The organism is Sphingosinicella sp. YJ22 (assembly GCF_011320075.1).
GTDB lineage: Bacteria > Pseudomonadota > Alphaproteobacteria > Sphingomonadales > Sphingomonadaceae > Allosphingosinicella.
On the sequence record NZ_JAANPA010000002.1, the window covers coordinates 55,153 to 112,823 of the forward strand.

Sequence of the window (57,671 nt, forward strand, 5' to 3'; positions counted from 1 at the left end):
CCGCGAGAGATCGAGCGCGGGGTCGGCCACGGCCACGGCCAGGTCGAGATCGAGCCAGGGCGACCGCTTGATCAGGACCGGATCGGCCGGCTCCGCGGCATCGAGCTGGTTGATCAGCTTGAGCGTCGTGGCGCGGTTGCCCGAGATGAGCAGGTCGGCCGGCGCCTCGCCGTCGAACTCGGCGAGAGCGGCCGGATCGGCGGTCTCGATGGCGAGGAAGCGGACGTCGTCGATCGCAATCGGCCAGCCGCGCCGCAGCGCGTCGATCGCGCGGGCGACGGCGCGGCCCTCGCTCACACCACGAACTCGGTGGTCAGCGGGACATGGTCCGACGGCTTAAGCCAGGCGCGACACGGCTCATGGACCCGGTGCGCGACAGCCTGCGCAGCGACGTCCTTGGTCGCCCACATATGGTCGAGGCGGCGGCCGCGGTCGTTCTTGGTCCAGTCCGGCGAGCGATAGCTCCACCAGGTGAACATGCGGCCGGGCGCCGGGTGGAAATGGCGGCCGAGATCGACCCAGTCGTTGCTCGCCTGGAGCCCGGTCAGCGCCTCGACCTCGATCGGCGTGTGGCTGACGACATTGAGCAGCTGCTTGTGGCTCCACACATCGCATTCGAGCGGCGCCACATTGAGGTCGCCGACCAGCACGCTGGGCGCGCGGCACTCCTCCGACCAGCGAGTCATCCGCTCGATGAAGTCGAGCTTCTGCCCGAACTTCACGTTCGCGTCGCGGTCGGGAATGTCGCCGCCGGCCGGCACATAGACATTCTCGAGCCGGAAGCCGCATTCGAGCTGCACGCCGACATGGCGCGCCTCGCCATTGGCCTGCCAGTCGTGGCGCTCTTCCTCGCGCATCGGGATTCGGCTGATCGTGGCGACTCCGTGATGCATGCGCTGGCCGCGGATGACGATATGCTCGTAGCCAAGCTTGCGGAACATCTCGAACGGGAACTCGCCGTCCTGGACCTTGGTCTCCTGCAGGCACAGCACGTCCGGCGCCTCCTCGGTGAGGAAGCGCTCGACGATGTGAGCACGGGCCCGGACGCTGTTGATGTTCCAGGTTGCGATCTTGATGCGACGTTCAGGCATTGGGTCCGGCTCTAGCGGGGCAGGCGCGGACAAGCAAAGGCCCCCGCTCCGGGGGCGTGGAGCGGGGGCCACCAAGCGTTGTTCGACGCGAGGTCGACTGCCTGGACCGCCTTCGGGCAACAGGGGGGAAACCCGACGCCGGTCTTCCGCAATCGATAGGTGTATTATTAGGCTAGGGTTCCTGTCGTTCCGATGAATGACGCCTGACGGCTCATCGCACTAGCGCCTCGGTCCACGGCCACGCGCGGGCTCGAAGCGGAACAGGCTGTCGGCCACCGGCACATTGTAGCGCTGCCCGGTCAACCGCACCTGGGTGAGGTTGTTCTGCGCGTCGAGCGCGTTCCACCCGGTCAGGCTGAGCCCGCCCGGCGTGCCCGCGTTGCGCGCGAACGCCAGAGTGATGCGGCCGAACTCGCGGCGGCGCGGATCGCGCGCCTCGACCATCAAGGTGTTGCCGTCGTTGCGGATCACCCGGGCATATTGCGACAGGTCGCGGTTGGGGTTGAGCAGCACAGAAAGCGGGGAATCCCCGATCGGCCAGCTCTGCTGCTGCCCGACCTCGTAATCGAGGAAGTTGAGGCGGGTGCCGTCGGCAACGACCAGCATGCGCACGCCGCGATATTCGAAGCGGATCTTGCCCGGCCGCTTCAGCGCAAGGGTACCGGTCAGGGTCCTGCCGCGCGCGTCGGTCTGCGAGAAATTGGCGGTCATGCTGGTGATGGCGCGAAGATGGGCCTGGACCTCGGCGAGCCCGTTCTGCTGGGCAACTGCCGGAACGGGCGCAAGGGCAGCCGTGGCGGCGAGGCCGAGCGGCGCGGCGGTCAGCGCAAGCGCACGCAAGAACATCATCGAAAGTCTACTCCGTCCTGTTGAAGGATTTGCCGCCGCAGTGGGCGTTCCGCGTTGAATGTCCGGTGAACCCGATCGTTCCGCCGGCGTCAGCTCAGCGGGCGTCCGTCGGTGTCGATCAGCACTTCGCGGCGGCCGACATGGTCGGGGGCGGAGACGATGCCGTCCTTCTCCATCCGCTCGATCAGGCGCGCGGCATTGTTGTAGCCGACTCGAAGCTGGCGCTGGAGGTAGGAGGTCGAGGCCTTCTGCGCCTCCGCCACGATCTGGATCGCCTTGCGGTAGAGCTGGGTCTCGGCGTCGTCCTCGCCGACCGGCTGGCCTTCGAACAGATAGCCGCCGTCCTCCGGCTCTTCGGTGACCGCCTGGATATATTCGGGGTGGCCCTGCCCCCGCCAGAAATCGGCGACCGCGCGGACCTCGTCGTCGGACACGAACGGGCCGTGGACCCGGGCGATCTGCTTGCCGCCCGGCATGTACAGCATGTCGCCCTTGCCGAGCAGCTGCTCGGCGCCCTGCTCGCCGAGGATGGTCCGGCTGTCGATCTTCGAGGTCACGGCGAAGCTGATGCGGGTCGGCAGGTTCGCCTTGATCACGCCGGTGATGACGTCGACCGAGGGACGCTGAGTGGCCATGATCAGATGGATTCCGGCGGCGCGCGCCTTCTGGGCGAGGCGCTGGATGAGGAACTCGACTTCCTTGCCGGCGGTGATCATCAGGTCGGCGAGCTCGTCGACCACGACGACGATCTGGGGGAGCACGTCATATTCGAGCTCCTCCATCTCGTATTTGGGCTGGCCGGTCTCCTGGTCGTAGCCGGTCTGGACCCGGCGGCCGAGGGTCTGGCCCTTCTGCTTGGCCTCGCGGATCTTGGCGTTGAAGCTGCTGAGCTGGCGCACCCCGACCGAAGCCATCATCCGGTAGCGCTCCTCCATCTGCTCGACCGCCCATTTCAGCGCTCGGATCGCCTTGCCCGGCTCGGTCACGACCGGGGCGAGGAGGTGCGGGATGTCCTCGTAGATGCTGAGCTCGAGATGCTTGGGATCGATCATGATCATCCGGCACTGCTCGGGGGTGAGCCGGTAGAGCAGCGACAGGATCATGCAGTTCAATCCGACCGACTTGCCCGAGCCGGTGGTGCCGGCGACGAGCAGATGCGGCATCGGCGCGAGGTCGGCGACGACCGGATCGCCGGCGATGTTCTTCCCGAGCACGATCGGCAACTGGGCGACATGGTCCTCGAAGGCCGGGCTTGCGATCAGCTCGGAGAGGGCGACCATCTCGCGGCGGGCGTTGGGCAGCTCGATGCCGATGACGCTGCGGCCGGGGATGGTCGCGACGCGCGCGGACAGGGCCGACATGTTGCGGGCGATGTCGTCGGCGAGGCTGATCACCCGGCTCGCCTTGACGCCGCGCGCCGGCTCGAGCTCGTACATGGTGACGACGGGGCCGGGGCGGACCTCGACGATCTCGCCGCGCACCGAGAAGTCCTCGAGCAGGGATTCGAGCAGCCGCGCGTTGCGCTCGAGCGCCGCCTTGTCGAGCGTTCCGCCGGTCGCGGGAGGCGGCGGCTTCAGCAGGTCGAGCGGGGGCAGCTGGTAGGTGTCGCCCAGCGCGAGTGGGCGCTGGCGGTCGCGCCCGCCGCGGCCGTTCGGATCCGGCGCGCGCGGGCGGTCGCCGATGATCGTCTGGCGCGGTTCCGGCGTGCGCACGATGGGCCGGCGCGACTTGCGCTCCAGACGCTCGTCGGCTTCCTCCTCCTCGTCATCATCGTCGAAGTCGTCATGGTCGGGCGCCGGCAGCGCCACGCGCTCGCGCCGCTTTAGCACCCAGCTCCATTCCTCGGCGGTGACGCCGAGGCCGAAGAAGCAGAGGATGAGGCCGCCGAACGCGGTCAGGATCGCGATGGCGAGACGGAACGGCGCGACGACGTCGGGCGGTCCGGCGAGGCCGAGGCCGCTGTCGATCAGGCCGGCAAGGCCGAGGCCGATTGCTCCGCCCCAGCCGGCGGGCAGGCCGTTGATCGCGCCGCCGACCAGCAGGCTGGCCGATGCGCCGACCAGGAAGATGCCGCCCAGCGTCAGGCGCAGCGAGCGGCCCCACGGCCCCGCCCCCGCCCCGCGCGCGAGCCGGATGCCGGTGAGGAGCAGAACGGGCAGAAGGAGCGCCGCGAGCGGCCCCGCCAGCGTGAGCAACAGGTCCGCGGTCCAGGCACCGGGCGTCCCAAGCACATTCTGAACGGCGCCGCCGGAGCGTGTGTTGAGCGACGGGTCGCTCGGCCGGTAGCTGATCAGTGCGGCCAGGATCGCGAGCGCCGCCGCGCTCAGCGCCATGCCCAACAGCATGACGCCAATGCGTCGCGCCACCCGCTTGAAGCGGCTCTCGTAGACGGCCAACCCGGTGTTCCGGCCGGCGCGCGAAGCCACACTCGCCATGCCCGTGCCTCAAATGTTCCCGCTGTGTGCTGTCATGCGCCCTGTGCGACTCCGCGGTCAAGCGCTTGGCGTTGCACGCGTGCATCGGTGAGGCAGAATTCGACCTGGGCGATTTCCCGTCCCCCCGGCTGTTCCAGCCGGCCGGAACTCGCTAGGGGCGGAAAAATGGACCGTGCGGACGTCTTGATCCTCGGCGGCGGCCTGGTCGGCCTCAGCCTTGCCATCGCGCTGAGCCGCAATGGCGTCACCACCATCGTCGTCGACGCGGCCGAGCCCGCCTCGCAGATCGCTGCCGCCTTCGACGGCCGCACCACGGCGGTGTCGAGCTCGTCGTGGCGGATGCTCCAGGCGATCGGCGTCGGCGAGAAAATCGAGGCGCATGGCTGCCCGATCCGCACCATCCGAGTCAGCGACGGCCTCGCTCCGGGCAGCCTCATCTTCGACCCGAGCCGCGGCGGCCAGGGCGACGGCGCCGAGGATCCGCTCGGTATCATGTTCGAGAACCGGCTGATCCGCCAGGCGCTTCAACAGACCGCGGCGGAATGCGAGAACATCACCGTGATCGCGCCCGCCCGCACCGGCGAAGTGGTGCGCGACGAAGCCGGCGTGCGCGCCGCGCTCACCGACGGGCGCGCCGTCATGGCGTCACTTCTGATCGGGGCGGAGGGACGCAACTCGCCGACCCGCGACGCCGCCCACATCCCGATCGCGCGCTGGCAATATGACCATTGCGCGATGGTGGCGACGGTGCGGCACGAGCGCCCGCACGAGAATGTCGCCTACGAGATCTTCTATCCCGCCGGCCCGTTCGCGATCCTGCCGATGCTCGACGACGAGGAGGGGCGCCACCGCTCCGCCATCGTGTGGTCGGTGTCGGCCGCGGACGGCCCTGCCTATATGGGCCTGCCCGACCGCGCCTTCGCGGCCGAGCTCGAGAAGAAGATGGGCGGCGCCCTCGGCGGCGTCGAGATGGGCAGCCGGCGCTGGACCTATCCGCTGGGCTTCCACCATGCCGCGCAGATCACCGACCTGCGCCTCGCCCTCGTCGGCGACGCCGCGCATGGCATCCATCCGATCGCCGGCCAGGGTCTCAATCTCGGCTTCCGCGACGCCGCCGCGCTCGCTCAGGTGCTCGTCGAAGGCGCGCGCCTGGGCCTCGATCTCGGCGATGCACAGCTGCTCGACCGCTACCAGAGCTGGCGCAGCCTCGACAGCTTCTCGGTCGCGCTTGCCACCGACAGCCTGACCCGAATCTATGGCGTGCCGGGCCGCACCGCCTCGGCCGTGCGCCGCTTCGGAATGGGCCTGATCGACCGAATCGCGCCGTTGAAGGACCGGCTGATGGCCGAAGCGCGCGGCGAATCCGGAGAGATGCCACTGCTGTTGCGCGGATTGCCGATCTAGTCCGTCAGACCGACACGCTCGCTCTGCGGCGAACGGCAGTTTCCTCCTTGGCTGCACGGATCATGAGGAATGTCCCTGACCACTCGCCGGGGATGGTCCACTCGCCCTGGATTTCGTTGCCGCAGGGCTGGACCGTTCCCCGATAATAGACACGATCCGGGCGAAGCTCATGGCCGTAGGTTTTGACGAAGGTCAGAAACGCACCGCTGCGTCGACCCTCGATAGTAGCGTCGAGTGTTGTCCCGGGCGGATCATAGATGTCGCCGGGCTCGGTTGTTACCCCGCTGATCGCGCCGGCGATGTCATGGATTTGAGCTTCGAACGGTCCCGGCGGCAACTCGTAGGGAAAGCTGAAGACACCACTCCAATGCCCGCTCAGGTCGATCCCCGGACCGCTCACTGCAGAGTTTCGGGCCCGTCGGCGCCGCCAGGGGCCATACGCTGGAACTGCATGAACTGGACGAGGAGGTCAGCGCGGGGCGCGAGGCCGTTCACTTCCAGCAACGCCTGTTTCGAGCCGACGTCGAGCGGCGCGATCTGGGCGATGCCGTTGACCAGCGATTCGTCGTCGAGGCGCGACACCGCTTCCCAATTGACCCCATAGCCCAGCGAATCGGCGTAGCGCCGCGCCTCCTGCTCGAGCTCGGCGCGCTCGGCGATGCCGAGCACGTCGTCGTCTTCGGAATCGTCGAAGGCGGCGCGGTCGATCTCGACCTGACGGTAGAGGGTGTCGACCTGGGCCTCGCGGGCGATTCGGAACCGTCCCAGGCCCTCCAGCACAATGTTGTAGCGGCCGTCGTCGAGCGGCTCGCATTCGCCGAGGTGGCCGAGGCAGCCGACGTCGAACAAGGCCGGGGGGTCCCCCGAATCGCGCGGCTGGACCATCGCGATCAGCCGGTCGCCCGCCATCGCATCGGCGACCATCGCACGGTAGCGCGGCTCGAAGATGTGCAGCGGCAGGTGACCGCGCGGGAACAGCAGCGCTCCCGCCAACGGAAACACCGGAACGCGCAGCAACTGGCGCTTCATGTTCAACCGAACAGGATGGCGGACAGGCGCCGACGCTGGGCCGCGGCCCAAGGATCTTCAAGGCCGATCGCCTCAAGCATCTGGAGCAGGCGCTTGCGCGCGGCGCCGTCATTCCATTCGCGGTCGCGGTTGATGATCTCGAGCAGCTGGTCGGCGGCGCCGTTGCGGTCGCCCCGCGCCAGCTTCGCGCCGGCGAGGTCGAACCGCGCCTCGTGATCGTCGCCATTGGCGGCAACCCGCCTCTCCAGCTCGGCATCGTCGCCGGCCGGGGCTGCGGAGGCCAGTTCGAGGGCGGAACGGGCCCGAGCGATGGCGGCATCGTTGGCGACCGATTCGGACAGGTCGGTGAGGATCGGGCCTGCTTCTTCGACCCGCCCGGCCGCGATCAGCGCGCGCACAAGGCCGGAGATCACCGCCGGGTTGTCGGGCGCCATCTCGCGCAGCTGCCCGAAGATGCCGGCGGCGCGCTCGCCGTCGCCTTCGGCGAGAACCGCTTCGCCCATCTCGATCAGCGGCTCGATCTCCGCCTGCGCCTGCTGGTCCTCGCCCTGGACCGGCAGCTGCGCGAGGATCTGGTCGAGCATCCGCTTCAACGCCGCCTCGGTGCGCGCCTGGGTCAGGTCGGCAACCGGCTGGCCCTCGAAGAGCGCATAGACCGTCGGAATCGACTGGATGCGGAATTGCGCCGCGATGAACTTGTTCTCGTCGACATTGACCTTGACGAGCTTGACGCCCTTGCCGGCATAATCCTCGGCAACCTTTTCGAGCACCGGGGTGAGCTGGCGGCACGGGCCGCACCATTCCGCCCAGAAGTCGAGAATCACCAGCGAGGTCATGCTGGGCTCGACGACGTCGCGGCGGAAAGCCTCCACCGCCTCGCGCTCGGCCGCGCTCAAGCCTAATGTCGCCACGTCTGATTCTCCGGAAAACCTGCGTCTTGGCGCCCCCTATGTGGGAAAAGCGGCGAGTCTGCCAAGGCCGCGTTTTTCCTTGGAGGAGGGCTTGCGCCCCCGCCGCCCTTTTGTTAGCAGCCGCCGCCTTACCTCAGCCGCTCTCTCGGGCGGCACATGCCGAGCGGGCGTAGCTCAGGGGTAGAGCACAACCTTGCCAAGGTTGGGGTCGAGGGTTCGAATCCCTTCGCCCGCTCCAGATTTTTCCCGGATTTCTGCGGATGCAGGTTCGGCCCGCGAGTCGGGCAATCACAGGGCAATCGATCGGGAACCGATTTCGTAATCGCTGTCGGGCACTTAAGAGTGACGGACGCCGCATTGCCGAACGCTGCCCTCAACGACGAATCGTTCGGCGAAGAACTGCCTGGGCTGCGCGGCCCGGTCGAGAGGCCTGAAGTTCATACCTTGAGGTCCGAGCACCCGCTCAAGAACATACTGCGACCAAGCTTCCACGACTGGCAAGCAGCGAACCGACCAGGCGGCCGAGCTCATCGCGGATTCGCGGAACCAAGGTTGTGGATCATAGTGCCGCAAAAGGTACGCCAGAGTATCCGACGAGGCGCCGAGTTTCATGCATCCCACAGCGAAGGTTCGCCTAGGCTGATGAATGCTCCAGCGGAAAGGTGCATCTCGGGTACGCCGATCTCCCGAAGAGCACCGTGTCCGCATTAACGCACACCAGCCACGCCACCAGCGCAACAAAATATCGAGTCGCGGGATTATTGACATCGATTTCGCCAATTATCAAGATGAATCCTGCGAGACGGCTTGCTACTTCCCACGAAGGCATCGTGATGCGGTATGAAGTGCTCGTCTAGAACTTTTGGGAAGTACTATAGAAGTTGTCCAACAGCTAGAACGGCACTTGCATAGGACTTTCAGGGACCGCCGCTGGCTTCAGGTTTTCTGGTTGCTTAGGGGAGATGCGCTGTTATCATCGCCCGGGATCGGCCGGGCGCCACTTTTAGAGCGCGGCCGCCACTTCCGCATGGCGCACCTGAACCTAAACCCCTTGCTGACTCCGACCCGGGATCCGATGCTTTGCCTTCGAGCGCCCTTCATGAGTGACAGGCGCCCCGACAATATCCGATGCCAACCCGGGCGCTCCCAGATGAGCTAATCCGACCTCAGGCGGGCAAGGTCTGACGTTGGTCCTATGACGGCCAGCCAGACGCCGGGCCGGCTGAGGCCAACATAGGCTAGCTCCGGATCAATGAGCTCGTCTGCGTCGACCAGGATAACAGCTTGCCGCTCCAGCCCCTTGAACCGCCGCACCGTATCGAACACGACCGCGTCTTCGCGTGAAGCCTCCGCTGTCGTCACAGTGAATCCACCGACCGTACCGCCTTGAAGCGCCGGATGATCATTTGTCGGACGGACCGTTAAAACCGCGATCTGACCCGGGGTTAGACCGTGTCGTGAAACCAGATCGCGCACGAGTCCATCTACCTTCGTAGCTGTATCGGCGCCGGTCGCTGCTTCGACCCACGCAACGGGTTCTCCTTCCGGACCCAATGCGCGCGTCATCTTTCCCCGGTACCAGCTTCGCGCGGCTGCATGGATGGCTCGCGTGTTCCGAAAATTGTGTACCAGGTTGAATGGGCTTTGGGACAACTCCGCGATCGCCCTGGAGCGTCTAGTATAGACGCGCTGGTTGTCGTCGTAGAACACGTAGAAGCAGCCTGCCTCCGGATCGACGAGACAGCGTTGCAGCACATCAAGCCATTCATCGTCGAAATCCTGACCCTCATCGACGACGACGGCATCGAACCGCAGTTCAGGTCTACAGACCATGGTATTCGCAAGAGCGGCAGGCAGTTGGTCATAGAAGGCCTGCCCGTCCCCGCGCACGCTCAGATCCGCCTTGCGTCGCAGGCGGTCGCAGACGGCATGAAAGCTGCCTGCTTCGAGAAGCGGGATATCCTTCGTTATGCGCGCCAAATGCTGTCCGAGCGGGACATTGAAGCAGGTCAGCAATGTGCGCGAGCCGCTCTCTGCCAGACGAGCCGCCTTCTCGAGAGCCAGAATCGTCTTTCCAGTTCCCGCACCACCGGCGATTGCCATCCGGGGCGTGTCCCCGAGCATGTCGAGGATATCGACCTGCTCTGCGGTGAGCCTTTCGATCTGTCTGTAGTCGTTGCGCAGTGCTCGTGCGAGGGATGGCCGCAACTCGATCCGGCCCGCTACCATCTCATGCAGCGCCCGCATACCATCGGGGCCAAGGCCGAGGCCGGGTCGGTCATTGGCATCGCCCTGCGCGGACAGCCGCGCCTCTACCCATTCGCGAAGATATTTCAGGTCTTCGCCGAACAGGAAAATGCGAAGCGGCATGCCGGGGCCGAGATCGTGGGCGGGCTTCGCACTGTCCGGCAGGATCACGCCATACCGGGCGGTAACGAACCTGCGACGCCAGCCCGGCTGGATCTTCAGCTTCTTGAGCAGCTCATACTTGCTGTCGCGAGCCTGCTTGACCGGATCCTTGATCACATTTGTGATCCGAAGGCGGTTGGTCGAGGTCCAGCGCTCGGTCTTTTCCTCCCGCCGCACCGTGCCGCCCTTTACCTCGATTACCAGGAAGCCATGATCGGGGTGGGCGACCACGAAGTCCGCCTCGCCATCCTTCTCCTCCCCGCTGGATAACAGCCCGAGCCAAGGACGCGAGTACCAGCAAACCCAGTCATCCGGCAGCTGGTCGCGCAACCTGTTGTATACGTCGACTTCAGCCTCCCGATACGGGTTGGCGAGTACGTCATCCGGCAGCGGGTCAGGATACATCCGTGCCATTGTTCAGGCTCCCTGCCCCTGAAGCAGTCTGGTGAAGAAGCCTACCCCAGCCTCACCCGGCGATCCGACCAGCATGGCCCGGTCGAGATAGCGGTTGAAATGCTCGCATGCAGTTTCTGGGGCCAGCATGCAGGAATGGCATGCCGCGAGGTTTGAGCCTTCGGTTAGGGAGCTGATACCCTTCATGCAAAGCGGGTCGGAAGAGCACCATTCCATAGCCCGGATGGCATCTTCAACGAGCTGCTCCATCCGTTCCGGCGTGCCCTGCCGAACCAGACCGCCCAGCGTGCCGTCGGCATCGGCGGTTGATGTGTAGATGAGAACACCGCACATCCCCGGCTCCGTACGGTTCGCGTAGAGTCGTTCCCGGAGCGAAGAGGTCGAATAGCCACATTCCAGAGACAACTGTCGCATCATCGCGTGTGAAAAGCCGTGAATCAGCATGAGACGGGCGGTCACTGCGAATGGCGGCTCCGCGTCCTGCCCCATCCGCTCCTTCCACGATTCCCGCCAATGCGCGTCGACGACTGCCGCGCGTGCCGCTGCCGGACCATCGTCCCGTTCCCACGTCCGCACAGCTTCCTCGTCCAGCGTAAGAAAAATGCCCTCTCCACGCACCTCGATGGCTGGCAGCCACTTCTTCTGGGCCACGCTGAGCGGGGCAATGCCGGTCCTGTTGCTGAAATCCCCGGATGGTGGGTGTATGCGCGTGAAGCCATAGCAGGCGCGAACCTCCCGGAGCCTCACCACTCGAACGATGCGCGAGATAAGTCCTGCAAATCGGCTTGGCACGATCTCCGGCCGGATCGAGAACTCGGCCGCTTCGTCGCGTGTGGCCGCGCCTAGAGTGAGCTGACGATATTCCTCTGATCGTATGTCCTGGCGGTCCGGCGCCTTGAGCAGCTCGAGCCGTTCGCGCACCCGGACCTTCATCTGGTCGAGCGTCATCGGCTCGCCGTCCCAGGTCGGCCAGACATAGAGTTCGACGATCATATCAGCCATTTCTGGCTTCGCGGCGGTGACAAGCGCGTTCCAGTGATGGCCCAGCGCAGTCTGAAACTCATCGTCCCAAGGGGGAATTGAGAGCGCAGACGCAACGGCTGGAAAGTACAAGTTCGATGCGCCCCTCTGCACGACGACGGGCGGAGCGCTGGAGGAGCACGCCTCGGGCGGACCCGGCAGCCACGGCCGCTTCCCTGCACAGGTGATCCCCAACCGTCGCATAGCTTCCGGCGAAAATGCTCCATCCATCGTCTGCGCGGCGCCGCAAGCTGTGCAGCTCACGACGAGGCCACGAAGGCCGGCCCCGCGACCCTGCAGCTTGAGCGGCTTTCGCCGGGTGCAACCCTGGTTGTGCCGGACCCAGCTGTGCCAAGGAAACTCGTCGAGGTGCCCGTGTTCACAGGCAAGAATAAAGCGCACCGGAACTACATGTACCGGACGACCATCCTTAGCGTCTGATGTGCATGGACCACAGTAGAGCGCAGGATCTCCCGGCTCTTCCCGCCACGAGGCTGCCGGCTGCAGGAACTCGCAGCGGGGACACTGGAGCCAGCCCGGAAATCGAACTCCCGCGAGCCTTCGTGGCTGAGTACGGCCGCCGGGCTGTTCTCCCGCTCTCTCCTCGCCCACGGGAGGCAACCGGAACCCGCCGACATTCAGCTGCTCCTGCAGGCGCGGCTCTTCGATGCACTGCTCGTTGTTCAGACCAGGCACGAGAGAAAGGTTGTCCCACTCATCAAGCCCAGCGGCCACCACCGAAACCGGAGCTCCTCCGTGACCGCCCGCCCTGAAATCGACAATGGCGCCGGGGCCATAGGTTGAAATCACCTGGCTGCGGCGAATTTTGCCCAACGTTCCGCGTGCCATCAGGCGTCTCCCAGTCGATTGCGGAGGATGAAGTCGACCGATGCCTCGACACTCCGAAGGGAGTTGGGTGTCGGCCAGGCTCGAGTCTGCCTCCGGCCGGCTGCCGCCCGCTCCGCTGCAGTTTCGGCGGAGGTCAAAAGGGCCTCGTCTTTCCAGTCAGACCAGTAGCGAGGGAGCTTCCCTCTGCTGATCCATTCCCTGACGCGTCGTTCAAGATAGGTTCGGACGCCTTGAGCTTCCTCAGGATCGATCCGCTCAGCCCTCTTGGCGATATAGGCCACGATGCGCTCCAGTTCGTCCTCTCCGCGCAGGGCTTCGACGGGCTCGTCCCTGAGCACGCGAACCTGATGCCGCGCCATCGCGACCAGAGGTGCATGGAGCGCTCGATCGCGTGCGCGTGGCGCGAACGGCGTCACGCTCGTCGCCTCAACCTCGCGGTAGAGCGTCTGGTGCCATGTCGCGAAAGTCTCGAAATGGCTGCGGTCACGCGCCTTGTTGTTATTGAACACCCCAACCACAAGGCCCGGCACGTTCGATCGTCCCACACGGCTGGTCGCCTGAATATACTCGGCGATGCCCTTGGGCTGGCCATTCACGACCATTATACCCAGGCGGGAAACATCCACTCCGACCGAGATCATGTTGGAAGCAAGCACGATGTCGACAGCGTCGGGATCACCTGCGCGCCTCTCGAGCTCCTTCAGAATCTCGGGGATGCGCGAAGAATCGACGCGACTGGTAAGCTCGGTGACGGTGAATGAGTCCCGGGGTTCTTCCTTCGGGCGTCGGCTGGCATAGTCCGCCGCTGATTTGGCGGTGTCGTCCTGCATCAGCACCAAGGCGCCGCCCAGCTCGCGCAGCGAGTTGAAGTAGGTCACCAAGGTCCAGTAATTGTCGCGCTCTTCGTCTGGCAGATCTGGCGCAGCGGCTGCCTGAAGAATGCTCGCGGAAAGAGCCTGAAGAGCGAACTTTGCTGACCGACCAGCAGTCGTGATCCCGGCATACAGCCGCCCTGGCGTAGTTCCCGGATCGGCTGCGACGGCGAAACCGGAATCTGTGTGATCCAAGCCTGGAGGGGGGAACTGGAAAGTGGCCCGATCGAACAGAGCGCGTATCTGGTCCTCAGCCCGACGGATGGTGGCCGTCGAGCCGATCACCTTGGGCCGCTTGCCGCCCGAGGTGCAGAGCGAATCCACGGCTATTTCATATAGGCCGGCCATAGTGCCCAGCGGACCCGAGATCAGATGCAGCTCGTCCTGAATGATCAGATCGGGTCGGGCATTCTCGGTGCCCAATCCGAATATGCGCGCCGACCGGGGATTCCGGACGATCTGCGCGAATTTGTCCGCTGTACCGATCAGCAGCGACGGCATCTCCCGGTATACGTCTTCGTCCACCGTCCAGATAGGCAGGTGGTCGCCTGCGGCGGCCAACGCACACCCAGTAGTTTCGCAGGTCGCCCAGATCTGATGAGCATGGGGAGCACGCGCCCACTTCAGCCGCCCCTTGCAGCTTGGGCAGTCCCTTACCTGCGCCGGTGTGCTTGCCGCACCAGTCGCGAGTGCCTCAACGGCTTCGTCGACACTATTGGGGCTCGAATCCCGACCCACCCAGAGCCCGAGTGAAATTGGCGGTCCGTCCCGGAGCTGCCTGGCAGCCTTTTCATCGCAGCTGGGCTCCGCCGTAGTACGGACGACCTCGCACGCGCAAATGAGCGCCGCAGCACGCTCGTATTGTTGGACGGTCAACAGCCTCAGCGTGTAGCGCATGAGAACAGTGACGCCACCGGATGCCGTCGGCTCCCGCCGCAGTCGTCGGTGAAAGATCGCAAAGGCTGTCAGCAGCAGATACGCCTCTGTCTTGCCGCCGCCCGTCGGAAACCAGATGAGATCCATTGTCTCTCTGTCGGCGTCCTCCGGATCGATGGTTGACCGAAGAGCCAGAAGACAGAATGCGATCTGGAATGGGCGCCAATGGAGGCTGCCGCTGTCTTTCCAGCATCGCTGAAGCTGCATCGCGCGATTCGCGAGGCGGAATGCCAGCTGTGCATCCCTGTCCTCTGCCAACAGAGCAATTCCGCCCCGAATCCGGCTGAGCGCCACCTCGCAACGATCGAGATGATCACGCCCCTGCTTCCGCAGATGATCCGGGAGGCTGGTGAGATCCTTTTCCCGAAGACCGATCCATTCAGCATAGGCATCTGCAAGTCGGCCGAGGCCAGCGACGAGGTCGTCCCCTGAATTGTCGGTAAGCCAGGCAGCGGAGAGAGGTCCGGAGACACCGCCAGAAACGAGCCGCCGGAACACTTCGTGACCGTCGGGACTCGTGGCTGGCACGGTTGCGACGGGCAGCCAGGTGGTCCTGACGCTCCGGACGTGTCCTCGAGGGGCAAACCAGCCAGCGGAACAGACGTGCCCCACAGCGTATTCGGCAGCATCACGCCAGATCAACTCCGCCGCCTTGCCATCGGCATCCATGGCCGCCACCCTCGGCGGTCTGGGGCGCAGCTCGGTCGCCCCGGCGGCGGCTACCTTAAGCGAGACCTGAAAAAAGCACTTCTCCTCGATCTCCCGCCGGTCTGGGGCAGGAGACAGGGAGTGCCCGTTGGCGAGCACGGCTGTCACCAGCAGGCCCTCCTTCCAGGGGGTTGTGCGAACGTGAAGCAAGAGGCCGGGTATCCCGGCGGGACCGAGGTCGATTTCCTCCGGTTCCTCCGCGAGAATATGATCGCGGATGTGCACCCGTTTTGCCATCCGCTGCCACGACACGGGGTTGCGGCGAGTTCGGCCCGCATCGCGGGGCTCGCCACTTGTATCTTCGATACCGAGATACACGCCACAGCTGATCTGCAAGTCGACAGCGGGGATGGCGTCCGATCCAACGCCAAGCGCGAACGACAACCCGGCCGTGGCCGGACGGACTGCATTGGCGTTCGCCACCGCATCTCCGGCAGTGGACGCCTCTGCGCCCCCTTCTTCAGCCGTGTCCGCGTCGTTGTCCTCCTCGGGAGGTACTGGCGTTCGTGCGGGGAATAGAACTCCCGTCAGATACCGATCGGTTGGTCGATCCGTTATGACCTCAGCCACCGAGAGCGGCCCGATGAGATCACTCGCGACACGATTCAGCAGTCTACTTCTTGGGTCGGACACCGGGGAAATCTCCGTCAGCGGGCGGGGTTGAGCCAGACGATGGGCAGTCCGGCGATCACAGGCTCGAGCCAAAAGCGGGGACCCCCGTCTCCCACGGGGAGCGCGGCCGTACGTGCTGCGACCATGTAGATGCCCTTGATCCGGCCGCCGGGCCAAGCACCCGGGCCGGCGGCTGCGGCGGCAATTTCGCGGAGCGACTTACCGAATGTTGCTGTCAGGCTTCCGACCCTGAATCCGTCGTCCGGGCCGCCGTCGAAGTGGAGAATCCACTCTCTGTGCTCACGCTCGGCGCGAAGGGGTACAGGTCGCCACGAATGTTTCCACAAGAGGTTCTGGGTGCCGTGTGTCCCGTCATCCGCCAGTTCCGGAGGAGCTTGGTCAACGTCCTCGTCGAGGCCGACTTCAACGCGCACATCCGTGCGCCCACCCCGTGTCCATGGCTGCCATAGTCGCTTTGATCCAGGGAGACTGTGCAGATAGCCATGCGAGGACCCAATCACGAGTCGCGTCCGTGCCCGGGTAGCGCCCACGAACAGAATCCGCGCCTCCTCATCCCAGTCCGTTCGCGACGCCTCTTCCGGCCTTCGAGGAAGCATCAGGTGGACCTCCTCGGCTTCGCGCCCCTTGGCGCCATGGATCGTCGTGAGAAGCGGCCCCGATCGAGCTCCCAGGTCGGTCTGCTGGACTTCAAGCGGAGGAGGCGAGGCAGCGAGACGATCAGCAAGTCGCCTGAGGTCCACGGCGCCAGTGCCGGCAGGCGCGATGCGCCGCAGTACGGCCCAGGCTGTATCCCGCGACAGCAAGGGAGCTGGAGCTAGCTGCCGCCAGAGCGTTTCGAATTCGGTCCTGTCCAGCCGGTCGCCCCGGCAGGACACCAACAGCGCGCCGATCCAAGGTTCGACAATTTCGGCCCTGCCGGTGAGGCGAATGCGGAAGCTGCGGCCTTCCGCCCAGTGACTCGCCGAGGCCGCGAGCATAGCTGATCGCGAGCGGAAGAGGACCAGAGCACTAGAGCTCGGAGGTGTGGTCTTTCCAACGCTGATTGCCGGCGTGGCCCCTGCTGCCAGTTCGATGGCCGAGCGCACCGCATCGTAGCGGTCAGTCGGTGATGGGGCGTTGTCGGTGATCGCCAGGCGCATCGATCTGAACAGGTCAGCCAGATCGGCACTGCGCGTTCGGTGATCCGAACGGAGGGCCACCCGACGGAAGGAAGGGGCAGCGGCCGCGAGCCTGTCTGACAGCGGCTGGCCGGGATCCGCGCTGCTGAAACCATAGATCGCTTGGGCCGGATCATAGAATACGGTCACGCCGCATTCAGCCGAAAGGCGGAAGATCAGGGCCGCAACGAGCCGGTTCCGGTCCCCAGACAGATCCTGAGCCTCGTCCACTACCAGGTGCTGGATGCCAGCGACAAAATCGATGAGCTGGACATCGCCGGCTTCGAGCAGGTTCAGTGTTTCGGCGATCCCACCGTCGTAGCCTGCAGGCGTAGGCATGTCGGGATCGGCGAACCCCTGCCGAAGACGCCATGCGAGTGAGTCTATGGTAATAATACGGATGTCGCGCGCATCCGCCGGCTCGCGCAGTAGTCCTGCAATCCGCGAGCGTATCTCGGCTACTGCAACGCGAGTGAAACTGATCATCCAGATCCGGCTCGGTGGAGTGCCCCCGTCCACGAGTGCGCTGACCCGTCGGCAGGCCGTCCAGGTCTTTCCACATCCCGGAGGAGCCTCAACGAGCAGTCGCGCCGGAGCAGCCGCGTGGATGACCGCATCCTGATCAGCATCCCGAACGGATGAACCCTCGCTCGAACCTGCCAATCCTGCCCATGCCGCAATCGCCGATGCGGCGTCGGACGGGAGCTGCCAGCGCAGAAGGCTATCGTCTTCGGGCGCCCCTACCAAGGCCAGTGCGCGTAGAAGTTGGGGCGGCAGGGGTCGCGGGAGCGACCAGTCCGCCACCAGCTCTAGACCCCAGAGGTCCAAGGCGATCCAGCGGGCGATTTCCGGCGCGCTGATAGCTCGGGCGACCTCTTCCGGATGAAGGACGAAAATCGCCTCCCGACCATCCTCAAGGAGACCGAAGGCACCGCCAGCATCGTCGAGCCGCCCCCATATCCCGTCCGGGGGTATATTTGCCGGCTCGCCCTTGACCCTCGCAGCGTCCAGGAGAAGCTGGGTGGCCTGGGACAGATCGGTTTGGGTCGGCAGGCCCAAAGCGGAAAGCGCGCTGCGCCACCGTGGCGGGCCGAGAAATTCCTCCAACGGGCGAGCGCTGCTGAGATCGGCAGCGGGCCGGACGATGGACGAGGGAGCAGAAGCGGAAGGGGTATCGACTGCGGACTCAGAGCCGCCGAGTAAAACAGCCGAGTTCCCTCCGATCTGGACGCATTGCTCAGGACAGGTGAGGGCAATATCGCCGTCGTTAGTCGCTATCGTGGCCAGATCGCCCGCAGCCTCAAGAACAGCGAGCGTTGCAGAAGCCCGTGCACGCGCCGCCGAGGCTGGAAATCCGAGGAAAACAGCATCTGCCTCAGCTCGTCCCAGAAGCGCATCGCGTTCGATCGCTCCTGCAGACATGACGGCAGTTCGGAGCAGGCGAGCCATCTCGGCGAAGCTCAGCCCATCGTCCGTTTCCGAAATGACACCAGCTTCGAGCGCAGCTTCCGACTCAGTCAGCGCTCTCAGTTCCATGCACCCCCGCCCACTATTGTTTGCCGCCCGCAGCCAGCCTAGGCTCGGCCGACGATGCTCGTCAAATGGCGTGATCGGGGGAAAAACGGGGGATGTACAGCGCGTTGGCGGACGTGGGGCATGAGCAGGAGACGCCAACACCACCGCGTGCACGCGATCTCGCGGGCTTCCACGCGCTCGTGGCAGAGCGGCTTGCAAAACTTCGGAACGAGCGCGGCGACTTGCCTGTTTACGGGTTGGAGCACGGACTTTCCCGACAGGAAGTCGGCTGGCTGAACCAGCTGATTGGAACGGAGATCCGGGATGGTGGCGTGGGGACGAACTTTCGCCGCGTCTGCCTCACGCTTGTCGCGGCGCTCTCGGAGATAGGCTACGACTATCGGGGTACCGGGACGGACTTCTGGCCAAAGCTGGAGCCTGTGTTTGGAGCCGCGATCCGCGACCGCGAGCGTGAGGCCGTTTCACAGCTCTTCGATTTGGCTCATCGCCACTACGGTATTCGCCAGCCGGTGGACAGCTCGTGGAACCGCGCGTTCCGCCACATTGCCTGGCCGATTGCCAACGCGATCGCGCCACGGGAAATCCATCGGGCCTTGGCCAAGGCCCTGCGCGAGTCATACCGAATAGCGGGTGATATCGCCGATGAGGATGCGCTTGTGGAACGCCTCAGGGCTATCGCCGGACGTGCCGGGTCGCCCCGGCTTGTGCAGTGGCTTGATGACCGCGACCTCGCCGCAGCGGTGGCTTGGCGGCTTCTTGGCGAGCCAGATCCCAAGTCCCGCATTTCCACCGACACCTTGCAGCGCATCTTTGGCGATCTTTCATCCGATGCCGTAGCCAAGCGGGCCGTCGCCCGAGCGACCGAGCTCCATCGGCAACGCGCACAGACGGCAGCCCGCCCGAAGCCGTTGGGTCGTGCAAGACTGCTCCTAGTGGACGACGCTGCAGATGGACTAGCGCTGTTCGCGGAATTGCCCTGGTTGGCCGCCGAAGTCCGGCAGACGCTCAGTACCACGGTAGCTCGGAGCGGAAGCTACCCACGACTTTGGGGAGCGACTGCACCAATCGATCCGGACCGCCTTTTTTCCGGGCTGCCCATCCCATTGGCTGGGATTGACCTTTGCCACGTCATCGACGCCACGCCCCCGTTCATTGCCGTCAATCCCGGGCCTGGGGCCGATCTGGCGGAACAGCTCGCCGAGATGGGACCGGCACTCACACTGCCTGTTATCCTGACGCCGAGTGGGTCCGAAGGCCGACACGCCGAAGTCTCGGGACGATCCGTCCCGGAAGGTTCGTTCCGTCTTCTTGTTCGCGGCGGTACTGAACCACCGGCTGAGGTTCAGCTCCTGGGCATGGTCGGAGGCCTACATTGCTTCGAGATCGGTGAGACAACGGGCGCTATCACTGCCTGGCTGAATTCGCTTGGCCTCGCGCGCACCGGCGCGATCGGGGTGGAATTCGGTGGAGCCGCAGCGCTTGGCCACACACTGCAGGGGCCGGTTTTTGCGGCAGGCCAGCCGCTACTCCTGAGGTTGACCGGGAGGCAATCGGACCAAACCGCTGTCGTAACCGCGAGAGGCCATCAGCCGGTGACGCTTCCGCCCGGTGGGCTGCTTTCAATTCGTGGGGCCTCCCCGGGCGAACATAATCTTACGGTAAGTGTTGGCGGCGAGCAGCTCCGGGTCGGGTTTACCGTCGTTGCTGCCGAGCCGGTCAGTGCCGTGCTGACCGTCTCCACCGATCCTGTAGCTCCCGTCGCGGATGACCTGCGTGATGGACGCCTTACCATCCATCTTCGATCAGCCATTCCGCTGCGCGGTGCCGACATAGTTATCGCGGTCACTGCCGGCGACAACGTCGCGAGCGTCGCAGATCAGGTTGACGAATGGCCCCAATCCTTTCCCCCCCACTCACCACTCATGCAGTCTCTGACCGATGCACTGCGGCAGTCAGCTATCAGCCGGGGACGGAGGCTGGAACTCCACGTGTCCGTGGGTGGGACTTGGACGTGGAGCCAAGCGCTGGATTGGGAGATGCGGGAGTGCGAATGGGAGTTCGTGGACGGAGAGTGGCACGTCCTGACCGAAGAGCTGGAGTTGCCCGTTCTCGCGATTTCCGGATCCGCACCACTCGAACCTGACTATGAAGCTGTCGCAACGGATTCGTCTCCACTGCTGAGGGTTCCCCTGCTGGAAGGCACACCGCTGTTCCGAGAGGCGTTGTGCACCGCCCCTCGCCGGGTCAGGCCGGGCGGCTTCACCATCGCTCTTCCCGAACGGTTGCTGCGCGAACCTGTGTCGCGGGGAAAGGCCGCAGGGTTCCTGCCATGCCTTGAGGCATGGCTTGCTTGGGCATCGGCTCGGCCGGAACATCTCGTAGCCGATGCAGCCCGGCGACAGGTCGCAGCTAAAGCTGAGTCGCTCGTCGTGACGCAGCTGTGCGGGGAAGCCTGGGCGCGTGCGGAGCAGGCCGGCGGCCCGCTTGGAGCAACGGCGTGGTCCACCCTTGCACAGATCGCCATTTCGCGGGGCCTCGCCGCAGGTGGAATGTTGCCGGAAATCCCCGCTGGCGAGGAAGCACGAATCCACTCGCTGCTCGCCCGAGCGTTCGAGACGGCGGTTCCCTTGCTTTGGAGTGACGGCTGCACGCCCGATCCGGACCAGCTGGCCTGTGACCTCGACATGGCTGTTATCGATGCGTGGGAAAAGCTCGCGAATCTGCGCAAGGCAGAAGGTCGATCATCAATCGAAGACCCGGATACCAGCGGTGACGCGGAGCACTGGAAAGCCGCTGTTGCTGAGGCACGGGAGCGGCATGCGGCCGCGAAGCTTGCCCGTTTTCTTCTACCTAGCTCGCGCGCGCAGCTCCTTATGCGAGCGGATTATCGCCTTCTCGCGGAAAACGACATCGTAGCCCTGCTAATGGACACGCACGTCGACCTGAACCTCCGGCCACCGGCTTGGGTCGGGCCAGATGAAATAGACACAGCTTTCAGAATCTGGACAGAGCCGCGAGCCGTGCTGGCGCGAGGAGACTGGCAGGACAATGCACTCCGACTTCTCATCGACCGGCAGTCGTCGCGGGCAGCTCGCTATGCTGCGCTCCGATATCGCGCGGCCAGAGGGATGGAGCCGCAGCCGTGATTTCCGGAGGCGGAGACCCCTATTACGCTCTCACCCTCGGAGCGCAGGCGATGCGTCGACGGGTCGAGGCGGCTGGATTGGCTATCGGAGGCGCGCTGGGCGTTGCCGCTGAGCCCTATCCCCACCAAGTCGCTGCAGTCCGCAGGGTGCTGACCGACACTCAGGTCCGCCATCTTCTTGCTGACGAGGTGGGACTCGGGAAGACCGTCCAGGCGCTCATGATCCTCAATGCCCTGCGCTGGCAGAACCCCGCCCACAAAGCCGTCATTCTCCTGCCTAACCGCCTGATCGATCAGTGGCGGCGGGAATGCTGGACGCGCGGCCACTGCAAGGTGTCCGTTTTCGGTGAAGATGCCCAAAGAGACGATGAGGCGTGGGTGCGGCTGGTCCGTCCACAGAGCATCCGATCCGGTGAGTTCCGGCTCCAGCCGGAGCGCTTCGACCTGCTGGTTGTCGACGAGCCGCAGCTGATACCAGCGGAGGTGATGGAAATCGTCGAGCGGACCGCCGGCGATTTCCGGCAATTCCTGCTCCTGTCGGCGACACCGGGGCTGGGCGACCCAGCCAAGCTGCGCCGCATCATGGCGATGCTGGAGCCGGATCGAGCCGCGATAGCGTCGGCCAAAGCGCATGATCTCCCTGCGCTGCTCGACGACATCGAGGCAAGCGCTGCAGAAGGCGAGCACGGTAATAGTATGCTGCCGGACACGGTCTGGCGGACCTTCAGCATCTCGCGCCGGATCCTCCGCTCAACCCGGGCTGAATGGGGGCGCTACCTGCCGCAACGTCGCTACGATCATGTTAGCGTAGGACCCTTGGCCTCTGAGCGGGAGCGCGTGACGCTCGGCATGGACTGGGTGGGTAACGTCCGGCAACAGGGCGCGCGCACTGATACATGGCGGGCAGCTCAGGTCATTCATCGTGGAGCAGCCTCCACCCGCGCCTATGCGTCCGGACAGGCCGATGCCACTGGGTTACTCGCCAGGGCGGCTGCGGCGGGCGCGGGAGTGCCGGGTGATAGCCGGCTGGACGCTCTCCTCGATATCCTTTGCGGGATCTGGCACCAGGACGCAGACGAACAGGTGATCATTGTCGCCGGCGACAACCCGAGCATCGATTTCCTGAAGCCCCGGCTTGCGAGGTATTTCGGCGGCGACAGCCGATCGCTGCCAATGGCTGAGCTCCGTCGGGAGGGTGAGGCGTCCGACAGCGAGGAAGCTGACATCAGGGCCATGGACGCGCAACTCGCTGCGTTTGCCCGTGGCGAAGCGCGCGTGATGCTGCTCGGCGAATGGGTGCAGGCGGGGCTCAACCTTCACCACTTTGCGCGGAACATCATCTTCTACGCGACGCCTTGGGACAGTGACGTCGTGGACCAGCTGATCGGTCGCCTTGACCGGTTGCGCCCCAACGGCCTGTGGCGTGGCGATCAAGGACGCCATTTCGGCCGGATTCGAGTCTGGACCATCAGTCAGGAGGGCACCGCCGAGGAGCGCGTCCTGGCCGGTCTGGAAGCGCTGGGAGTATTTGAGCGCCCTCTTCCGCCGCTGTCGCCCGAAGATGCGCTTACGATCGATGGTGAGTTGAAGGGACTTGCTTTCACAGGTGAGCGTGACCCGGTGCGCCGGTTGTCGGCCATGGCGGCAGGCTGGAACGGCACCGGCCTGCAGTCCCGGCTGTCCCGATTCTCGCCCTACAGTGCGGCTGCGGCACAGGCGCTGTACGACGGTCTCCAGACTAGTCCTATGCCTGGTCCGCTGGTGCGTAGCACTGTTGAGGCTGATACGTTCACGTCGGCGTCTGAGCGGGCCCTTCGCGGCTGGCTTACCTTGATAGAGCGTTCCGACACGTTTGCCGTCGACCATCGGCGGGACCGGCTCGATCCGGACGTCAGATTCATGACGATCTGGTACCGGTCCAAGCCGGCCATGTTCGATCCGTTCCAGATCGCCGGAGTGGAAGGGAATAACTGGATGACCGGGCACGTCCCCTTCATCACAGCCCGTCGGCATCTCGCGCAGCCGCCACGGATGACGGTCAACACCGATGAGGGAGAGGAAGGTGGCCGTCCGCTGCGGTTTCTCGACCATGGCGACGAGGTCCATGACTCGCTTGTGGATGGATTTCTCTCCTACGCGGGCACCAACTGCAGTCCATCTCAGCCGCAACCGCTTCAGGTCGCTCTCGATCCGCGCCATCCCCTGCTCGCGACCTGCTCCGGCAAGGTGCTGGCGCTGGCTGCGGGTTGGTCAGACCCCGGCGAGCTCGCAATGCCCGCCTTCAACTCGGAGACCCTCGGGCGAATGGCAACAGCGCCCACCGAAGCCCAGAGAGCGGCGCTCGCGGGCGATGTGCGCCGCGCTGCCGACTGGTGGCTTGCAGACCAGCGGTGGCTCCGGGACCATATTTCTGCGCGCAGCTATTACACCGCGCTGGTGCGCTCGGAGAACGGCTGGACTCGTCTGCCGGACGAGATCGCCCGCCTTGCGTTCATGCCAGTACCCGATCTGCCAGATAGTCGCCCCGCACGGTTACGTGGCACCCCGCCGAGACTGGCACCTGCTGATGTGCAGGCCGCTTGCAGACGAGCACTGGGCTGTATTGTAGAGCAGGCCAACGGCGCTAGGGATGAAGCCCTTGGCGCCTTCCAGGAGGCCCTCGCATCTCGCATTCAGGTGGTGACCGTCGAAGGCGGAGACATCATCGCTGCGAAAGAAGCGGCACTTGAACGCCTGCGCTCGGAGCGGACGTCGGTACAGGACTGGGCGCGGGAGGGGCAGATTGCGGCCGCAAAGCGAAGTCTCGAGATGGCACGTACGGCAGTCTCGCAGCGGCTGGCGTGGCTGGAAGCGATGCCCGAAAAGATCGCTGAAATGACTCCTAGGATCCTCGGCGTGGTTATCATGAGAGCGGCTCCATTTTCAGATGAATGCTGACGGAAAGGTTCGATCGGTCGCTGACTCCCCCACATCCGCCATTGCCGCCCATTAGCATTGACGTACTAAGACTGTTCACTTTCTGTTCAACTTTTCCGGTTGACGCAGGGATTCTGAGGCGACTAAATGTCCGCAACGATTCCCCATAGAAAGCTGGTCATGACCGACACCATCACCGCCGACCGCCGCGACGTGCTGGTGAGGGCTCGAAGCATTTTCACCCAGAAGGAACTGGCGGAACGCCTCGACTACACGGCAAAGCAGATCGGCCGCTGGGAGAAGGGCGAGTGCGAAGTGCCCACGGCCGTCGTGCCGGCCCTCCAGCGAATTCTCGAGGATCGGGCGCCCTACCATGCTGCTCCCGCTGCCGACTTCACATTCATCGATCTGTTTGCCGGTATCGGCGGGATCAGGCTCGGCTTTGAGGCGGCGGGTGGCCGGTGCGTTTTCACGAGTGAATGGGACAAGTACGCACAGAAGACTTACGTCGAAAACTTCGGCGAAGGGCATGCGATCGAGGGCGACATCACCAAGATCGAGGCGGCCGACATACCGGAGCACGACGTGCTTTTGGCTGGATTCCCCTGCCAGCCATTCAGCCTGGCGGGAGTTTCGAAGAAGAACGCTCTGGGCCGGCCGCACGGGTTTGAGTGCACGACGCAGGGAACGCTCTTTTTTGATGTGCAGCGGATTATTGCCGAGCGGAGACCCAAGGCGTTTCTCCTCGAGAACGTGAAGAATCTCGTCAGCCACGACGGTGGAAACACCTTCCGTGTCATAATGGATGTGCTCGAGAGGCAGCTGCACTACCAAGTCTATCCGATGGTCGTCGATGGGCGCAGGTTCGTGCCGCAGCATCGTCAACGCATTTTGCTCGTCGGTTTCCAGAAGGACGTGGGCTTCGACTGGGAAAAGGTGCTCGCGAAAATGCCGGCTGTCGCCGACGGTCCTCGGCTCAGGACGGTCCTCCATCCCGAAGACGGAAGCGAAGCTGATGTAGACGATGGCCGCTACATCACCGCCGACGGCAAGGTGGGAAAGAAGTACATCCTGACCGACCGTCTCTGGCAGTATCTGCAGGGTTATGCCGAAAAGCACCGGCAGGCCGGAAACGGCTTTGGCTGCAGCGTCGTTGGCCCGCAGGATACGAGCCGTACGCTTTCGGCGCGCTACTACAAGGATGGATCGGAAATCCTGATTTCGCGCGGCAGGGGCAGAAACCCCCGCCGGCTGACGCCGCGTGAGTGCGCCCGGCTGATGGGCTATCCCGACACTTTCCGCATCCCTGTTTCGGACACTCGCGCGTACAAGCAGTTCGGCAATTCCGTGGTGGTTCCGCTGATGGCCGAGGTGGCGAAGGCGATGAAGCCTGGCATAATGCATCTGGTTAAGGGTGAGCCGCTGCAGTTTGAACTCCTGCAGGACTGAAGGCCCAGTGGCGGACGTCGTCGACGCGGCGACACGCAGCCGTATGATGTCGCGGATCCGTGGCCGCGACACCAAGATCGAAGTTGTGATCCGGAAGGCGCTTCACGCCCGTGGACTGCGCTACCGCACTGGAGTGCGCACCCTGCCTGGACGGCCAGACATTGTCCTGGCGCGCTGGCGGGCAGTGATACTTGTGCATGGGTGTTTCTGGCATGCGCACGACTGCGGCCTGTGCCGCCTTCCTGCGACCCGTCCGGAGTTCTGGCGGGAGAAGCTCGAGAGCAATGCGGCGCGTGATCATCGGAACCAGGCAGCTTTGCTTGAGGCCGGCTGGCGCGTAGCGATCGTCTGGGAATGTGCTTTGCGCGGGAGAGGTTCCCAAGCGGTCGCCAGTGTAGCAGACGAACTCGCGCATTGGGCTAGGGCGAACGATAAAACGATCGAGTTGCGCGGATGAAAAGCGGCTATCTGTCACAGTATTTCAAGCAGATCGCGTGGAAGCACCTGTCAGCGGTCGACGCAGAAGCTCACCGGTCGCACCAGCACGAGTTTGGCGGCGTCGGGAAGCTGAAGGCTGTTCTCGGAACGGAGGACAGGCCCAACATCCCGACGGCTTTCATCTATCTGAACGACGACGACCCGGAACCTTTGCAGGAAACACGTTACCTCAGCTGGTACGACACGCGGCGCAGTCAGGATCATCGGGGGCCGGAGTACCGCCTCTATTTTCCCGACAACATCGTCACTGACAACGCTGCGGAGGGCGATCTTCTGATCATCGGCGTGCGCCCCGATGAGACGCTGATGGCAATCATCGCCGAAGCGGGCTCCACGGTCGAAAACCAGCTGCTTTGGCTGTTTGGCGCCAACGATCTGATGCATCCCGGCTATTCAGTTAAGGGCGAGCTTGAGGCGGACCAGACACGCCTCGAGTTCGCGGCATACTACATCCTTGAACAGCTGGGCGTGGAGGTCGAACAGGAGGCCCCCAGTTACCTGGATGACATGCTGAGCCGGTTCAATGGCAAGTTTCCCGGCACGCGCGACTTCTCCGCCTATGCTCGCCACAGCCTTGGAGAAATCGACCTGAAGGGGGACCCGGATCGGGCGGTCATCGTCCTGATGGAGCGCGAGGAGATCCTCTTCCGGACGTTGGAGCGCCATCTGATTGCGGAGCGGCTTCAGGCCGGGTTCGCCGAGATCGACGATTTCCTGCAGTTCAGCCTCTCGGTCCAGAACCGCAGAAAATCGCGCGCCGGAAGCGCCCTTGAGAACCATCTCGAGCATCTGTTTGGCCTCCTCGACATCAGGGGCGACCGCACGGCGGTAACCGAAGGCAAGGCAAAGCCGGACTTCCTGTTCCCGGGAGCGAAGGCCTATCACGATCCAAGATTTCCCTCCGAGCTCCTGACCATGCTCGGCGCGAAGTCGACCTGCAAGGACCGGTGGCGGCAGGTGCTTGCCGAGGCCGAGCGTATCCCGGACAAGCATCTGCTGACGCTCGAACCCTCGATCACCACCAGCCAGACGGACGAGATGCAGCAGCGGCGGCTTCAGCTCGTAGTGCCGCGTGGCCTGCATGAGTCCTACACGGTGCCGCAGCGGTCATGGCTGATGTCGGTTTCGGACTTGGTCGCGATGCTGCTCGAGCGACAGGGGGCGGCTGGTTTCTGAGCTGTTGCAGGCCTGCTCAGTCAGATCCGACATCAAGTCCAGGCGTCCTGATCGCCGGCGCGTCGCTGGACCGCGCCTTCGGCAACGCGCCCACGTCGGTCAGTGCATGCTCTGTTTGAGTTGTCCGAAAGCAGACCTCACTCGAGCCCGCGCGACGTATTGAAACCTCATCCCGATCGGGGGTGAGCCGATCTTTACTAAGATCCATGGTCGGCGACTGCTGCCCCCGCTTCGGCACTGCTGGTGAAAGCTATCCTCCGGGCCAGCCCGGTTCTGACTAAGTTCTGTTCGCCTTGCTGCTGGAGCGCGCCTGCTTGGGCGGAATCTTGGGACCGATTTCGAGCGCGCGCTTACCTGAGAGAATTGCTCTGGATATAAATTGCTCAAGGGTACTGAGCAGGTGCTGAAAGTCATCGCCATCTGGCGAGAACGCCCGGTGAGCAGCGGCATTGCCTGCTTCAGCGACTATCCCGAGCGTCTGAGCTTCTGTTTCTCCGATCCAGCCGCCGTCGTGGAGAGCCGTGACTTTTTCCGCCATCGGGAGTGCTGGGTCAATCCCGAGCATTTCCGTGGCTCGATCTAAAGCGGTTCGTAAGCCGATTGAAGCCAAGATAAACGAGCGGCCTTCCGAGGTGGTGTAAACTTCGTCCATGATCTGGGCGAGCGTGCTGTCGGTCTTGTATAGCGTCCATGCCCAGTCTGGACGTGTGCTCTTCTTCTCGGGCGCGGGGTACGTCTGGAGGGTGTACTCGGGGACCGTTTCCTCCTCACCCGTTGTGGGATTATACCGGTAATCCCAGCTCTGAGTGTCCCATGAGGACTGCCAGTAGAACACCAACTCGCAGCCTCGACATTGAAGCAGCCGATGATCGAGCTGTCCGTTCTCCGAATGCTCGCCGTCGCTCCACTCCCACGGCTGATCAAATGAGCCGTGAACGTCGCACGTCCGCTCGCCATCGCAACGCGGGCAATGGGCCTTCATGGTCTGCGGCTTGGTGGGCTCGATCGAAGGTTGCTCAGTCGCCATCTTCCTCGTTCGGCTCCTCCAGCACCGTGAGTTCCCTCGGATCGTAAAGCTCCCAGCGTTGCCCCTTCCGCTTGAGATCACCGGTAATAGCGATCGCGGCCTTCGCCTCGTGTGCCGCAAGCGCCTCGCTGTACAGCTCAGGCGGCAGCGTCACTTTCACCGAAACAGGCTGCTCATCTACGAACGTCCTGATGCTGACCCTGCCTTTCAGTTCTTCGTGCCCGCGTCCAAGATTGACGACATAGCCTTCCAGGCGCTCATCGGGGCGGGGCTCCAGCAGCCGAAACCGTCGCGCCGCTTCCATGAAAATCTCACCCTCGGATTGCGAGAAGCGAACGCGCCGCCGCGCCTCGGGTGTTGGGCGGGTCTTGGCCCATGTAACCGAGACCTCCAGCCCGTTCGATTGCTCAATGAGGATGGCCAAGGACTCACATAAATTGGCATTAACTCCCCGTGGTACTGCCAGCTTAAAGGCGTCGAACCCGTCTCCGCGCACCGCTTCTTGAGCGGCCACCCGCGCGGCGTCTAGACCGTTGGCTAGCATCCGCGTCACGCGGCGTTGGAAAGGCTCCTCGGACTCGAGAGGCCAGAACGCCCCCTGTGCGGAGTCAAGGTTCGGCGGCACCGGAGCGAGCAGCGTCACGATGAAGCTCCCCTGCTCTGTCTGGCCCAGCCGAACTTTGTCCATGTAATCGGCCGCATCTTTGACCTTGCCGGCGCGATAGGAGGCGCGCGGCTCTTTAGCGGCGCACGCAGACGCCTGAAGCAGGTCACGCGCATGGAGCACCATATCTACCCCCGCGCCGATGCGAATGGAGCCGTCATCATCAGCCTCAGGCGCGCGCACCCGGATCACATCCCGATCGGCCCCAATCAGATCCCGATAAATCTGTAATTCGTCCCGTTCTTCGATGCGGGCGAGAAAGCGGAGCACTTCGGAAACAACCAGCGGGTAATCCGCCAAAGCATCCGTTCCAGGAAGGATGAGTTCGGGCGCATCGGTGCGGGCGTAAACGTCGCTATGATCCCCGTATCGCTCAGCCCGGCGCCACCCTTGCGATCGGGCGTATGCGACTAGAGCGGCCGGAGCGATCGCCCGCAAGGCCTTCTGATCCTCGATCCTTGCTTTCACGAAAGCGCGCCCGTGCGAGACTGATGCATGAGCGCGGCCAAGGAAGCAACGTCCAGTCGGTTGGTTTCTGGCACGTGCACCGTGCAGCCTGTCTCGTTCTCCGTTTCAGGTTCGCCCCTGAGGGAAAACCAGTAGGCGCGGTGTCTCAAAACCATTTCGTGCGGGCTGATGGCCACCCAATCGCTTTGGTTCCTCGGAAGGTGATAAAGTACGAGAATTCTCGGCACTTGCGTTGGCAGACGCAGCAACTGGTGGTTACGCTTCGGGCAAAAATAGCTGACCCTGCCATCCTTCGCCTCGAGATTGATCGAAGCTTTAAGCTGTACGTCTAGCCGGGGCCGAAAGTCGCCGCCCGCCTCGATCGTTAGGTCCACCCCGTCAACGTCTAGGCTCGGCTTCGAAACCGTGTAACCGGCTGCACCCGCGAGTGCCCGAAGGTAAGCCTCGGACAGAGCTTCCTCGATGCTTGTGGTGGCCAGGAGGGCGTCTGTTGCCATGTGCAGGAGGTGTCACGAAAGGGATGTCGCCGCAAGCGCACTTGGGAGGGGCCTCCAGGCGGCGACCCGCACCGCCGGGAAGCCATGACATCAAGTCAGCTCGTGTCTAGGGCCTGCTCTAATCACTGATCGAGCATGAAAGCAGACCGGCAGCTATCGGCCAGATTCCGTCAGTTGGCTTCTCATCATGAAAACCGCTCAGCTGACACAAGCGAGCAGTCTTTGTCTGTGGCAACATCCATCGACCCTCAGCAACGGCGCCGGGTGGTGCGCGCACGGGTCGAAGCACCCTGCTGGTGCATTCCGCGCGGCACCACCTCCGACGAGAACCAATGCCCCAACCGCTCAACATCACCATCGACAACGCCGTTGACCCGATGCCCGCGCCCGGCGGCAGCCAGGTGCATGAGACTTTCCGGCAGGGGGAGCGGACGTCCGCCCAAGTGCCGGCTGACTAGGGGATCGAAGATCAGTACTGGGCCGGAGAGGTCGCGCGCTTTCTCGGCTTCGGACGGATGGTAATCCGGATCGAGGCGGTCGTAACCGCCGTCCGGCCGCTCATGATAGAGGGCGTCGGGCCGGCCCCGGTGCCTCCGCTCGTACTCGCCATGATCCATGACCTGACCCACCCGGCCACCCCAGAGCAGCAGGCCGCGCTCAAGCGATCCGGGGCGGAATCCGAGCACCCAGTCTCCGACAGCTGCGCTCCGGCGGATCGACGGCTTGCAGGTGGCGAGGGTGACCAGCCCGTTCGCAGGGCAGGGGGCGAGCCCATGGTCGTGCACGAGAATGTAGCGGAAGATCCGGGTCATGTGCGTATCACCCTGATGATGTCATCGACCCAAGCGTGGGCGACCGAGTCGTCGCCGATGTCACAGACGAACTCCTGCCCTCGGGCGACTGAGTAGAGCCCGTCCTCGCCGATCCAGCGCGAAGGCTTTGAGTGATAAGTGAGCCCGCGCCCGCGTAGCCAAGCTGGGACCGCCCAATGCGAGAGGGGGCCGCCCGCGCGCGTGAGCCTCAGGGCGTCTGCAGAGTGGGCGGCCGTCGCCCCTTCGCCTCGGTATACCGTGTTGTTTGCCGTGCGGATCCCGAGGACATGCGGGTGGCACAGTCGCGCCAGTTCATCTCGCACCGCCTCATCCATCGCCTGTACGACGTGCCTCTCTGCGACACGCAGGTAACCGAAGATACGGTGGTGCCGCTCGCCCGTTTTTTCGTCGGCGAACAGGCCAAAGAAGAGGAATGTGTCTCCTACGCCCACCCCCTGGTTGGCGAGATGGGACTGAGCGGCGTCGCACTGTCCGAAGATACATTCGCCGTGGACGAACATCGGATCGTGGTGGCACAGGTGCGCACCATCAATCCGGCCGCGCGTCGCACGCGTCACGTAACTTCCCAGCCCGAGGTCATCGTAGGTGGTGGACGAGTTGCGGGTAGCCGGTATCGGCAGACTAATCGGCCGGCCTTCGACGATGGGCGACGGGGCGCCCCCGGCGGCCGAATCGAAACCCTTACGGCTAAGTACCAGCTTCATGCTGGCGGCCGGAACCTGCTGATACGGGATGCGAGATGCCGGGCATTCATAACGTACTAGTGCCGTCCAACCCGCCTATACGGCAAGACCCCCATGGGGAACGTCACATAGCTTACATCAGTGCGGTAGCGTGCACCGAGGCCTCGGTGCCGCGCTGCCGGCAGCTTTGGCAAATAGACATCAGCCGTCCGCTGAAGGGCGCGTGCCATATGCGTATGGACGTATGCATAAGTGAGCCAGATCGCCTCCAAAAAACGGTGCCGCGCTCCAGCGCTTAATATGCATTGCGCACTAAATGCGTATAGATCGGCGTCACGCTTATGAGCATAAACGCGGTCAGAGGAGAACGTCATGCCAATAAATCCTGACCGCTTGAAAGCCTTTCGGAGCGAAAAGCGACTGACCCTCGAGCAGCTCGCTGAGCGATCGAAGATCAATAAGACCACCCTCCACCGGCTTGAGAAAGGCGAGATCGCGCGGAGTCGCAAGCACACGGTCGAGGCTCTCGCTCGCGGCCTTGGGGTTGAACCAATTGAGTTGACGAGCCTGGAGCCGCCCCCACCGGCTGCCCACGCCGCTCGGAACAAGCGACAGCAAATCAGCTTGCGCGTCGAGGGAGAGGTACGGAACGCATTCAGTTTCGTGGCCACCCGCTATCGCGTCAGTCAGACTACGATCGTGGATCTCGCCCCCTTGCTGTTCGTCATTCTTGCTGAGGAGTGCCTCAATGACCGTGCCGAGAAGCTTGAGCAATTCGGCACGGCCTTTGAACAGCTCGATAGCCTTCCTCGCACGTGGCGCGACGGTACTTCCGGCTACATTGAGCAGGAAAAGCGGTCGATTCTCTCCCGTGACATATTGGGAAGACTGATCGACGATGAGGACGTCCAGTGGTTCCCGCAAAGCGACAATGTCGAGCTCACCGGGCTTGTGAACCCGTTCGCGAAGTTCCTGGAGACCCGGTTGAAGGGCCTCGATGCAGACGACGAGCTCTTGGACTGGGATCGAGACGCTGGTGTGCAGTACCGTGTTTGCAAGGAGGTCGCACTTTCCCATGCAGATGGGGATGCGGACCTAGCCTCCTTCCTGTTGGACGGCTCCATCGGCTTGCATGAGATTCCAGCCGAACTTCGGACGGCAGAAAGGATCGATGACCGGATCACATGGCTGCGGTCTCGGGCCGAGACGATCTTACAGAAGCGGGAGGAGCAATCAGCGGCTTGGGAGCGCGCTACCAGCGAAGCTCTCGCCAGGATTGCCTCGGACCTCCATGCGCGCGGTCTGGATCAGGAGAGCGACAATGCATGACAGGCGCATCAGAGGCAGGGAACGTGCCCTCCGTATGACCGTCCATGGCGCTGTCCGAAGCAAACAGCGGGTCATTCCTCCCGCCGTTGTTGAAGCGCTGCTTGACTTCGGTGAGGATCAACGAGCGCCGGGGGGCGTCTTCTACTACCGCTTCGGAAAGCGGGGGTGGCGAGCGTTTCAGGCCTATCTTGGGCCCGCTGCTAAGCACCTCGATCGCTACCGCAGCGCCTACGCCGTCGTCGCGGACGATGGGTCTGTCATAACCGTCGGGTGGGAGCACTGATCGGCGCTGGTCACTCGTTTGAACGCGTGACTGTCACCGCAACTCTCGCGCTCGCCAACTCGCTTGTCGGCTTGCTGCTTCCGCTTCGAACATTCCGCTGGGCGAATCGCAAGCCTTTGCAGCAGGGTTTGTGCCTTGAGTGGGAATTGTTCTGCTTCGTACTGCCTAGAGATCGAGCCTGACTGACCTAATCGGCGTATGGGGCTTGTGTATGAAGGAAGGAGCGGACAGCCTGAAGTCCATCCAAGTCCCTCGTCATCAATTCCAGTGCTGACTTCCCCGCGAAGTGAGCCGAATGGTTGGGCTTTCGAATCCAAGCGTCTGCAGCGGCCGCCTTAGGAAAAAGTATGTTGATCGCCTTGAAGATATCCAGCAGCGTCGCAACGCGCCCGACTATTTCAGTAGGGAGCGATTGGAGCGGGAGCTCTTTCAGGTTCTGCAGCGTGTCCCCGGTCTGAAGCCCGAGCAGGTGGAGCTGCTCATCTTCTGTCAGCCGCCAAGCCTGAGACAGTCGGTCGTAAACCCGCCAGATTGCGGCTTTCGCTCGAGCCTCGTCACATCCAAAGGTGGCGTGCGATTCATACTCAATTCGCTCTAGAACTGCCTCCTTCGCCGCCTCCCGGAAGCGTTCGAGCACGAAAGCGGCCACCAGCTCGCCGTCGCCGGTACTGATCACATCGAAGAGGGTCGGTGGTGACTGCTGCCGTGCAGCCCAGGCGCGTAGCCTGCCCAGCAATTCTTCTTCTGTTTTCAGCAACCGGAGATCCCTTCCAAAGCGTCGCCTCAGCAGGGTACCGCATCATACTCGCGCCAGCTCCCAGTTCTTACCTCAGAAGGGAGATCGATCTCCGAAAGCGTCCTCAGCAGTATCCGCTGCACCCAACCGGCGGCGACGTACGAGCGCGCCCAGGAATCTGCGAGGCCTACAATCCCGGTCTCCGCGAGACGCGGACGCAGGCCTCCATCCCGTGGCATGGAGCACAGGAAACGTACTCTTGAGTTTTCGGTGAGAGCAATTTGCAGGTCATCTCCCAATCCCGCCCACGGCCCCCCGAGATTCCAAGTCGCCCCAATCCCAGCACCGAGCTCGAGGTTCGTCTGTGCCTTACCCGGCTGAGTAGGCCCCCACGAGGTGACGGTCATGGTGCCGAGGATCTCATTGAGAGCCTGCATAGCTTGGCCGGGAGAAAGGCCCCTTTCTAGGACCAGGTCTGGCGAGGCACCCGAAACAAGCGTTTCACTCGGATTTTCGGCCCATCCCGCCGGAGGCCGAACCAGGAAATGGGCAGAGTGAATCATGGGGTGGCCGTCCACCGCAGCCAGTGCAAACTCGTAAGGCCAATCTGGCCACCTTCGCGACGTTTGGTAGGCAAGGACCGCTGCGTGCCAGCGCGTCCGATCGGGGTGGAGCATCATGTGCTCGAGGTCTGCCGGCATCGTCTGATTTGGACCCAGCGGATCGTATGTGGTCACTGCTCTCTCACCTACAATATCTTCGTCGGAGGCCCGGGGCCATCACAGCGTGGAGTCGCGAGGTTGGCGCAGAAGCCCGAGTCGCGCGCTTGCAATGTCCGGCATCCACCCAGCCGCCGGGCCCGACGACGCCCACCCCGGAGGCTTCGGATCCAGGAAGTCTTTTACAACATCCCCATTAGCACACCGGAATGACGCGTAAAAGTGGTGCACCTCACCGGGTGTAGACGGTCGGGCGGTGACGGGTAACCGAGGGGCTGTGAAATCTGACCTGCGATCAATTTTGGGTGAGAATATTCGTCGGCGGCGAGAGCAGCTGGGGTACACCCAGGAAGGCTTTGCGCATTACGCGCATATCGCCCGCACCTACTACGGCCGCATCGAGCGGGGTGAGACGAACATCACCATTGAGAGGCTCGGCTACGTCGCCGCGCATCTGCAGACCGGGGTGCAGGAGCTAACCCGTGGTCTGACCTTTGACGTCTGCTGCACCAACGCCAGGGAGGAGCGTGACCCGAAAAACTCCCGACCGTAGGGGCGTCGGATCCTTACGCTGTAAGGTCTCTTCCTCCGGGCCACGCATCGGGGCGTGCCAGAAGACGCTCAAGGTGAGCATGCCAGAGTGACAGAGCAGCCTTCTTCTCCGGTGCATACCGGTAGAGTTGATAGACGCGTACAATCTCAGAATTTCCGGTGTGTGTGCCCGTCACGTGATTCAGCAATGCTTCGATGTGCTCGATGGGTGTGCCCAGAGCCTGCAGTCCAGTCGCGACTGATCGACGGATGTCGTGAAATACAAACGGCGCCAAGCCAGTCGTGTCGTCCTCGGTAGGGCCTGCAGCCGCCTTGACGCGTCGCGAGATCGCAGCATCCAAACGCTTCTTTTGACGTCCCGTGGACTTGATGATTTTGCCGGTGGATGCCGTGAACAGCAGACCTCGGCGCCGATCCTCCGGCCAATACTGGTTCAGGAACGAGACCATCGTGTCGGTAAGCGGCACGAGCTGAGGAAGGCCATTCTTGGTTCTGCTCCCGGGGATGATCCAGTTCCCGTCAGTGAGATTGAACTCGCCCCAGCAAGCCCCTCCCACTTCCATCGGCCTCTGAGCGGTCAACAAGAGCATCTGGGCATATGCACCATCAGGGTACCCCAGATCACTCGCCGCCTCCCAAGTTCGTTGAAGCTCCCACTCCTGTAGAACGCGTTCCCGCCGTTTAGTTTTATGGGGGCGGCGAAGCCCGTCCAGTGGGCTGATTTCGACATCTCCGCGTCGCCGCGCGAAATTGAACATCGTTCGAAGCCAATCGAACACCTTGTTGGCCGCTGATCCGCTATGTTTCGAAACCGCGTCCAGCAGGTCCACGACCTCCTTCTTGGTGATCGAGGTGATAACGTGCTTCCTGAAACGCGGAAGAATATAGTCCCTCATCACCTGAATGGCTTCATTGGCGGTTTTTAGCCTCTTGGCTTCAACGTGATGCGTCATGAACGTCTCTAGGTATGCGCTGAACCGCAGCTGCTCGTTCACGCGAGCAGTCTCGCGGGTAGCCTTCTTCTCCTCCATCGGGTCCACTCCTTGCGTAATCTTCCACAGCAAACCGATCGCGCGCTCTCGTGCTTGGGCGGGTGTCCACGGACTTCCGTGTCGTCCGATTGTGAACCGTTTGGTGGGTGCCCGTCCGCTCATCCGATATTGGAGCACGTAGCTGCGATGCCCGCTGGGGGTGACGAACATGCCGAAGCCGCTTATCCTAGTGTCCCAGAGGAAGTTTCGGCCGGCTTCCGGCACGGGAAGCGAGGATACACTCCTCTTCGTCAGGCTGCCCTTCGCCACTTTTGAGCTCCTCTCGAGCAAGCGTGCGGCAAGCAGAATGACGGAAGCTGGGGATGGCCTCACCCCACACCCGGCAACAACAGTGACGATTTTTTCACAGAGTTGCAGCCCGTTGCGGCGAACGGCAACTCCAGCCTAAAACGGGTGAAGAGTTCGAATCCCTTCGCCCGCTCCAATTCTTACATCGAGATGACAGGCGTCAGGCCGGTGGCTGGCAGACGTCGACCCAGCTTGCGTTGGTGATCTGCGCGAGCCGGTCCGGCGTGATCTCGACCGACGCGGTACGCGACCCGGCGGCGGGGAAGACGGTGGCGAATGCCTTCAACGACACGTCGCAATGGATCGGCAGGTCGCTCCTGAGGCCGAACGGGCACACGCCGCCGACCTGGTGGCCGGTCAGCGCTTCGGTTTCCTCATGGCCCAGCATGCGCGGGCGAACGCCGAACTGGTCCTTGGTCTTACGGTTGTCGAGCCGGGCGTCGCCGCGGGTGACGATCAGCACCACCTCCTCGCCGAGCCGTACCGACAGGGTCTTGGCGATTCGGCCGGGCTCGACTCCCAGCGTCGCCGCCGCCTCGGCGACGGTCGCGGTGCTGGCGCCCTGATCGATGATCGCGATGTCGGGGGCGTGAAGCGCGAGGAAGGCGCGGACGTCGTCAAGGGCCATGGAATGGGGGCTAGCGGGGCGGAGTCGGGCCTGTCCAGTGCGGGTGCGGAACGGTTGGCGCGGCGCGCCGTTCTGTGGTCTCCATGTCGACCCAGCTCCCCACCCTCGACCCCTCGGTCTTCGACCCTCCCCCCGAGGCGGTGCAATTCTACGTCGACAGCCTGAAGCTGCTGCAGGAGCACGGCTTCCCGTTCCTGCTGTCGGGCACCTATGCCCTGTCCTGCTACACCGGCATCGCGCGGCCGACCAAGGATCTCGACATCTTCTGCAAGCCCTCGGACGCGCCGAAGATCCTGAGCTTCTTCAAGAACCAGGGCTACGAGATCACGATCGAGGACGAGCGCTGGATCGGCAAGGTGTGGAAGGGGGAGCATTTCTTCGACGTCATCTACAACATCTCGACCGCCTCGATCCCGATCACCGACGACTGGTTCAAGGAGGTCTATGAGGTCGAGGTCTACGGCACCCAGGTGCGGATCACGCCGCCGACCGAGTTCATCCTCTCCAAGCTCTTCCTCCAGGACCGCTACCGCTATGACGGTGCCGACGTCGCCCACGTCATCCTCAAGAAGCATGACGAGATCGACTGGAAGCGGCTGCTCGACCAGATGGAGCTCTATTGGGAGGTGCTTCTCATCCACGTCCTCAATTTCCGCTTCATCTACCCGACCGAGCGGGAGTGCATCCCGCGCTGGCTGTTCGACGAGATGATGGAGCGGATCCAGGCGCAGGCGGAGATGCCGGCGGCGGAGATGCGGATCTGCCGCGGCCGCCTTTTCTCCCCGCGCGACTACATCACCGACATCGTCGAGTGGGGCTTCGCCGACGTCGTCGGCAAGGGCATCGAGGAGAAGCATGAGCGAAAGACCTGAGGACGCGGGCGCGCCGAACGGGACGACCACCGTCGCCGCGATCGGCGACCTCCACGTGGTCGAGACCGACGAGCACCGCTACCGCGAGCTGTTCGCCGAAATGTCCGAAGTCGCCGACGTGGTCGCGTTATGCGGCGACCTCACCAATTTCGGCAAGACCAAGGAAGCGGAGAACCTCGCCGCCGATCTCCTCGGCTGCACCATTCCCGTGGTCGCGGTGCTTGGTAATCACGATTATGAGTGTGGCCAGCCCGAAGAGGTTGCGCGGATCCTGGCGGCCGCCGGAGCGACGATGCTCGACGAGCAGGCGACGATGGTGAACGGAGTCGGCTTCGCCGGCGTCAAAGGCTTCATCGGCGGATTCGACCGCGGCGAATTGGGCGCGTTCGGCGAGCCGGCGATCAAGACGTTCGTCGACGAATCGATCAACGAAGCGCGCAAGCTTGAGAACCAGCTGCGCTCGCTACGCACCGACCGCGTGGTTGCCGTGCTCCATTACTCCCCGATTGCCGAAACGGTGATGGGCGAGCCCGAGCCGATCTTCCCGTTCCTCGGCTCGTCGCGGCTCGCCAATGCCGTCGACCGCTTCGACAATGTTAAGGCGGTGGTTCACGGCCATGCCCATCGCGGCAGCTACCGGGGCACGACCCCGCGCGGCGTGCCGGTCTACAATTGCGCGCAGTTCGTGGTGCAGTCGCAGTTCAACCGCCCCTACGCCCTGTTCGAGGTCTAGCGCGGAGTTGGCGCTGCCGGCGCCGGTGCCGCCGGCGTGGGCGGCGCAGGAGTCGGCATGCGCGGCTCGAGCAGGGAGGCGACCTCGATCGTGTCGAGGGCCTTCCGCGCGGCGACGTAACGCTGCGCCAGCTCGATCCAGCCGCGGCCATGCTCGACGCCGGGCATGCGCATCACCTCGGCGAGCGCGACGTCGACCTGCCCCGCCTGGAGGCGATCGGTCGCCCGCCGTAGCCGCTCGCCCGGATCGGTCGATGGGGTGTCGGCGCGGCGGACGATTATGAGGTTGGCGAGCTCCTGGCGAAGTGCCGTCCATAGTCCGCGATTGGGGCCAGCGCCGGTGAGTTGCGGGCCGATCTCGGCAAGCTCCGCCTGAAGCTGCTGAAGGGTCACCGGCTGGCGGGAGGCGGCGATGATCGTGTTGACGGCCTGCGCCTGGCTCGCGCCGAAGCGCTGGCGCAGCAGGCCCTCGAGATAGCCGAGGCCAACTCCGCGATCGAGCGCGCGCCGGGCCGCGATGGCGACGAGCAGGCCTTCCGTCCGATCGGCGTTGCCGACCGCCGAGCGCGCGCTCGTGTCGATCTCGCCGATGCGCTGCTCGAGCTGGGCGACGCGACGCGCCACGTCGGGATCGATGAAAATGGTGCTGGAATCGCGGGTCGCCGCCCGTTGCGCGCCTTGCGGCTGGGGCTGCTGGGCAGGCGCCTGCGGCCGGGGCGCTGCAACCTGCTGCGGCTCCGGCACGATCCCGAGGAAGCGCGCTGCCGGCTCCCAGCGCGCGAGCAGCCAGGTCATCGCACCGAGGCCGAGGGCGAAGGCGACCACCGCCAGCACGAGCGGGCCGGCCCAGGATTTGCGCGGCTGGGTCCGCGGCAGAACCGGCGCCTGAGGCTCGTCCGCGGGAGCGGGCGGCGGCGGCGGAGCGGGACGTTGTTTCATGGCGATCGAGGCGGCGGCATCGACCAGCGCATGGTCGCGCGGCTCGGAAGCGACGGCGACGTCGGCCCAGCCGGTCCCGGCCGCGCTTGCTGCCGCGTCGCTGATCGCAGCGATTCGGGAGATGGCGCGGCGCTCGCCGATGAGGTCGCCGAACAGCTCGGCGGCGCGCGGCGAATGAAGCAGAACGACGGCGCCGGCGTTCACCGCGGCGATCGCTTCGTCGGGCAGGCGGTCGCCGGGCAGGGTGATGTAGACCGGCACCTGGGTGATGGCGATGTCGCTGCGCGGCAGCTCGGCCGGTTCCGGCGCGGTGAAATGGACGGCGCGGCGGATTCCGTCCGCTTCCATCAGGCGCACGGCGGCGGCGCCGCCTGACGGGCCGATGCGAACGGTGGCGAAGCCGGCCTCGCGCGCCGCCGCCGCCGAGGCGTCGCCGACGGCATAAGCCGGCAGGTGGGTGAAGGCCGCGAGGCCCTCTCCGGCGTGGCGCGGGGCGTTGGCGCTGGTCACCAGCACCGCGTCGAAATCGTCCGGCGACGGCGCGTCCCAGTCAAGCGGGCGCACCGAGAACAGCGGGGCCACGACGGCCTCGAGCCCGCGCGCGCGGGCGCGGTCGGCGGTTTCGTCGGCGCCCGGCCGGGGGCGCAGGATCAGCACCGCCGGGGTCATGCCGCGAACCTCGCGCGCAGTGCCGGGCTCGCCTGCGCCAACAGGTCATGCGCCAGCGCCGACGCGCGCGCGCGATCGCCCGCGGCGCAAAAAATCTCGCCCGCCACCACCTCGCGGCCGTCCGGGCTCAGTATCTCCGCCTTCAGCAGGACCGAATCTCCGTCCGGCGCGGCATGAGCGGCCAGCGCCGAATGGCAATCGCCGCCGGCGCCGAGCAGAAAAGCGCGCTCCAGGTCCACGCAATCATGCGTCGCACGATGATCGATCGGCGCAAGCAATGCCAGCATCGCGTCATTGTCGGCGAGGGTCTCGATGCCGACCGCGCCCTGCGACGGCGCCGGCAGCATGTCGTCGACCGGTGTCCCCACCGCCTGCATGCCGAGCCGGTCGAGCCCCGCGGCGGCGAGCAGAGTGGCGTCGACCTCGTTCCGCTCCAGCTTGGCGAGGCGGGTCTGCACGTTGCCGCGCAACAGCATGACCTGCAGGTCCGGCCGCCGCGCTCGGACCTGCGCCTCGCGCCGCGGCGACGAGGTGCCGAGCCGTGCGCCGTCCGCCAGGACGGCGAGACTGTCCGCGCCGATCAGCCGGTCGCGTGCGTCGGCGCGGGGAAGCATCGCGGCAATGACCAGGCTGTCTGGCCGGATCGTCTCGACGTCCTTCATCGAATGGACCGAAAGGTCGGTGCGGCCGTTGTGCAGCGCGCGGTCGAGCTCCTTGGTCCACAGCGCCTTGCCGCCCACCTCCGCGAGGGGGCGGTCCTGGACGACGTCGCCGCTGGTGGTGATGGGGATGATCTCGATCGCCTCCTCGTCCCAGTCATGAGCGATCCGCAGCGCCGTCGCAACCAGCCGCGCCTGCGCGAGTGCGAGCGGTGACCCGCGGGTGCCGAGACGAAGGGGGCGGGAGAGTGGTCGGGTCATGCGCGGCTTGTGCTAGCGGCTCGTCCGGTGGCAGGGAAGGGCATGACCCTGATCCTCGGGCTTGAATCGAGCTGCGACGAAAGCGCGGCCTCTGTGGTGACGGGCGACCGCCAGATTCTGGCGCACTGTCTCGCCGGCCAGGAAACGGCACACCAGCCGTTCGGCGGCGTCGTGCCGGAAATTGCCGCGCGCGCCCATGTCGAGACTCTGCCGGGCCTGGTCGAGCAGGCGCTGGAGGAAGCGCAGGTGCGCCTCGCCGACGTCGACGCCATCGCCGCCACCGCCGGGCCCGGCCTGATCGGCGGCGTGATGGTCGGCCTCGTCACCGCCAAGGCGCTGGCGCTGGCCGCGAACAAGCCGCTCGTCGCGGTCAATCATCTCGAAGGCCATGCTTTGTCGCCGATGCTGACCGAGCCGGACCTCGCCTTCCCCTATCTGCTGCTGCTCGTCTCCGGCGGCCATTGCCAGTTGCTGCTGGTCGAGGGCGTCGGCGCCTATCGCCGCCTCGCCACCACCATCGACGATGCCGCCGGCGAGGCGTTCGACAAGACCGCCAAGCTGCTCGGCCTCGGTTATCCGGGTGGACCGGCCGTCGAGAAGACCGCGGAAGGCGGCGACCCGAAGGCAGTGCCGCTGCCGCGCCCGCTGATCGGATCGGCCGAGCCGCATTTCTCCTTCGCCGGCCTCAAGAGCGCCGTCCTGCGCGCCGCCGACGCGGGAATCTACCCGATCCAGGATCTCGCCGCGTCCTTCCAGCAGGCGGTGGTCGATTGCCTCGTCGACCGCACCGGGCGCGCGCTGGCCGCCGCGCCGCAGGCCACGGCGCTGGTCGTCGCCGGTGGGGTCGCCGCCAACACGCCGATCCGCACCGCGCTCAAGGGGCTGGCCGAGGCGCGCGGCCTGCCCTTCGTCGCGCCGCCCTTGTGGCTGTGCACCGACAATGCGGCGATGATCGCCTGGGCGGGCGCGTTGCGCTTCGAGGCCGGGCTGGTCGACCCCCTCGACGTGCCGGCGCGTGCGCGCTGGCCGCTCGATCCATCGGCGGAAAAGGCGCGCGGCGCAGGAGTGAAAGCGTGAAGTTAGGAGTGATCGGAGCGGGCGCGTGGGGCACTGCGCTGGCGCAGGTGGCTGCGTCGGGCGGCGACGAGGTGATCCTCTGGGCGCGCGAGGCGGACGTCGTCGAATCGGTCAACGGGCGGCACGAGAACAGCCTGTTCCTCCCTGGCCTTGAGCTTCTGCGCAACATCGTCGCGACCAGCGATCTCGCGGCGCTCGGCGAGTGCGAGGCCTTCCTTGTGGTGACTCCGGCGCAGCACATGCGCTCGGTGCTCGGCGCTCTCCCGGTGCATGACCGCCCTTTGATTCTCTGCTCGAAGGGGATCGAGGAGGCGAGCGGCTTGATGATGCATGACGTCGCGCACGAGGTTCGGCCGGCGGCGCCGATCGCGGTGCTGTCGGGCCCGACCTTCGCGCACGAAGTGGCGGCCGGCCTGCCGACCGCGATCACCCTGGCTGCCGCGGAAGGACTCGGCGAACGCCTCGCCCAGCGCCTCGCCCGCCCCTCCTTCCGGCCTTACGTCTCGACCGACGTGGTCGGCGCGGAGGTGGGCGGCGCGGTCAAGAACGTGCTGGCGATCGCCTGCGGCGTGGTGGACGGCATGGGGCTCGGCCTCAACGCACGCGCCTCGCTCATCTCGCGCGGATTTGCAGAAATGAGCCGCTTCGGACTGGCGCTCGGAGCACGTCCGGAGACCCTGGCCGGCCTCGCGGGGCTCGGCGATCTCGTCCTGACGTGCACCTCGACCAATTCGCGCAATTTCAGCCTCGGCAAGGGAATCGGCGAAGGCTCCAGCGCCGCCGATCTGCTCGCCGATCGCCGCACGGTTGCCGAGGGCGCATTTACGGCGCCGGTGCTGCGGCGGGTTGCGGAGGAGCGGCGTGTCGAAATGCCGATCGTCGGCGCGGTGTGCGCGTTGCTCGACGGCAGTGCGTCGGCGAAGGACGCGGTGGACATGCTCCTCTCGCGGCCGCTCAGGGCCGAGGGCGTCTGAGCCGCGGCTCAGAAATCCCAGCAGATCCCCTTATTCTCCCAGTCGCCGTAGCGGATCGGCTCCAGGCCCTTCGGGCCGCCGCTTTCCGCTTCGCCCTCGACGGGGGGCTTCGGCTCGGGCAGGGGCGGGTTCTTGGACAGGTGAGCAGGCGGCTTCACGTGCGGCGGGCGCTGGCCGGGCATTCGGCGTCCTTTGCAAGGGCGAGAGGTCGGCCCACATGTCGGACATGAACGAGGCTCGGACAAGACGTGGCTGAACGCAATCCCAGGGGCAGGCCGCAGCGCCGGCCCGACCAGCCGCCGGCGGCACCCGGGACGGCCACGCGCCGCTCCGCCTTGGCGCTTCTCGACGCGGTGCTCCGAAAGGGCCTTCCGCTGGAGGCGGCCCTGGACAGCGCCGCCCGCGGCCTCAGCCGACCCGAAGATCGCGCTCTCGCCCTCGCCATCGCCGCCGAGGTTCTGCGACGCCTTCCGGACCTCGATGATCTGATCGACAGCGCCACCCAGCGTCCCTTGCCCGATGACGCCAAGGCGCGATCGGTGCTGCGCATCGCCCTCGTCCAGTCTCTGGTGCTCGGAACGCCGCCGCACGCGGCCATCTCGACCGCGCTGCCGATGCTCGAAGGCGGTCCGCGCCGGCTCGTCCACGGCGTGTTCGGCGCGCTGCTCCGCCGCGAGGCGACCCTGCCCGAAGTCCCCACCTTGCCGGCGCCCGTGGCCCTGCGCTGGGCCGCAGCGTGGGGAGATGACGTCGTGACGTCAGCGTCGCGATTGATTGCGGCGCCACCCCCGCTCGACCTCTGTTTCCCTCCCGAGCGGCCGCCGGCGCTTGAAGGCGTCAGCTTCGCCCCCGGACACTTGCGTCTGCCGCGCGGCCAGGCGGTGGCCGGCATGACAGGTTACGGCGAGGGGCAATGGTGGGTGCAGGACTTCGCCGCATCGGTTCCCGCGCGCGTGCTCGGCCGCGGCGAGGGCCGTCGCGCGCTCGACCTGTGCGCGGCTCCGGGCGGCAAGACGATGCAGCTCGCCGCGGCCGGCTTTGAGGTCACCGCGGTGGACGCTTCCGTAAGTCGTCTCGCGCGACTTTCCGAGAATCTCGAGCGTACCGGCCTCCGCGCCGAGGTCGTGACGGCCGATCTGCTCGACTGGCAGCCGTCCGAACCGGCCGACGCGATCCTGCTCGACGCGCCCTGCTCGGCCACCGGCATCTTCCGGCGCCACCCGGACGTTCTGCACCGGGTTCGCCCCTCGGCCATCGCCGCGCTCGCCGAGGGCCAGGCGGCGATGCTGCGCCGCGCCGCGGGCTGGCTGAAGCCGGGCGGCACGCTGGTCTACTCGGTCTGCTCGCTGGAGCCTCAGGAGGGCGAGCACGTCGCCCGTGCCTTCCTCGCCGAACATGGCGACTTCCGCATCGAGCCGCCGCGCACTGGCGAGCTTCCGGAGCAACTCCAGCCGTCGCAGGAGGGCTTCCTTCGCCTGCTTCCCGGCCTGTTCGAGGATGCGGGCGGCGCGGACAGCTTCTTCATCGCCCGCTTCGTTCGCGAACGGGGATAAATCCCGCACTTTCCTTGCCGCCGGAATCGCGCGCCTATAGGCTTGTGCGATGCAGCAGCCGGTCCGCATCGCCCCGTCCATCCTGTCCGCCGACTTCGCCCGCCTGGGCGAAGAAGTGCGCGCGATCGACGCGGCCGGGGCGGACTGGATCCATATCGACGTCATGGACGGCCATTTCGTGCCGAACCTCACCATCGGCCCGGCCGTTGTGAAGGCACTTCGTCCCCACACCGCCAAGCCGTTCGACGTCCATCTGATGATCTCGCCGGTCGACACCTACCTCCAGGCCTTCGCCGATGCGGGCGCCGACACCATCACCGTCCATCCCGAGGCGGGGCCGCATCTCCACCGCACGATCCAGGCGATCAAGGTGCTGGGAAAGCGCGCCGGCGTGTCGCTCAATCCCGCCACCTCGGCGAAGATGCTCGATTATGTGCTCGAGGAAGTCGATCTCGTCCTTGTGATGAGCGTCAATCCGGGCTTCGGCGGCCAGAGCTTCATCGACAGCCAACTCCGCAAGGTCGAGGCGATCCGCAAGCAGATCGACAAGACCGGCAAGGCGATCGACCTCGAGGTCGACGGCGGCGTCGACCAGGCCAACGCCGCGCGAGTGATCGCCGCCGGCGCCGACGCGCTGGTCGCCGGCACCGCCACGTTCCGCGGCGGCCCGGATGCCTATGCCGCCAACATCAAGGCGCTGCGCGGGGCATGAGCCGCTACGAGCGAATCACCGGCCGGCCGCCGCCCGAACCGGAGCCCGCGCGGCGCCGCGAGCTGGTTCCGGTTCCCGCCGGCGGCCCCTCCTTCCTCGGCCGGGTTATCGCGATGCTCGGCCTCACCGGCCGCGCTCCGCTGCGAATCCTCGCCGTCCCGCGCGATCCGATCGTCGGCAACAAGGGCGTCGGGCTGGCCTTGCTCGAGGGCCGCTTCGTCGCCGGCGGGCATGAGCTCGATGTCGAGGATCTCTACCGTTCCGATTCCGGCCTTCCCGCCGAGGTCGCCGAGCGGGTGCACAGTTTCGCCTGGCTGCGCGACGTCGCCGCCGCCGCGACCCATGAGCGCGGCCGCGACGTCGGCGAATATCTGACCCGCGCCTGGCTGTCGCAGCACAGCGAGCCTGGCGGCGGCTTGGCCTGGCGCGCCGACATGGTCGGCCGCCGCCTGCTCACCTGGCCGGCTTACGCGCCCTACATCCTGTCGAGCCGCGATTCGGACTATCGCGCCCGGGTCCTGCGCACCCTGTCGCGAAGCGCGCGTGAGGCGGAGCGCCGCGCCGACAGCGTCGCGACGGGCCTGCCGCGCATCGCCGCGTGGAGTGGCGTCGTGGCGTCATCGCTCACCCTGCAGGGCCGGACCGAACGCCTCGCCAAGGCGGAAGCCGGGCTCGCCCGGGCGCTGCGCAGCGGGCTCAGCGAGGATGGCGGCCTCGTCAGCCGAGCGCCGCACCAGCAGCTCGACCTGGTCGAGACCTTCGCTCTTCTGCGCGCCTCCTACGGCGCCATTCATGGCGTCATGCCCGACTGGCTGCGCGACGCGCAGGAAGGCGCGCTGTCGGCCTTGCTCAGCACCGTGCTCGGCGATGCCGGGCTGTCGAGCTGGCAAGGCGGCAATGCCGGCGACCCGCACCGAATCGTCGCCGCGGTCGAGGCGTCGGCCGCCCATGCCGGCCCGCTTCGCCAGTCGCGCGGTTGGGGTTATCAGCGCCTCCAGGGCAAGGACAGCCTGCTCGTCCTCGACGCCGCGCCCCCGCCCCCGCCCAAGGCGCACTCCGGTGGTTGCGCCTCGACGCTGGCGATCGAGTTCAGCGCCGGCACCCAGCGGCTGGTGGTCAATTGCGGCGGCGCTGGCGACGCCAGCGGACAGCTGCCCGACGAGCTGCTCCACCTGCTTCGCTCAACCGCCGCGCATTCCACTCTCACGCTCGGCGACCGCAACTCGACCGCAATCCTCGACGGCGGCGCGCTCGGCAAGGGCGTCGGGAAAGTCGATCTCGAGCGCGGCACCCGCGACGGCCAGGCGTTGGTCGAGGCCAGTCACGATGGCTATGTCCGCCGTTTCGGGCTTGTCCATCAGCGCACCGTCCTGCTCGCCCCCGACGGCAAGGCGCTGAGCGGCGAGGACAGCCTCATCCCGGGCGGGCGCAAGCGGCGCAAGGCAGACGTGGGTTATGCCGTCCGCTTCCACCTCCACCCGTCGGTCGAAGTGACCAGCACCGCCGACGGCCGCGGTGCGCTCCTGCGCGTGCGCGGGCACAAGGCGTGGCAGTTCCGCTGCCGCGGCGGCACGCTCGGAATCGAAGAGAGTTTGTGGATCGACGGAAGCGCCGTCCCGCACGCGACCCTCCAGCTCGTCATCAGCGGCGAGACCCCGTCCGACGGCATGACCATCTCGTGGGAGTTCAACGAGGCGGGCTAAGCGGCTTGTGGGCGTGGTCTCGGCGCGGCTAAAGGCGCGGCACGTCGACCCGAGGGGCCCGCTTTTCAATGACCGATATCCGCATTCGCCGCGCCCTGCTGTCCGTGTCGGACAAAGCGGGCCTGACCGATCTCGCAGCCGCACTGGCGCGCCACGGCGTCGAGCTGGTTTCGACCGGCGGCACCGCCAAGGCGCTGCGCGAAGCGGGGCACGAGGTGCGCGACATCTCGGATCTCACCGGTTTTCCGGAGATGATGGACGGGCGCGTGAAGACGCTTCACCCGGTCGTCCATGGCGGTCTACTCGGCGTGCGCGGCAACCCGGCCCACGAGCAAGCGATGGCCGACCACGGCATCGGCCCCATCGATCTCCTCGTCGTCAATCTCTATCCGTTCGCGCAGACCGTCGCGAAAGGCGCCGAGCGCGACGAGATCATCGAGAATATCGATATCGGCGGCCCGGCGATGATCCGCTCGGCCGCGAAGAACCACGACGCGGTCGCTGTGGTGACCGAGCCGGGCGACTACCAGACGGTGATCGAGGAGCTGGACGCGAAAGGCGGCGCCACCGGCCTCGATCTGCGCCGCGCGCTCGCCAAGCGCGCCTTCGCCCACACCGCGGCATATGACTCGGCGATCGCCAGCTGGTTCGCCTTCGCCGACGCCGGCGAGCGCTTCCCGCAGACCCTGCCGCTCGCGCTCGCTCTCGCCACCAAGCTCCGCTACGGCGAGAACCCGCACCAGCATGCCGCGCTCTACCTGCCCCAGGCCGTCGGCGCTCCCGGAATCGCGCAGGCGCGCCAGGTCCAGGGCAAGGAGCTGAGCTACAACAACTTGAATGATGCCGACGCGGCGCTGGAGCTGGTCAGCGAGTTCCGCGACTCCGGCCCGGCCTGCGTCATCGTCAAGCACGCCAATCCGTGCGGCGTCGCGATCGGTGGAAGCGTCGTCGACGCTTATGAAGCGGCCTTCGCCTGCGACACCGTCTCGGCCTTCGGCGGCATCATCGCCGTCAACCAGCCGCTCGACCGCGCCGCGGCCGAGGCGATCACCCGGATCTTCACCGAGGTCGTGATCGCGCCCGACGCCGACGAGGAGGCCCGCGCGCTGTTCGCCGCCAAGAAGAATCTACGCCTGCTTCTGACCGGCACCATGCCCGACCCGGCGCGGCCGGGTCTCACCCTGAAGTCGATCGCCGGCGGCGTTCTCGTCCAGTCGCGCGACAACGGCCGGCTCGACGAGGACGGCATGCGGGTGGTGACCAAGCGCGCGCCGACGGCGCAGGAGCTGGCCGACTGCCGCTTCGCCTGGACCGTCGCCAAGCACGTCAAGTCGAACGCCATCGTCTATGCCAGGGACGGCGTCACCACCGGCATCGGCGCAGGCCAGATGAATCGACTGGAAAGCGCCCGCATCGCCGCCTGGAAAGCCAAGGACGCGGCGGACAAGGCCGGGTGGCACCAGCCGCGCACGATCGGCTCGGCAGTGGCGTCAGACGCCTTCTTCCCCTTCGCCGACGGTCTTCTCGCCGCCGCCGAGGCGGGCGCGACCGCGGTGATCCAGCCCGGGGGATCGGTGCGCGACGACGAGGTGATCGCCGCCGCCGACAACGCCGGTCTCGCCATGGTCTTCACCGGAATGCGCCACTTCCGCCACTAAGGCGCGAGGTTCGGCAGCGCCGGCTCCTCGTCCTTGCGGAGACGGAAGAGGATACGGTCCTCGGCCGTAAAGCCGCGAGTCCACACCATCACACCGAAGGCGATGAGGATCAGCGGCGCGCCGAGCGTCAGCTGGAACCAGTCAGGTAGCCACATGATCGGCAGCCCCACGATCAGCGCCGCAGCGGCCGCCCAGCCGAGCGACCAGCGCCAGCCGACCACCGGATCGCCGAGCAAATGCTTGAGCAGCCGCGCCTTGAGGATCGACGACATGCCGAGCGCCAACGCCAGAGCGCCGGCGGCCCCGGCCGACTGGTAAACCTGCCGCTCCTCGTCCGGCAGACCGAGCGCGCCGATGGCCGTGAGGATCGCGACCGTAAGGACCGCCTGGACCCCGATCATCAGCGCCGAGATCATCAGGTTGCGATTGCGCGCGACATAGACGAGCGCGGCCTCCGACACCGCTGCGGTCGCCGCGACCGCCTCGGCACCGAGCAGGAAGGCGAGCGCCAACGCGCCGCCGGCGAAGGCCGTGCCGACCAGGCTCATCAGCGCCTCGCCGGGGATGCCGAGGGCGAAGGCGATGCCGAGCTGCGCCGCGATGATCCAGAAGCCGACCTGGCGGACCTGCCTGGCGACCGCCTTATAGTCCTTCGCAGCGAGGCGCTCGGTGATCACCGGCGCCAGGATCGGGTCGAAGCTGGTCTTCATCCGCTGCGGAAGCGAGGCGATCTGCTGGGCGACATAATAGACGCCAACATAATAAGGCGCGACGAACAGGCCGAGGATCGCCACGTCGAGGCGGCGCGAGCCCCATTCGATCGCGTCGGCGCCGGCGAGCGGGATGTTGTGGCGGGCCAGCTCCAGCGATTTGCCGGGATGCGGCGTCCATCCCCTCGGCACGCCATAAGCGCGCAGCAGCGGGACCAGCGAGGCGATCAGCCCCGCCACGATCGAGATGACGTAGGCGATGATCAGTCCGTCGCGCGACGAGAAGAACACCATCACGCCGGCGGCGATGCTGATCGTCCACGGCTCGACGATTGCCCGCGCCCGCACCGTGGCGGCGATATTGTGCTGGTAGGCGAGCGCGGCGAGCGCGACGTCGGCGCCGGCGATTCCGAAGATCACCAGCGGCAGCAGCCAGTCGGCGCCGTAGATCTCGCTGTTGGGGAACATCGCCTGCGGAAAGACCATCAGCACGGCGCTGGCGATCGCCGAGGCAATGAATGCGGCGAGCAGCGAATCCCACACCACGCAGACATGCGGCCTATCGGTGCTCTGCAGCTGCTGGGCGAGGCCGCGCTTGAGGCCGAGCGTGGCGAGCTGCGCCGCGAACTCGATGACGATGATCGCGTAGGCGAAGCGGCCGAGGATCTCGGGGCCGTAGAACTGACCGGCAATGAACAGGAAGGGCAGGCGCGCGACGAGGCGCAGCACGAAGCCGAAGAAATTGGTTCGCCCGCCCTTGGCGAGGGCGGCGATGTCGTCGTCAGGCGGCGAAGCGGCGGCGGTCAATGCGCGGCGCCCCAGTTCGCGCCGCTGCCGATCTCGATGCCGAGCGGAACGCTCAGCTTCACCGCCGGCTCGGCGGCGCCGGCCATGACGTCGCGGATGATCGGCGTCGCCCGCTCGACGTCCGCCTCGGGCATTTCGAACACCAGCTCGTCATGGACCTGGAGCAGCATTCGGACGCGGTCGAGCCCCGCCGACTTCAGCGCCGGGTTCATCCGCGCCATCGCGCGCTTGATGATGTCGGCGGCGGCGCCCTGGATCGGCGCGTTGATCGCCGCGCGCTCGGCGCCCTGGCGCTCGTGCTGCACCTTGGACTTGAGGCCGGGGAAATGGGTCTTGCGCCCGAACATGGTGGTGGTGAAGCCGGTCTCGCGCGCCTTGGACAGCGTTTCCGCGATGTAGTTGCGAACACCGGGGAAGCGGTCGAAATAGCGGTCGATGATGTCGTGGGCCTCGTCGGCGGTGGTCGAGAGACGCTGCGCCAGGCCCCAGCGCGAGATGCCGTAGAGGATCGCGAAGTTGATCGTCTTGGCGCTGGCGCGGGTGTCGCGGTTGACCTCCCCGAACAGCTCCTGCGCGGTCATGTTATGGATGTCCGCACCAGCTGCGAATGCCTCCTTGAGTTGCGGAACGTCGGCGACGTGGGCGGCAAGGCGCAGCTCAATCTGGCTGTAGTCGGCGGCCATCAGGACATTACCGTCCTCGGCGACGAATGCGTCGCGGATGCGTCGGCCGATCTCGGTGCGGATCGGGATGTTCATCAGATTGGGGTCGGTCGAGGCGAGCCGTCCGGTCTGCGCCCCCGATAGGCTGTAGCTGGTGTGGACCCGTCCGGTCTCGGGGTTGATCTGCTCCTGCAGCGCGTCGGTATAGGTCGACTTCAGCTTGGTGAGCTGGCGCCATTCGAGCACCAGGGCGGCGATCGGCACGCCTTCGCGGGACAGCCGCTCGAGCTCGTTGACGTCGGTCGACCAGGTGCCGGACTTGCCCTTGCGGCCGCCCTTCAGCCCCATCTGGTTGAACAGCACGTCGCCAAGCTGTTGCGGACTACCGATGGTGAAGCTGCAGCCCGCCTCGCCGCAGATCCTTTCTTCCAGCGAGGCGATCTGCGTGTTGAACTCGGCCGACAGGCCGCGCAGCGCCTCCCGGTCGACCTTGACGCCTTCGCGCTCCATCTTGCCGATCACCGCGACCATCGGCCGGTCGACCTGCTGGTAGACGCGGCTCGCCCGCTCCAGCGGCAGCCGTACCCTGAACCGGTTCCACAGCCGAAGCGCGACGTCGGCGTCCTCCGCGGCATATTCGGTGGCGCGCTCGACGGGCACCTGGCTGAACGGGATCTGCTTGGCGCCGGTCCCGCACAATTCCTTGTAGGTCAGGCACTGGTGATCGAGATGCTGCTTGGCGAGGTCGTCGAGGCCATGACTGGCGAGTCCGCCGGCGTTGAGGTTGAAGCTCATCACCAGAGTGTCGTCATAGGGCGCCATGCAGATGCCGCGCCGATCAAGGACGACCCAGTCGAACTTGAGGTTATGGCCGATCTTGAGGACCGCCGGATCCTCGAGCAGCGGCTTGAGCTTGGCGAGAACGAATTCGGCCGGCAGCTGGTCGGGCCGTTCGGCGAACATGTCGGTGCCGCCATGCTCAAGCGGGATGTAGCAGGCGACGTTGGCCTCGACCGCGAGGCTGATGCCGACCAACCGCGCGGTGACGCAGTCGCGACCGTCGGTCTCGGTATCGATCGCGACGAAGCCCTGCGCCCGGGCGACGCCGATCCACTGGTCGAGCGCTTCCTCGGTGGTGACTGTGACATATTGGCTGCGATCGATATCCGGCTCGGGACGAACCTCGGCCTGGCTCGGAACGGTCCCGGGTGACGCCCCCGCTTCCGACGCCGCTGCCGCACCGCCGCTGCGGCCGTTGAGACGCGCGAGCAGGGTCTTGAAGCCGTGATGCTCGAGGAACTCGCGCAGCGGACCGTCGGGAATGCCCTTCATCGACAGGTCCTCGAGCGGTTCGGGCAGCGGCGCGTCGCAGACCAGCCGAACCAGCTCGCGGCTCAACCGCGCCATGTCGGCATGCTCGATCAGATTCTGCTTGAGCTTGGGCTTCTTGATTTCCTCGACGTTGGCGAGGACGTTCTCCACCGTTCCATATTGCTGGATGAGCTGGCTCGCGGTCTTCGGCCCGACTCCGGGGACGCCGGGAACGTTGTCGACGCTGTCGCCCATCAAGGCGAGGACCTCGCCGACCTGCTCGGGGCCGACCCCGAACTTCTCGATCACCTGCTCGCGGCCGATGCGGCGGTCGTTCATCGTGTCGTACATGTCGACGCTGCCGTCCTCGACGAGCTGCATCAAATCCTTGTCCGAGCTGACGATGGTGACTTTCCATCCCGCCGCCTTGGCCGCCATCGCGTAGCAGGCGATGATGTCGTCGGCCTCCAGCCCGTCCTCCTCGATGCACGGGATCGAGAAAGCGCGGGTGGCGTCGCGGATCAGCGGGAATTGCGGGACCAGCTCCGGCGGCGCCGGCGGGCGGTTGGCCTTATACTGGTCGTACATCTGGTTGCGGTGGGTGCTCTCGGTCTTGTCGAGGATCACCGCGAGGTGGGTCGGACCGTCGGCCTTGCCGAGATCCTCGGCCAGCTTCCACAGCATCGTCGTATAGCCATAGACCGCGCCGACGTTGAGGCCGTGCTTGTTGGTCAGCGGCGGCAGCCGGTGGAAGGCGCGGAAGATATAGCTCGAGCCGTCGACGAGATAGAGATGCGGGGAGGACATGACGGACCCGTCTAGCCGAGGGGCAAGCGGGTGCAAACCTTTCCACCCTATTGCGCCGTTGGGAGGCGAATTGGGTGGGGCTACTGCCCCAAGCTCGCCACCAAGCCGCACCCTCCGGCGATCCTGAGCGCTGCCGGATCGGCATAGGCGTTGACTCGGTCGTCGAGCCAGCGCGCCGCGGCGCGCAGGTCGTCGGCGGGCGCGTCCGGGGTGGCCGCTGCGGCCGCGCCTTCGGCCGGCCCGGTGAACAGGGGGAGAAGGACGCCGCGCAGATCGCCGCCTTCCCGGTCGATGATCTCGTCGATCGGGGGCAGGGCCAGATAGCGGCCGTCCTCGTCGGCGATCTCGAGGCCGTGGGCGGGCGAGAAGACGTTGTCGACCAGGCTTCTGACATGGCGTCCGGCGGTCGCTCCGCGGTCGCCCAGGCCGGTCCACCACAGGCGCAGGGCGGCGTCATCGATGGGCGGTTCGACCTGCCCCGGAGCGCCCACCAAGGTCTCGTTGCGATGCTGCAGCTGGTTGGCCGCGCTGCGCAGCCGGGCGACCGCGTCATTCTGGCGCAGCTGGCAGCGCGACTCCTGCGCCTCGCCGTAGCTGACCAGGCCGACGGCGACGACCGCGACGGCAAGGCCGGCGACGAGCCCGCGCCGCAGGAGCGCGCCGCTGCGCCTGGCCGACGGTTTGGGGCGGGCGTCCGGGCGAGGCTTCTTTCCTGCCGGCCGCGCACACGGCTCGGGCGGCGGGCCGGCGGCGTCGAGCCGCTTGCCGACATGGGCGATCAGCTCCGCCAATGCCGGGTCGCCGGCGTCCCCGGTCCAATCCGTCGCGTCGAAAGCCTGCCACTCGCCGAAACCCAAGGGCGGAAGCACCGTATCGACGAGCACGCCGAGATAGGCGCCGCGCTGGGCGGCTCGCCGTGCCTCCTCGCGGACGAAGTGGCCCTCGGGGCCCACCGAGTGGCGGCTCCACAGCACGATGCACAGCCGGGCATCGTCCAGGGCGGCTTCCAGCGCGAACTGCCAGTTGGCGCCGGGCGAGATGTCCTGGTCCCAGAATGTCGCGAAGCCCGCGTCGCGCAGCACCGCGACCAGCGCCCTCGCCCTCCCGCCATCCTCGCGCTTGTACGAAACGAAGATGTCGCTCACGGCCGTCCCAGCCCCCAGGTGCGCCTGCCGCGCCGGAGAGTGCGGTCAAATCGCGGACCTGTCCAGCCGGTGGACCGGGTTCGTAAGGTCACGTTCAATTGTCGTGGGTTAGCTCGGGCCTGATGAACCGCCGCGCCTTCCTCATCCAGTCCGTCGCGTTCGCGGTTGCCGCCAGCGCGCCCTTGCCGGCGCTGGCGCAGCCCGCGCGTCGCGCCCGCTTCGAACCGACCCGTTTCTCGGTGCAAGTCGCGGGCAGCGGGCCGGACGTGCTGCTGATCCCCGGCCTCGGCTCCGGCCGAAACGTCTGGCGGCGCGCGGTCGCGGCGGTGCCGGGCCATCGCTATCACCTCATCCAGGTCGCGGGCTTCGCGGGCGATCCGGCGCGCGGCAATGCCGACGGGCCGGTGGTGGCGCCGCTGGCGGCGGAGATCGCGCGCTACATCGAATCGCGCGGCCTCGACCGGCCGGCGGTGATCGGACATTCGATGGGCGGCACGGTCGGAATGATGCTGGCCGCGCGCCACCCGGACCTTGTCGGCCGGCTGATGGTCGTCGACATGATGCCGCAGCCGACCAGCCTCTATGGCGGGGCGATGGCCTCGCAGCTGGCGACCGGCCTGCAGTCGATGGTCGGCAGCCGGCAGGGACGGCAATTGCTGTCCTCGATCGTCTCCGCGTTCAGCCCGCCCGAGGCGTCGGACTCGCGCAGCGATCCGGACGTGGTCGCCCGCGCCATGCACGAGCTCGGCACGATCAACCTGACGGGCGAGCTGGCGCGCATCCGGGCGCCGATGACGGTCGTCTATGCCGCTGCGGATCCGGGGACTGGCGAAGCGACCGCGCGGGCGTTCAACGCCGCCTATGCCAATGCGCGCGGCGCGCGGCTGGTGCGGATCGACGACAGCGGCCACATGATCATGGCCGATCAGCCGACCCGCTTCGCCCGCGAGATGAGCGACTTCCTGCGCTAGGCCGGCGTCAGCACCGTATCGCGCGCCTCGAGCGAGCGGTCGGGATAGTCAGCATTGTAGTGGAGGCCGCGGCTTTCCTTGCGCTCGAGCGCGCAGCGGACGATCAGCTCGGCGGCCTGGAGCAGGTTCCTGAGCTCGACGAGGTCCGGGGTGACTCGGAAATGGCCGTAATAGTCGGCCACCTCCTCCTTCAGCATGTTGATCCGGGTCTGCGCCCGCTCCAGCCGCTTGGTGGTGCGGACGATGCCGACATAATTCCACATGAAGCGTCGGATCTCGGTCCAGTTCTGCTTGATCACCACCTCCTCGTCGGAATCGGTGACCCGGCTCTCGTCCCACGGACGGATGGGCGGCGGCGGGGGCAGGTCGTCCCAGCAATGCGCGATGTGGCGCGCGACCGCCTCGCCATAGACGAAGCATTCGAGCAGCGAATTGGAGGCGAGGCGGTTGGCGCCGTGAAGGCCCGACTGGCTGACCTCGCCGGCGGCGTAGAGGCCGGGCAGGTCGGTGCGCCCGTCGCGGTCCACGATCACGCCGCCGCAGGTATAATGCTGCGCCGGCACCACCGGGATCGGCTGCTTGGTCATGTCGATGCCCAGATCGAGCAGGCGCGCATAGATGGTCGGGAAATGCGCGACGACGAAGGCGGGGTCGCGGTGGCTGATGTCGAGATGGACATAGTCGAGGCCCAGCCTCTTGATCTCATGGTCGATGGCGCGGGCGACGATGTCGCGCGGCGCCAGCTCCGCCCGGTCGTCGAAGTCCGGCATGAAGCGATGGCCGGTCTCGGGAATCAGCAGGTGGCCGCCTTCGCCGCGCACCGCCTCGGTGATCAGGAAATTCTTGACGTCATGATTGTACAGGCAGGTCGGGTGGAACTGCATGAACTCCATGTTGGATACCCGCGCTCCCGCCCGCCACGCCATGGCGATGCCGTCGCCGGTCGCGCCCTTGGGCGCGGTCGAGAAGAGGTAGGTGCGCCCGGCGCCGCCGGTGGCGAGCACGGTGGCCCGGGCGGTGAACAGCTCGACCCGGCCGGTGCGGCGGTTGATCGCGTAGCAGCCCCAGACATGGCCGGCGCCCGAATATGGCTGCTCGTGACGGCTGGTGGCGAGATCGATCGCGACCATGTCCGGCACCATTCGGATGTTAGGGTGGGCGAGCGCGGCCTTGAGCAAGGCGTCCTGCACCGCCCAGCCGGTCGCGTCGTCGACATGGACGATGCGCCGATGGCTGTGGCCGCCCTCGCGGGTGAGGTGCCAGCGGCCCCCATTGCCTTTAACGCCTTCCTCGCCGCTCGGCGCGGTGAACGGGACGCCGAGCTGGGCGAGGCGCTCGATCGCCGCCGGCGCGTTCTCGACCACGAACTCAACGGTGCCGCGGTCGTTGAGCCCGGCGCCGGCGACCATCGTGTCCTCGATATGGCTTTCGAACGTGTCGCCTTCCTCGAGCACCGCGGCGATGCCGCCCTGGGCATGCGCGGTCGACCCTTCGTTGAAGCCGCCCTTGGCGAGCACGGTGACCTGGAAGCGGTCGGCGAGGTTCAGCGCGGCCGTCAGCCCGGCGGCGCCGGAACCGATGATGAGGACGTCGCTCGTACGATTATCCGCCAATTCGAACTCCGCTCAGGCTGAGCCTGTCAAAGCCCTGCCCTTCCTAGCGTTGCTAAAGGGAAGAAGCGGCCTTCGACAAGCTCAGGCCGAACGAGTCCTGGGTTCTAGATGTTCGCGCCGCGGGTGAGATTGAGGAAGACGTCCTCCAGATCCGCTTCCCGGGTCGACACGTCGACCAGCCCCAGCCCCTCGCGCTGAAGCGCCGCGAGCACGTCGCCGGCATTCACCTTGTCCTTGCGGTAGGTGATGGTGAGGGTGCGCGGCCCGGTCACCTCGATCTTCTCGAAACAGGACGCGTCGGGCGCCCCGGCGAGGTCGCGGTCGACCGTCACTTCGACCGCCTTCTCCTGCGCCATGCCGACCAGGGTCCGGGTCGCCTCATTGGCGATGAGCTTGCCGTGGTTGATGATGGCGATGCGGTCGCACAGCTCCTCGGCTTCCTCGAGATAATGGGTGGTCAGCACGATGGTGACGCCCTGCGCGTGGAGCTCGCGAACGAACTCCCACAATTGCTGGCGAAGCTCGACGTCGACGCCCGCGGTCGGCTCGTCGAGCACCAGGATCGGCGGCGAATGGACCATCGCCTTGGCGACGAGCAGGCGCCGCTTCATGCCTCCCGACAGGGTGCGCGAATAGGCGT

Annotated in this window: 43 protein-coding genes and 1 tRNA gene (2 of these 44 only partly in view); 18 read left to right on the forward strand and 26 right to left on the reverse strand. The window is 65.8% G+C overall.

Features of this window, described 5'->3' with window-relative positions:
* The 4 genes from ribA to G7B71_RS01520 all read right to left on the reverse strand — a co-directional run.
* Positions 1-297: the start of a GTP cyclohydrolase II gene (gene ribA / locus G7B71_RS01505; protein ID WP_166037146.1), read on the reverse strand. It extends 753 nt beyond the left edge of the window; the window shows 297 of its 1,050 coding nt (coding positions 1-297); it begins with the start codon at positions 295-297; the stop codon falls past the left edge of the window.
* Entirely contained in the window at positions 294-1,091 is a 798-nt protein-coding gene (locus tag G7B71_RS01510) for an exodeoxyribonuclease III (RefSeq protein WP_166037148.1), read from the reverse strand. Before G7B71_RS01510 ends, ribA begins: the two co-directional genes overlap by 4 nt.
* Before the next feature lie 219 nt (positions 1,092-1,310).
* Entirely contained in the window at positions 1,311-1,937 is a 627-nt protein-coding gene (locus G7B71_RS01515) for an outer-membrane lipoprotein carrier protein LolA (protein ID WP_166037351.1), read from the reverse strand.
* Between the two features lie 92 nt (positions 1,938-2,029).
* The gene (locus tag G7B71_RS01520) at positions 2,030-4,285 is read right to left on the reverse strand and encodes a DNA translocase FtsK 4TM domain-containing protein (RefSeq protein ID WP_166037353.1); all 2,256 of its coding nucleotides are present in this window, start codon (positions 4,283-4,285) and stop codon (positions 2,030-2,032) included.
* A gap of 255 nt (positions 4,286-4,540) precedes the next feature.
* On the opposite strand from G7B71_RS01520, the gene G7B71_RS01525 reads away from it, so the two are divergent.
* Entirely contained in the window at positions 4,541-5,779 is a 1,239-nt protein-coding gene (locus tag G7B71_RS01525; RefSeq protein WP_166037150.1) for a UbiH/UbiF/VisC/COQ6 family ubiquinone biosynthesis hydroxylase, read from the forward strand.
* 4 nt (positions 5,780-5,783) lie between these two features.
* Here G7B71_RS01525 and G7B71_RS01530 read toward each other — a convergent pair whose 3' ends face one another.
* From G7B71_RS01530 to G7B71_RS01540, 3 genes are read right to left on the reverse strand one after another with little or no spacing between them, the layout of a single operon-like run.
* Positions 5,784-6,179 (reverse strand): hypothetical protein, encoded by a 396-nt coding sequence (locus G7B71_RS01530; protein WP_166037152.1) that lies wholly within the window; start codon positions 6,177-6,179, stop codon positions 5,784-5,786.
* Entirely contained in the window at positions 6,176-6,808 is a 633-nt protein-coding gene (locus G7B71_RS01535) for an LON peptidase substrate-binding domain-containing protein (protein WP_166037154.1), read from the reverse strand. Before G7B71_RS01535 ends, G7B71_RS01530 begins: the two co-directional genes overlap by 4 nt.
* Positions 6,809-6,810: 2 nt before the next feature.
* The gene (locus G7B71_RS01540) at positions 6,811-7,719 is read right to left on the reverse strand and encodes a tetratricopeptide repeat protein (protein ID WP_166037155.1); all 909 of its coding nucleotides are present in this window, start codon (positions 7,717-7,719) and stop codon (positions 6,811-6,813) included.
* 163 nt (positions 7,720-7,882) lie between these two features.
* Here G7B71_RS01540 and G7B71_RS01545 point away from each other — a divergent pair.
* Positions 7,883-7,957, forward strand: a tRNA-Gly gene (locus G7B71_RS01545).
* Between the two features lie 917 nt (positions 7,958-8,874).
* Here the strand turns inward: G7B71_RS01545 and G7B71_RS01550 are convergent.
* From G7B71_RS01550 to G7B71_RS01565, 4 genes are all read right to left on the reverse strand, one after another.
* On the reverse strand, positions 8,875-10,542 hold the full coding sequence (locus tag G7B71_RS01550) for an NERD domain-containing protein/DEAD/DEAH box helicase (RefSeq protein ID WP_166037157.1): 1,668 nt from the start codon (positions 10,540-10,542) through the stop codon (positions 8,875-8,877).
* 3 nt (positions 10,543-10,545) lie between these two features.
* Positions 10,546-12,411 carry a DUF1998 domain-containing protein gene (locus G7B71_RS01555; protein ID WP_166037159.1) on the reverse strand — a complete coding sequence of 622 codons (1,866 nt, stop codon included), beginning with the start codon at positions 12,409-12,411 and terminating at the stop codon, positions 10,546-10,548.
* On the reverse strand, positions 12,411-15,350 hold the full coding sequence (locus tag G7B71_RS01560; protein WP_207774690.1) for a helicase-related protein: 2,940 nt from the start codon (positions 15,348-15,350) through the stop codon (positions 12,411-12,413). Before G7B71_RS01560 ends, G7B71_RS01555 begins: the two co-directional genes overlap by 1 nt.
* Before the next feature lie 224 nt (positions 15,351-15,574).
* Positions 15,575-18,253 (reverse strand): UvrD-helicase domain-containing protein, encoded by a 2,679-nt coding sequence (locus G7B71_RS01565; RefSeq protein ID WP_166037163.1) that lies wholly within the window; start codon positions 18,251-18,253, stop codon positions 15,575-15,577.
* A gap of 92 nt (positions 18,254-18,345) precedes the next feature.
* On the opposite strand from G7B71_RS01565, the gene G7B71_RS01570 reads away from it, so the two are divergent.
* From G7B71_RS01570 to G7B71_RS01590, 5 genes are all read left to right on the forward strand, one after another.
* Positions 18,346-21,399 (forward strand): hypothetical protein, encoded by a 3,054-nt coding sequence (locus G7B71_RS01570; protein WP_166037165.1) that lies wholly within the window; start codon positions 18,346-18,348, stop codon positions 21,397-21,399.
* Between the two features lie 50 nt (positions 21,400-21,449).
* The gene (locus G7B71_RS01575; RefSeq protein WP_347708437.1) at positions 21,450-24,335 is read left to right on the forward strand and encodes an SNF2-related protein; all 2,886 of its coding nucleotides are present in this window, start codon (positions 21,450-21,452) and stop codon (positions 24,333-24,335) included.
* Positions 24,336-24,494: 159 nt separating this feature from the next.
* Complete coding sequence (gene dcm, locus G7B71_RS01580) at positions 24,495-25,763, forward strand: DNA (cytosine-5-)-methyltransferase (RefSeq protein WP_166037169.1); 1,269 nt, start codon at positions 24,495-24,497, stop codon at positions 25,761-25,763.
* Positions 25,764-25,770: 7 nt separating this feature from the next.
* On the forward strand, positions 25,771-26,220 hold the full coding sequence (locus G7B71_RS01585; protein WP_166037171.1) for a very short patch repair endonuclease: 450 nt from the start codon (positions 25,771-25,773) through the stop codon (positions 26,218-26,220).
* Positions 26,217-27,437: a type II restriction endonuclease gene (locus G7B71_RS01590; RefSeq protein WP_166037173.1), complete on the forward strand. Its 1,221-nt coding sequence runs from the start codon at positions 26,217-26,219 to the stop codon at positions 27,435-27,437. The genes G7B71_RS01585 and G7B71_RS01590 overlap by 4 nt, the downstream gene beginning before the upstream one ends.
* Before the next feature lie 277 nt (positions 27,438-27,714).
* Here the strand turns inward: G7B71_RS01590 and G7B71_RS01595 are convergent, their stop codons facing one another.
* The 4 genes from G7B71_RS01595 to G7B71_RS01615 all read right to left on the reverse strand — a co-directional run bounded on the left by G7B71_RS01595 (position 27,715) and on the right by G7B71_RS01615 (position 31,630).
* Positions 27,715-28,464 carry a DUF4145 domain-containing protein gene (locus G7B71_RS01595; RefSeq protein ID WP_166037175.1) on the reverse strand — a complete coding sequence of 250 codons (750 nt, stop codon included), beginning with the start codon at positions 28,462-28,464 and terminating at the stop codon, positions 27,715-27,717.
* Positions 28,454-29,596, reverse strand: coding sequence for a hypothetical protein (locus G7B71_RS01600; RefSeq protein WP_166037177.1), 1,143 nt, complete (start codon positions 29,594-29,596; stop codon positions 28,454-28,456). Before G7B71_RS01600 ends, G7B71_RS01595 begins: the two co-directional genes overlap by 11 nt.
* 745 nt (positions 29,597-30,341) lie before the next feature.
* Entirely contained in the window at positions 30,342-30,905 is a 564-nt protein-coding gene (locus tag G7B71_RS01610; protein ID WP_166037180.1) for a hypothetical protein, read from the reverse strand.
* The gene (locus tag G7B71_RS01615; RefSeq protein WP_166037182.1) at positions 30,902-31,630 is read right to left on the reverse strand and encodes a hypothetical protein; all 729 of its coding nucleotides are present in this window, start codon (positions 31,628-31,630) and stop codon (positions 30,902-30,904) included. The genes G7B71_RS01610 and G7B71_RS01615 overlap by 4 nt, the downstream gene beginning before the upstream one ends.
* A gap of 351 nt (positions 31,631-31,981) precedes the next feature.
* On the opposite strand from G7B71_RS01615, the gene G7B71_RS01620 reads away from it, so the two are divergent.
* Positions 31,982-32,938: a helix-turn-helix transcriptional regulator gene (locus tag G7B71_RS01620; RefSeq protein ID WP_166037184.1), complete on the forward strand. Its 957-nt coding sequence runs from the start codon at positions 31,982-31,984 to the stop codon at positions 32,936-32,938.
* 470 nt (positions 32,939-33,408) lie between these two features.
* Here the strand turns inward: G7B71_RS01620 and G7B71_RS01625 are convergent, their stop codons facing one another.
* Positions 33,409-33,978, reverse strand: coding sequence for an antitoxin Xre/MbcA/ParS toxin-binding domain-containing protein (locus tag G7B71_RS01625; protein WP_166037186.1), 570 nt, complete (start codon positions 33,976-33,978; stop codon positions 33,409-33,411).
* Between the two features lie 975 nt (positions 33,979-34,953).
* On the opposite strand from G7B71_RS01625, the gene G7B71_RS01630 reads away from it, so the two are divergent.
* Entirely contained in the window at positions 34,954-35,229 is a 276-nt protein-coding gene (locus tag G7B71_RS01630; protein WP_166037188.1) for a helix-turn-helix transcriptional regulator, read from the forward strand.
* Positions 35,230-35,242: 13 nt separating this feature from the next.
* Here G7B71_RS01630 and G7B71_RS01635 read toward each other — a convergent pair whose 3' ends face one another.
* Positions 35,243-36,592 (reverse strand): site-specific integrase, encoded by a 1,350-nt coding sequence (locus G7B71_RS01635; protein ID WP_347708438.1) that lies wholly within the window; start codon positions 36,590-36,592, stop codon positions 35,243-35,245.
* Between the two features lie 136 nt (positions 36,593-36,728).
* Positions 36,729-37,196 (reverse strand): YbaK/EbsC family protein, encoded by a 468-nt coding sequence (locus G7B71_RS01640; RefSeq protein ID WP_166037193.1) that lies wholly within the window; start codon positions 37,194-37,196, stop codon positions 36,729-36,731.
* An 83-nt stretch (positions 37,197-37,279) separates the two neighbouring features.
* Between G7B71_RS01640 and G7B71_RS01645 the strand changes: the two genes are divergently transcribed.
* A complete protein-coding gene (locus tag G7B71_RS01645; protein ID WP_166037195.1) occupies positions 37,280-38,068 on the forward strand; it encodes a nucleotidyltransferase family protein in 789 nt (262 codons plus the stop codon).
* Positions 38,052-38,801 (forward strand): metallophosphoesterase, encoded by a 750-nt coding sequence (locus tag G7B71_RS01650; protein ID WP_166037197.1) that lies wholly within the window; start codon positions 38,052-38,054, stop codon positions 38,799-38,801. Before G7B71_RS01645 ends, G7B71_RS01650 begins: the two co-directional genes overlap by 17 nt.
* On the opposite strand, the gene G7B71_RS15540 is transcribed toward G7B71_RS01650, so the two are convergent.
* Positions 38,798-40,408 (reverse strand): uroporphyrinogen-III synthase, encoded by a 1,611-nt coding sequence (locus G7B71_RS15540; protein WP_207774691.1) that lies wholly within the window; start codon positions 40,406-40,408, stop codon positions 38,798-38,800. The two genes, G7B71_RS01650 and G7B71_RS15540, sit on opposite strands and share 4 nt — an antisense overlap.
* Positions 40,405-41,328, reverse strand: coding sequence for a hydroxymethylbilane synthase (gene hemC / locus G7B71_RS01660; protein WP_166037198.1), 924 nt, complete (start codon positions 41,326-41,328; stop codon positions 40,405-40,407). Before hemC ends, G7B71_RS15540 begins: the two co-directional genes overlap by 4 nt.
* Positions 41,329-41,370: 42 nt before the next feature.
* Here hemC and tsaD point away from each other — a divergent pair, with 42 nt between their 5' ends.
* Positions 41,371-42,405 (forward strand): tRNA (adenosine(37)-N6)-threonylcarbamoyltransferase complex transferase subunit TsaD, encoded by a 1,035-nt coding sequence (tsaD, locus tag G7B71_RS01665; protein WP_166037200.1) that lies wholly within the window; start codon positions 41,371-41,373, stop codon positions 42,403-42,405.
* Entirely contained in the window at positions 42,402-43,379 is a 978-nt protein-coding gene (locus G7B71_RS01670; RefSeq protein ID WP_166037202.1) for an NAD(P)H-dependent glycerol-3-phosphate dehydrogenase, read from the forward strand. The genes tsaD and G7B71_RS01670 overlap by 4 nt, the downstream gene beginning before the upstream one ends.
* 8 nt (positions 43,380-43,387) lie before the next feature.
* Here the strand turns inward: G7B71_RS01670 and G7B71_RS01675 are convergent, their stop codons facing one another.
* Entirely contained in the window at positions 43,388-43,561 is a 174-nt protein-coding gene (locus tag G7B71_RS01675) for a DUF1674 domain-containing protein (RefSeq protein ID WP_166037204.1), read from the reverse strand.
* Positions 43,562-43,627: 66 nt separating this feature from the next.
* Here G7B71_RS01675 and G7B71_RS01680 point away from each other — a divergent pair, with 66 nt between their 5' ends.
* The 4 genes from G7B71_RS01680 to purH all read left to right on the forward strand — a co-directional run bounded on the left by G7B71_RS01680 (position 43,628) and on the right by purH (position 49,005).
* Positions 43,628-44,932 carry an RsmB/NOP family class I SAM-dependent RNA methyltransferase gene (locus tag G7B71_RS01680; RefSeq protein WP_166037206.1) on the forward strand — a complete coding sequence of 435 codons (1,305 nt, stop codon included), beginning with the start codon at positions 43,628-43,630 and terminating at the stop codon, positions 44,930-44,932.
* A 49-nt stretch (positions 44,933-44,981) separates the two neighbouring features.
* Positions 44,982-45,644: a ribulose-phosphate 3-epimerase gene (gene rpe / locus G7B71_RS01685; protein ID WP_166037207.1), complete on the forward strand. Its 663-nt coding sequence runs from the start codon at positions 44,982-44,984 to the stop codon at positions 45,642-45,644.
* Entirely contained in the window at positions 45,641-47,347 is a 1,707-nt protein-coding gene (locus G7B71_RS01690) for a heparinase II/III family protein (RefSeq protein ID WP_166037209.1), read from the forward strand. Before rpe ends, G7B71_RS01690 begins: the two co-directional genes overlap by 4 nt.
* A gap of 68 nt (positions 47,348-47,415) precedes the next feature.
* Complete coding sequence (gene purH, locus G7B71_RS01695) at positions 47,416-49,005, forward strand: bifunctional phosphoribosylaminoimidazolecarboxamide formyltransferase/IMP cyclohydrolase (RefSeq protein ID WP_166037211.1); 1,590 nt, start codon at positions 47,416-47,418, stop codon at positions 49,003-49,005.
* Here purH and G7B71_RS01700 read toward each other — a convergent pair.
* From G7B71_RS01700 to G7B71_RS01710, 3 genes are all read right to left on the reverse strand, one after another.
* Positions 49,002-50,522 (reverse strand): oligosaccharide flippase family protein, encoded by a 1,521-nt coding sequence (locus tag G7B71_RS01700; RefSeq protein WP_166037213.1) that lies wholly within the window; start codon positions 50,520-50,522, stop codon positions 49,002-49,004. The genes purH and G7B71_RS01700 overlap by 4 nt on opposite strands.
* Complete coding sequence (polA, locus tag G7B71_RS01705; protein WP_166037215.1) at positions 50,519-53,302, reverse strand: DNA polymerase I; 2,784 nt, start codon at positions 53,300-53,302, stop codon at positions 50,519-50,521. The genes G7B71_RS01700 and polA overlap by 4 nt, the downstream gene beginning before the upstream one ends.
* 80 nt (positions 53,303-53,382) lie before the next feature.
* A complete protein-coding gene (locus tag G7B71_RS01710; RefSeq protein ID WP_166037217.1) occupies positions 53,383-54,447 on the reverse strand; it encodes a toll/interleukin-1 receptor domain-containing protein in 1,065 nt (354 codons plus the stop codon).
* A 122-nt stretch (positions 54,448-54,569) separates the two neighbouring features.
* Here G7B71_RS01710 and G7B71_RS01715 point away from each other — a divergent pair, with 122 nt between their 5' ends.
* Positions 54,570-55,418 carry an alpha/beta hydrolase gene (locus tag G7B71_RS01715; RefSeq protein WP_166037219.1) on the forward strand — a complete coding sequence of 283 codons (849 nt, stop codon included), beginning with the start codon at positions 54,570-54,572 and terminating at the stop codon, positions 55,416-55,418.
* Here G7B71_RS01715 and nadB read toward each other — a convergent pair.
* Together nadB and G7B71_RS01725 are read right to left on the reverse strand one after the other, a co-directional pair.
* Positions 55,415-57,031: an L-aspartate oxidase gene (gene nadB / locus G7B71_RS01720; protein ID WP_166037221.1), complete on the reverse strand. Its 1,617-nt coding sequence runs from the start codon at positions 57,029-57,031 to the stop codon at positions 55,415-55,417. The two genes, G7B71_RS01715 and nadB, sit on opposite strands and share 4 nt — an antisense overlap.
* Positions 57,032-57,135: 104 nt before the next feature.
* Positions 57,136-57,671, reverse strand: partial view of an ABC transporter ATP-binding protein gene (locus G7B71_RS01725; RefSeq protein ID WP_166037223.1) — the 3' portion only. 388 nt of this gene lie beyond the right edge of the window; 536 of the gene's 924 nt are visible here — the last part of the coding sequence; the start codon falls outside the window, past its right edge — the gene reads right to left on this strand; its stop codon occupies positions 57,136-57,138.

What these genes read in the sequence shown, in the direction of transcription:
- G7B71_RS01610 (WP_166037180.1), bottom strand. Translation starts at nt 30,905, where the DNA reads ATGACCCGGATCTTCCGCTACATTCTCGTGCACGACCATGGGCTCGCC.
- G7B71_RS01570 (WP_166037165.1), top strand. Translation starts at nt 18,346, where the DNA reads ATGTACAGCGCGTTGGCGGACGTGGGGCATGAGCAGGAGACGCCAACA.
- G7B71_RS01675 (WP_166037204.1), bottom strand. Translation starts at nt 43,561, where the DNA reads ATGCCCGGCCAGCGCCCGCCGCACGTGAAGCCGCCTGCTCACCTGTCC.
- G7B71_RS15540 (WP_207774691.1), bottom strand. Translation starts at nt 40,408, where the DNA reads ATGACCCCGGCGGTGCTGATCCTGCGCCCCCGGCCGGGCGCCGACGAA.
- G7B71_RS01620 (WP_166037184.1), top strand. Translation starts at nt 31,982, where the DNA reads ATGCCAATAAATCCTGACCGCTTGAAAGCCTTTCGGAGCGAAAAGCGA.
- G7B71_RS01690 (WP_166037209.1), top strand. Translation starts at nt 45,641, where the DNA reads ATGAGCCGCTACGAGCGAATCACCGGCCGGCCGCCGCCCGAACCGGAG.
- G7B71_RS01595 (WP_166037175.1), bottom strand. Translation starts at nt 28,464, where the DNA reads ATGGCGACTGAGCAACCTTCGATCGAGCCCACCAAGCCGCAGACCATG.
- polA (WP_166037215.1), bottom strand. Translation starts at nt 53,302, where the DNA reads ATGTCCTCCCCGCATCTCTATCTCGTCGACGGCTCGAGCTATATCTTC.
- G7B71_RS01645 (WP_166037195.1), top strand. Translation starts at nt 37,280, where the DNA reads ATGTCGACCCAGCTCCCCACCCTCGACCCCTCGGTCTTCGACCCTCCC.
- tsaD (WP_166037200.1), top strand. Translation starts at nt 41,371, where the DNA reads ATGACCCTGATCCTCGGGCTTGAATCGAGCTGCGACGAAAGCGCGGCC.
- hemC (WP_166037198.1), bottom strand. Translation starts at nt 41,328, where the DNA reads ATGACCCGACCACTCTCCCGCCCCCTTCGTCTCGGCACCCGCGGGTCA.
- G7B71_RS01555 (WP_166037159.1), bottom strand. Translation starts at nt 12,411, where the DNA reads ATGGCACGCGGAACGTTGGGCAAAATTCGCCGCAGCCAGGTGATTTCA.
- dcm (WP_166037169.1), top strand. Translation starts at nt 24,495, where the DNA reads ATGACCGACACCATCACCGCCGACCGCCGCGACGTGCTGGTGAGGGCT.
- G7B71_RS01715 (WP_166037219.1), top strand. Translation starts at nt 54,570, where the DNA reads ATGAACCGCCGCGCCTTCCTCATCCAGTCCGTCGCGTTCGCGGTTGCC.
- G7B71_RS01520 (WP_166037353.1), bottom strand. Translation starts at nt 4,285, where the DNA reads ATGCTGTTGGGCATGGCGCTGAGCGCGGCGGCGCTCGCGATCCTGGCC.
- G7B71_RS01575 (WP_347708437.1), top strand. Translation starts at nt 21,450, where the DNA reads ATGCGTCGACGGGTCGAGGCGGCTGGATTGGCTATCGGAGGCGCGCTG.
- G7B71_RS01510 (WP_166037148.1), bottom strand. Translation starts at nt 1,091, where the DNA reads ATGCCTGAACGTCGCATCAAGATCGCAACCTGGAACATCAACAGCGTC.
- G7B71_RS01590 (WP_166037173.1), top strand. Translation starts at nt 26,217, where the DNA reads ATGAAAAGCGGCTATCTGTCACAGTATTTCAAGCAGATCGCGTGGAAG.
- G7B71_RS01615 (WP_166037182.1), bottom strand. Translation starts at nt 31,630, where the DNA reads ATGAAGCTGGTACTTAGCCGTAAGGGTTTCGATTCGGCCGCCGGGGGC.
- G7B71_RS01550 (WP_166037157.1), bottom strand. Translation starts at nt 10,542, where the DNA reads ATGGCACGGATGTATCCTGACCCGCTGCCGGATGACGTACTCGCCAAC.
- G7B71_RS01565 (WP_166037163.1), bottom strand. Translation starts at nt 18,253, where the DNA reads ATGGAACTGAGAGCGCTGACTGAGTCGGAAGCTGCGCTCGAAGCTGGT.
- rpe (WP_166037207.1), top strand. Translation starts at nt 44,982, where the DNA reads ATGCAGCAGCCGGTCCGCATCGCCCCGTCCATCCTGTCCGCCGACTTC.
- G7B71_RS01640 (WP_166037193.1), bottom strand. Translation starts at nt 37,196, where the DNA reads ATGGCCCTTGACGACGTCCGCGCCTTCCTCGCGCTTCACGCCCCCGAC.
- G7B71_RS01650 (WP_166037197.1), top strand. Translation starts at nt 38,052, where the DNA reads ATGAGCGAAAGACCTGAGGACGCGGGCGCGCCGAACGGGACGACCACC.
- purH (WP_166037211.1), top strand. Translation starts at nt 47,416, where the DNA reads ATGACCGATATCCGCATTCGCCGCGCCCTGCTGTCCGTGTCGGACAAA.
- G7B71_RS01535 (WP_166037154.1), bottom strand. Translation starts at nt 6,808, where the DNA reads ATGAAGCGCCAGTTGCTGCGCGTTCCGGTGTTTCCGTTGGCGGGAGCG.
- G7B71_RS01525 (WP_166037150.1), top strand. Translation starts at nt 4,541, where the DNA reads ATGGACCGTGCGGACGTCTTGATCCTCGGCGGCGGCCTGGTCGGCCTC.
- G7B71_RS01515 (WP_166037351.1), bottom strand. Translation starts at nt 1,937, where the DNA reads ATGTTCTTGCGTGCGCTTGCGCTGACCGCCGCGCCGCTCGGCCTCGCC.